The organism is Algoriphagus lacus, assembly GCF_003583985.1.
GTDB lineage: Bacteria > Bacteroidota > Bacteroidia > Cytophagales > Cyclobacteriaceae > Algoriphagus > Algoriphagus lacus.
Window position 1 is genome coordinate 1 of record NZ_QXML01000012.1, and the last position, 57,671, is coordinate 57,671.

The window sequence follows — 57,671 nt, forward strand, 5'->3', positions numbered from 1 at the left end:
GCCTATATTTGTTTTGCTAACCTTTGTGATACTAAGTATAATTGTTAGAGTTATTCATAAAAGGTATAAAGGATTTTCGATGACTAACATTAAGTTTTCTAATCTTGAAACTTTAGTCAATATTTTTATATTTTTATTTCCTTATATTATAATTATTATTTTATTTTATAATAAATAGTGCCTTCCTTTTGGTTTAGATGTTTTGTGAAGTCCTTGATGTGAATAAAAAGAATGTTGTAAAAAGATGGTAGTAGTACTATCGTGATCGCCGAGTAAGCGAGGTTGTAAACCATCACTCTGTGCTTCTCCTCTGGGAGTAGGTGTGTCGTGAAGTCCTTGATGTGAATCAAAGACATGTTGTATAAAAGATAGTAGTAGGTTTACCGAAATTGCTGAATAAGCGAGGTTGTAAACCATCACTCGGTGATTCCTTGGTTAAGAAAGTGAGTTAAAATTAATAAGGGAAATTATAAAATGATCTCCGCACATTTGAGTGAAGAATAAATATGGTTACGACAAGGTGTAGATTGCATCTACATCTTTTTATACAAACAAATTTGTAATTTGCTTATGATACTAGGCTTAAAGAAGAATGGCCAATTACAAATTGGTAAGGATATTAGGGTGAAGTTTCAAACTTCACCCAGCAACCAACCGAACTTCAGAGTTGCTGAGTAGAGACTACGCCTATGGGGGGGTAATTCCAGTATGGTTTTCTTGAAGGATTGATCTATCTGGGAAAACAACAAGGCTAAAAATGAAAAAAGGATCCATTTCGGATCCTTTTTTTTGTGCTGTTGATTCTGATCAGGTGGATAGGATATTTGCAACCCGCAAATCTTCTTCATCCACATATTTATCATCCACGATTGCCTTGACGATCGGTGTGTAAACCACTTTGTTGTTGATCATTCCGGCCATCACATCATATTTTCCGGCCATAAGGCCTTCTATTGCCGCTACTCCCAGTTTGGAGGAGAGCAATCGGTCAAAGGAAGTGGGTGCTCCGCCACGCTGCAAGTGACCTAAGATGGTTACCTTGATGTCATAGTAGGGAAGGTGCTTTTTGACTTTGTCAGCGATTTCCTGGGCACTGCCACTTTTCCCACCTTCAGCTACAATCACGATGTTGGAGGTCTTCTTAGCCTTTGTTCTGGTTTTCAGTTTTTCTACCAGCGTTTCAATAGGTGTTTTGTTTTCAGGGATCAAAATCGCTGCGGCTGCACTTCCGATTCCGGCATTGATCGCAATAAATCCAGCATCACGCCCCATCACTTCCACGAAGAAAAGCCGATCATGGGAAGTGGCGGTGTCCCGGATTTTGTCAATGGCTTCGATCGCAGTATTGCATGCGGTATCAAACCCGATGGTCGAGTCCGTACCGGAGAGGTCATTGTCAATGGTGCCAGGCAGTCCGATCGCAGGAACGCCATACTCCTGATAAAACAAATGTGCTCCGGTCAATGAACCGTCACCGCCGATCACTACCAAAGCGTCAATCCCGTGGCTCATCAGGTTTTCATAGGCCTTTCTTCTTCCTTCCGGAGTTCGAAATTCCTCACTTCGGGCGGATTTCAGGAAAGTACCGCCGCGCTCCAGCACGTGGGTAATGTTTTTGGAATCGAGCTTTTTGATATCGTTTTGGATCATTCCTTCGTAGCCTCGGTAGATCCCGTACATTTCAAGATTGTAATAAAAACCGGCTCTGACCGCTGCGCGAATTGCCGCGTTCATTCCAGGCGCATCCCCACCTGAGGTGAGAACTCCGACTTTTTTGATGCTTTTAGGTTCCATTAGGTTTGTGTTAAGGCTTTAAACATGAGGGCTGCAGAGGCCGGATTGGTTGCCAAGGGGATATTGTGAACGTCACAAATCCGCATCAGCATTTGCACATCCGGTTCATGTGGATGCTTGTCCAAAGGGTCTCTGAAGAAGATAACTGCGGCGAGCTCTTTTTGTGCTGCCATTGCGGCAATTTGTGCATCACCGCCAAGTGGTCCTGATAGTAATCTTTCCACCTGGAATCCTGCCCGTTCGATATGAGATCCTGTAGTGCCGGTAGCAACCAAATCGATATCCACTCTGTGCAGGGCTTCACGGAATCCGCTTAAAAAATGAACCATGTCAGCTTTTTTGCCATCATGGGCGATTAAGGCGATTTTCATGAATAGATTCTATAATAGGTTCGGGTCAAAGTTAGGAAAATTTCGCATTTCACTTCTTTAGCAGGTTTTTATTCACTGATTAATGTAAATGAGCGGAGAGGATTTTTTTAATCTGTCAGAGTCCGCAGAAATTGGATTTTGTATTTGTAAACCCAAATCCTTCTAAACTCCTGAATCAATTCTCCCTTCCAACATCAGCAGAAATGCATACTCAAGTGCGAGTTCTTTGAGCGCATTAAACCTTCCTGAAGCCCCGCCATGACCGGCTTCCATATTGGTGTCCAAAAGCAGCAGATTTTGATTGGTTTTCAGTTCACGAAGCTTGGCTACCCACTTGGTAGGTTCCCAATATTGAACCTGTGAGTCATGCAGGCCGGAAGTCACCAAAAGATTTGGGTATTCTTTCGCTTCCACATTGTCATAGGGTGAATAGGAGAGCATGTAATCATAGTACTCCTTTTCTTTGGGATTTCCCCATTCCTGGAATTCACCGGTAGTCAAGGGTATACTTTCGTCCAGCATAGTGGTTACGACGTCCACGAAGGGCACATTTGCGATTGCACCATGGAACAGATCCGGTCGCATGTTGATCACAGCACCCACTAGCAAGCCGCCTGCACTTCCTCCCATGGCGTAAAGGTGGGCTGGTGAAGTATAATTTTCAGAAATCAGATGCTCGGCGCAGGAAATGAAATCAGTAAATGTGTTTCGTTTGTTGAGCATTTTTCCCTGCTCATACCAGTGTCTCCCCAGGTCTTCTCCGCCACGGATATGTGCGATGGCAAAAACAAATCCCCGATCCAACAAACTCAGGCGGTTGCTGGAAAAATAGGCGTCCATGCTGTAGCCATAGGAACCATACGAATAAAGGAGCAGCGGGCTTTCTCCTGTTTTGGAAAAAAGTGACTTCTTGTAGACCAATGAAATCGGCACTAAGGATCCGTCGGATGCCTTGGCCCAAATCCGCTCTGAATGATAGGCCGAAGGATCGTGGCCGCCCACAACTTCCTGCTGTTTGAGCAAGGTTTTCTCTTTGGAAATCATCTGGTAATCAAAAACGCTGCTAGGAGTTACCAGGGAATTGTACCCGAAACGAAGGACATCAGTATCAAACTCCGGATTGGTACTGATCCAAGCAGTATACGTTTCATCGTCAAATTTCAGGGAATGGCCTTCACCCTCCCAAGGTTTGATCTGGATTTGGGTCAGTCCGTTTGACCGCTCTTGAGTGACTAAGTATCTGGAGAAAAGGTCAAAATCTTCCAACAACACTTCAGGGCGATGAGGAATCACATCGGTCCAGTTTTCCTTTTGAGGGGAAGAAACCGGCGTTTTTACCAGTTTGAAATTCTGTGCCTGATCGTTGGTTCGGATCCAGAAATGGTCTCCGTAATGATCCGCTGCATATTCCAGATGCGGAATTCGTTGTTGTAAAATCTGAAATTTCCCGTTTGGCTGATCCGATTTCAAATACCGCATTTCCGAAGAAATGGTGCTTTCGGAGTGAATGAATAGGAATTCCTCCGATTTGGATTTGTGGACTTGGCAGGAAAACTCCTCATCTTTTTCCTCAAAAATCAATTGGTCTACAGATGGATTTGTTCCCAGTTGATGCTTGTAAATCCGGTGGGAGCGAAGAGTTTCTGGATCTTGCTTGGAGTAAAAAACCGTCTGGTTATCTGCAGCCCATACCAGATTTCCCGTCACCTCAGGAATTGATTCGGAATAGATTTCTCCGGTTTCCAGATTTTTGAAATGAATCGTGTAAATCCTTCGCCCAACTTCATCTGCCGCAAAGGCGAGGATTTTTTGATCGGGTGAAGTAGCAGAGCCACCGACTTGGTAATAGCTCTTTCCCTCAGCCAACTCATTCACATTGAGTATGATTTCTTCAGGAGCTTCCAAGGATCCTTTCTTTCTGCAGTAAATGGGGTATTCGCCGCCTGTTTCATATCGGACATACCAGTGGTAGCCGGATTTGAAGTAGGGGACACTTTGGTCATCTTCTTTGATCCGGGCTTTCATTTCGTTAAAAAGTGCCTTCTGAAATTCCTCCGTGGGCTTCATCACTTCTTTGAGGTAGGCATTTTCCGCTTCCAAATAGGTGATTACTTCGGGGTTTTCCCGGTCATTCATCCAGTAATACTCATCGATGCGCTGATGTCCGTGGATTTCTAAAAGTTGGGGTTTCTTTGGGGCGATGGGGGCTTTCATTCAAATGATTTAGTCTGCAAGGTTAATCAAAAAATAGCCTTGGAAGTTCAATTGGAATAACTTTCCATGGCTTGATTGGGCTGGTAACATCCCGAATTTTGAAAGAGCCCTTGGATAAGATCGTATTTTTCAGAATATTGATCTATTCTTCAATCAACCTTATATTTTATGGGATTACTATCAGAATTTAAAGAGTTTGCCGTCAAGGGCAACGTCATCGATCTGGCAGTCGGTGTGATTATCGGTGGGGCTTTTGGTAAAATCGTTTCTTCTTTTGTGAATGACGTGGTGATGCCACCTATTGGCCTGTTGGTTGGTGGCGTTGATTTCAAGGAATTGAATATTATCCTCAAAGAGGCAACTACCAATGAGGCTGGAGAAGCAATTGCGGCAGTTACCCTTAACTACGGAATGTTTATCCAAAATGTCGTGGATTTCACCATTATCGCTTTTGTGATTTTCCTGGCGATCAAAGGCATCAATACGATGAATAAAAAGAAAGAGGAAGCACCGGCACCTCCGCCGCCTCCACCTGCACCAACTCCGTCAGAAAAGCTGCTGGAAGAAATCAGAGATTTACTCAAAAAGCAGTAACAAAAGAGGCCCTGAATCGAATTCAGGGCCTCTTTTGTTATTTTCCTCCTCTACCTCTTTGGTAAATCTGTCGCGTGAAATCCCTCGCGATGTTGTTCAATTTGAGCGTTTGGTTGTAGGTGATGACTTTGGAGATGTTATCGACAAACTTTCGTTCCTCATCGATCAGTTTTTGCTGAAGCTGAAATCTCTTGTTGATTCTTGATTTAGCTTCATCCTCCGAAAGGTCAGTTTCCGAATCGCTCAACCTTCCAATTTCCCGCATTGTAGATTCTTTGATTTCGGAGTACTCATTGAAAATAGGCCAAAACTTCTCGGCCTGTTCAGGCTTCAGATCCAGTCGGGTAGTGATAAAAGCGATTCTGGCAGCCTGCAACTGCTCCCGGTCGTAATGAGGAGGAGCGGGGCGCTGCGCCATAGCCGTTCCGGCAAGGAACAGCAACCCTAGTAATGCAATGTATTTTTTCATTTGTTTATTATTTATTTCTAATGAGTTTTTAGGAAATCCCGCATGGTAAATATTCATTTCTCCATGTGCTGTATGCAGTAAGCTGATTTCGTTTTTAAAACCAATTTTGTTCGTCTTCATTCCAAAGGTCTTCTTCGGCGGGCAATTCTTCTGACAAAATTTCGTCTAGGACCGCATCAGGATTTTCTGCCAAGCTTAATACATCCTCATCAGTCCAAGTGTGGCTATCGATGTAAAGGTTGACTTCTTCTTCCAAAGTAAGAGGTTCGGGCTCGGCTTGAAATACGTCCAGTTGCCAAGTTATTCCCAATCCCAACAGCACAGCCGCTGCAGCATATTTTATCCAGGAAAAGGATTTGGCCGGTTTTAGCTGATCTATAATTTGATCAGGTAGCTGTTCAAAGTAACCTTCGGGTGCTTCGAAATCTTTGAGTTTAGGTATCTGATTCATATTAGGTTAGACAAGTAGCATGTGATAAAGTTTATTCTGATAGAACAGATTGTTCTATTTTTTTGACTGCGTGATGATAGCTTGCTTTCAATGCACCTACACTTGTGCCTGTGATTTCAGCCATTTCTTCATAGGTCAGTTCCTCCTGATATTTCAAATGGAAGACCAATCGTTGTTTTTCTGGTAACTTGAGAAGGGCCTTTTGTAGGCGGATTTGGATTTGTTCACCGTTGAGTGCACCGGGCTGATCCAAGTAAGATTCCATTTTTTCCTGATGATCATCGATCGAGAAGAAGAACCGTTTCTTTTTCTTTTCCAGAAAACTCAGCGCCTCATTGGTTGCGATCCGGTACAGCCAGGTAAACAAGGCGGAATTCCCCTCAAATTTATCCAGGTTTTTGTAGGCTTTGATGAATGTGTTTTGGGTGAGATCATCGGCGTCCTCGTGAATGATGACCATCCGGCGGATAATATGATAGACTTTTCGCTGATAGGTTTCGATCAATTGCCTGAAGCCAATTTCCCGGGTAAAGGGAGATTGGATTTTTACCAGTATTTCTTGATCGGTAGGTGTCATTCTCGGGTCTTTAGACTCAAGTGGCAATAGAGGGTTTAATCCAAATAAAAAAGAGTCAGATGTTCTGACTCCCGGATGATTTGGAAAGGGGTTAGATTTCCAGAATATAATCCAAAATTCCGGCGTTTTTCCCTTTTGGTCGAGTGACCAGCAAAGGCAGACTGTCGTTGTACTGGATCAATCGCTCTGCAATGCTTCCAATAAATAATGCCGTGGCAGCTGTCCTGCCTTTTGCCCCTATGATGATGCCGTCGGCTTGAATTTCCAAGGCTTTGGCTACGATTTCCTGAACAGGATCGTCATCGTCGTCCATGGTATAAACCGGGCTGATTTTGATTCCTTTGGTATCGATTTTTCGGATGAATTTCTTGAAGTTAATCTCCGCATGCATCTTCATGATTTCGGAAAATTCCTCGTAGGTTTTACCCGTAAAATGGTAGCCGGAAGGGACGTGAAAAACATTTTGGCAGACTATTTCCACTTTTCCATGCTTCTCGGCAATCATGATGGCCTCCTCCATGGCATCTTTGGAGTATTCGGAAAAGTCACTTGGAACCAGAAGTTTGGAAATTTTTGGTTTGGAACCTTCAGGTACAATCAAAAGAGAACAACTGGCTCTTCTGGCCAAACGCTGAGATGCGACTCCTGTACCGGGTAAATTGACTTTTCTGCCGATGATTATCATGTCAGCGGATTTTTCCTCAGCCAGTTTGATAATCTTTTTGGATAGGTTTCCTTCCTTGACGATGTAGCTGATTGACAGTCCCTTGATTTCGGGAAAGTGCGCTTCCACCAGTTTTTGCATCGCTTCTTTTCGCTCGGTAATCATGCTCTCGATCAGGTTTGGAAATTCATCCAATACTTCCTTTGGGATGGAGAGATTCTTGATTACGTTGGTGAAATAGATCTTTTTTGTCTGGTTGATTTTGGAAATGAAAGCTGCATGCTCGATCAGAGTTTGATCGAGGGGGGTCTGATCGAGGCAAACAATCAATTTTTTAATCAGGTACATGGTGGCTGCATTTTTTTGCAAAACAAAATTAACCTTAAGTAAAGTATTCTGTCCGGATAATCACAAAATAAAATTCTGAGAATAAAAATAAGAGTTTCTTAAAATTTAATTTATGTGGGGAGACTTGGTTTTTAAGACTGGAATTAATTTTTGAAGAATAGAATCTTTCTTGGCGTAAGTTTTTTCTTTCTGGATTAAGGAGGTATCGCCCAAACTCTAAACCTCGGATGTCGTATATTTGCAGAGTCCGGGCCGCCGACTTGTTCAAACTTCACAATTTAAAAACAATTACGAGTGAAGCCCTCTCCAAAAACAGGCCTCACCCCGTGCCGATATTTCGGATCGGGGCCTCGCACAAAACGCAGGATAACAGTGGAAGTTTGCGGTCTCCAGGCAGCTCAAATCTTGTCAGTACGGAGGTTTGTAACACTCTAAGGCCCGGACTTTTTGATTTTACTTTTTATCCAGTTCCATTCGTCTATCCCGACGTTTGCAATCATTGACCAGAAATAAAACACGCCAATGATGAGCACTGATTTGATCCCGATCATGATCAAGGGAGGAACGCCTTCCAGATAGAGATCTTTAAAGGCAAAGATCGATGTTCCCACAAAAAGGATTTTCAAAGTCTCATAGCTGAAGGGATCCAAACCAAGTTTGATTTTCAAATAGGAGTATTTGATCAGGTTAAAAGCCAGCATTACTCCGGCAGAACCCATTGCTGCCCCTTCAATTCCATAGATTGGAATCAGCCAATAATTGGCGGCAACGATCAATACGCTCATTCCAAGTGTAAGAACAAGGTTGAATCGGTAGTATTTCGAGAAGACTAAAATCTCGCTGTTGACGGAAAAGGCAACGTCAAAAATTTTCCCCAAGGCGATGTAAAACACAACCATCTTCCCAGCCTGATAGATTTCCCGGTTAGGCACAAAATGGTAAATGCTGTCAATATTGCACCAGATAAGCGCAAACAAAAGCAGGCAGATGTACAGCTGTCGGTTTGAAATCTGCCGGTAAAGCGCATTGATTTCGGTAATCTGGTTTTTGGCGAAATGATCTGCGATGACTGGCATGGCCACCTGAGAAATGGCCCTTCTTGGCAACTCCACCACCAACGCCATGTAAAATGCGATTGAGTAAATCGCATTGGCTTCCAGGCTGACCATGGAACTGACCATGATGCTGTCGATTTTCATGATCAAAGTAGAGGCCGCCGTCGCCAGGAAAGTAATCAGACTGAACCGAAGAAATGAACTCCTGAATCCTGGAGGAAAATTTTTCCAGTTGAAGTCCAATTTTACTTTTCCCAACCAGACTAAATAGATCAATACTCCCAGCAAAGCAAATCCATAAACTGCCACTAATCCTTGCATGACCTGCTCAAAACTGATCCAGTCCAAAAGATAGATTCCCACCAATAGGGAAGTCAGAATTCTTAGAAAAACCTCCCTGAAGAATGTTGGAATGGCTACTTTGAGGTAAGACCTTCCGTATGCATCGAGAACGCTACTTAACAATGCAAAAAGTGTGATAAGCAAAACCACTCCGAGGAAGTTGATGATTTCCGGAGAGTTGACAGCAAAGAGTCCGATTAGTTGGTCCTTAAATCCAAAGAAGAGCAAGCTAACCACCGCAAACCCCAACATCGAAAAGGCCAGGCTGTAGGATAAAAATGCAGATTGATTCTGCTCCAGTTTTGGAAAGTAACGGGTAATCCCGTGACCTACTCCTAGCTGAGCAAATGGAACGAAAAGCAACCCCAAATCCTGAATCGTTCGGAAGGTGCCCAACTCGGTCGCATCCAAAGCATAGGGATATAGCCAAAGTACATTGATATAGCCCAATACCACACCGACGTAAGAAAAAATAGTGGTTTGGATACTTTGCTGGGCGATTTTACTCATATCCGAAAAGTATTAAAAAATTCGGGAATTCATGGAATCCCAGACTTGGCTTAAGGTTTTGCACATTTGTCGCAGCCGGGATGGGTCTTGGGTTTGAGGAAGAACTTTCTTCCCAAATATACCAAGGCTCCTAAAATCAAAAGACCAACTGCGATTTCCTGTCCCATATCAGATGAAGATTTGATAAGTAATGAACGCCATGACATAAGCCAATGCACTCATGTAAACGGTCTGTATAATTGGCCATTTCCAGCCTTTAGTTTCTCTTTTTACCACGGCCAACGTACTCATACACTGCATGGCAAAAACATAAAACACCATCAGTGAGAAGGAAGTTGCTTTGTTGAACGTCTTTTCTCCGGTGTTGGAGTTGATTTGCTGATCGAGTTTTTCCCGAATCGTAAGATCATCCTCCAAGTCTCCGCCGATGCTATAAATGGTGGCCATGGTTGATACAAAAACTTCACGTGCCGCAAAGGAAGTGATAAGGGCAATTCCGATTTTCCAGTCATAGCCCAGAGGTTTGATTACAGGCTCGATCGCCCTCCCCATGATTCCTATAAAAGAGTTTTCCAGTAATAGAGCATTTGTTTCTGCTTCAATCACTGCGATTTGGGTTTCATCAAAGACGTTCTCCAAACGGGCTTCTCCCTCTTGCTGGATTAGTTCCATTTTTGATGGTGGTCCATAGGAGGCCAATACCCAGAGTATAATGGAAATTGCCAAAATGACCTTTCCTGCTTCCAGAACAAAGGTTTTGGCCTTCTCAAACATGGTGATTCCCACATCGCTCCATCTCGGCACACGGTAGGGTGGCAATTCAGAAAGAAGAAAACTCTTTTCGGAGGTTTTAAGCACCAGCTTCAGAATAAAAGCTGTGATCAAAACTCCAAAAATCCCCAGCAAGTATAATCCCAGCAAGGCCAGCGCTTGAAGATTGACAAACCCTAATACCACTTCATCCGGAACGGTTAGCCCGATCAAAATTATGTATACCGGCAGTCTGGCTGAGCAACTCATCAGAGGGGTGACCAGAATCGTGATCATTTTCTCCTTCCAGTTGGAAATGTTTCGGGCAGCCATGACGCCGGGAATCGCGCAGGCGATGCCGGAAACCAATGGTACGATACTTTTGCCGTGAAGACCAAATGGCCTCATCCAGCGATCCATCAAAAAAACCACCCGTGACATGTATCCGGTGTCTTCCAAAATGGCCAAAAATCCAAACAGCAAGGCTATTTGAGGGATGAAAATCACCACTCCGCCTATTCCCGGAATCACCCCCTCAGCAAGCAATCGCGTCAATGGTCCATCCGGCAAAGCTCCGGAAATCCAAGCACTGATCTCGGCAAACAATCCATCAATCAGGTCCATGGGATAGGATGCCCAAGTGAAAATTGTCTGAAAAATCAGTAAAAGAATCCCCACAAAAATCACATAGCCCAGAATTGGATGAAGAAAAATGGCATCCAGGTTAGACTTTGGCTTTGGTTCGGCCTTTTTGACCAAGGCTTTGGTAAGCAGCTCAGTGATTTTTTTATAGCGGATTTTGGTTTCTTCCAGCTGGGCATCTTCGAGATTGAATCCCGATTCTTTGATCAGGTTTTCAATCCAGGCACGATCTGAGGATGGAATAGCTTTATCCTTTATTCCGAACCGGATCAATTGATAGGCTTGATAAGCGTTTTCCAGGTCAAATTTCTCCCGTACTTGATCCAGCATTTGAACAGGAATCACCTGCCGGATATCCACAAATCCCGGAGCTTTGGCAAAATTTCGTTGGCTGATGAGAGTTTTGACCTGATCCAGTCCTTTAAGATTTCGGGCATCTGTGGAAAGAATAGGTACCCCAAGGGTCTTAAAAAGCTCAAAAGTTTTGATCTCAATATTTCTCTTTTCAGCCAGATCGGCCATGTTGAGAATAATGGCAAGGTTGATTCCCAAGTCTATCAGCTGGGTGGCTAGAAAAAGACCCCTCGAAAGTTGGGAAGAGTCAATGACCATAAGGACATAGTCCGGTCTTTGCTCCAGTTTGGTTTGATTGAGGACCCGATGTGCTATGATTTCATCCTCGGAATTTGGAAATAGGCTGTAAGTACCTGGGAGGTCAAGGATTTCAAAATTTTCCCCGTTGATCTGGAGGGAGCCTATTTTTTTGTCGACAGTGACTCCGGGGTAATTTCCGATTTTTTGGTTGAGTCCGGTCAAAAAATTAAAAATGGTCGATTTACCTACGTTTGGATTACCAATGATGGCAATTTTGGTAGTCTGAGTGATCGGGGAAAGGGTAGCTTCAGCCATGGAATCAGATCAGTTCAACTCGAATCAGCGATGCTTCGGACTTACGTAAAGCAAGGAGAGTCTCATCCATTTTAAACGCCATTGGACCACCGGAAGGTGCCATGTGCTGAAGGGTTATTTTTTTGCCCGGAAGAAAGCCCAATTCCATCAGATTGATTTTCAAGGGAGAAGGTAAAATCTCTAAGATTTTTCCTGATTTGTTCAGGGGAAGCGTATCTGCAGTCATGGGTTTATAATCACCTAGCGGCAAAAATAGGATTATTTGGAATGAATCTAATGAAAAATAGAGAAGATTTTTATCAGGTTTTTGCCTTATCGAATGCTGTGGATTTGGTTGTTGAGTATAAACTCTTTTCCATTTTCCATGACTATTCTGATCGTGATTTCAAGATTTATAGGCTTCCCTGGATTTTTTGTAAAACCCAATTTAAAAAAGTCTTCCAGCACCAAATCTTTATTGTTTTTTAGAAAATCATTTACTGGAATCAGCCCTTGCGCAAAGAAATCATTCATACCAAAGTAAGGCGTGATGGTTTCTCCCAATTTTAATACAGTCCCATCTGCAAGAGTTTGTTCGCTCAGGTTGATTATTTCGATGCTTCTAAGCTTTTCTATGGATTCCACTGGTGGAGGACTGCAAGCGAATGCCGCTCCCAACGTCCAAGGTTCAAAAAAGTCAGGCTCAGCCAGTGAAACCAAATCGAAATCCTTGATCCGAATCGCTTTGAAAACCTGATCATAAGGCTGAGTCAAAGTAGGCTGGATTCGTTGGCCATCACCTGCAACGGTCAGGACTTCAAATGATTTGATCAGCAGTTTTTGCTCCGGAAAGTTGGGACTGCATCCACAGGAGTCTGTACAAACCAATCCGCAACTCATCGGCATCAGAGCCAAAAAAGTGAGCAGGCCAACAGTTAAGAACAGTTTTTTATTCCGGTACACCATGCTGTTTTTTTTAATAAAACTGAAAACAATGTTAAAAGTTAGGTGAATTCTAGACAGGGTTAAGGACGATTTGGGATTTTCAAAAAGAGCCTTTGATACCAAAAGTAAAATTCCTTCCCGGTGCCACAATTCCGGAACTGTAAGGTCGGTAGCGAATATCTCCGATGTTTTCAATTCCGGCCATTACCTGAATCGTTTTGTGGAGTTGAAAAGTTGAGGTGAAATTGAAAATTGTCCAACCTGGAGAGTATGGGTTTCCGTTTCCATCCACAGCATAAATCGCCGGTTTCCCTTTTTCTTCCTCTGGCATATCCTCGAAATTCCGTGTGGCGCTGTATTGTGCAGTAACCTCCATTTTGAATTTTTTATGCTGGTAGGCAAGTCGGGTTAATCCAAAAGCCGGAGCCGCATGCCGGGAAGGACTGGTGGACTCATCGTCCAGTTCCTCGGTTCCTTTTTGCCAGTTGTATCTGGAGATCAGAAAAAAACGCTTGGAAAGGGCGACTTCCAATCCTGCCTGAATTCCATAAATCTCTGCGAAGGCGGCATTTTGAAGGGCTAAAACTTCGCTGAGCTCTCCATCATACAGGATTTCTGACTGTCCATTCAGCGTGAAAGGTCTTCTCACCATTGCTTGGTCCAACAGCGTGTAAAATCCAGAAAAATCAAGTTTGACCTTGTTCTGAAAATGTTTGTTCAAGTTAAGCTCAAAGTTGTAGGCGTATTCCGGTTTAAGATCAGGGTTGGGCACAAGGACAGCTCCTGGTTCGGAGTCAAATATTTTACCGAGGTCATCCACATTCGGTGCACGAAATCCAGTTGAAATCAAAGGTGAAATAGAAAGTGAAGGTTCTGGATTATAGATCAGTCCCAAGCTGCCAGTGATTGAATTGTACTGGTTTTGTGTCTCATTGAAGGGCAAAGGAAAGAAGTCCTGGTTGTTACTGAAATCGGCTTTTAGGTTAGTATAATTTAATCTGGCCCCTGTTTGGAGTTTGATTTTCTCCGAGAAATGAGCGTGGTATGTTCCGTAGACGGCCAGCGAAAGCCAGTTCGAATTCGGATATCGGGAAGAGGCAGGGTCTAATTCTCCGGTATCGATTTTTTCAACTTTGCCTATGGATTCTACTTTATTGTTTACTGCCTCAAGCCCATAGCTCAAAAAACTTTCTTTTCGGATATTTTTCAAAAAATCTGCATTAAGAGACAAAGCGTTGATCCTCTCGGATCGGTTGAAAAGTTCCACTGCCCCAAACCTTCGATCCATACGGCTTTCTTCAAAGATCTGATGAGCTACTTTGAGTTTTACCTGGTCGTAGGCAGCGGTTTTTTTGCTGCTGTTCAGCCCCAGATTGTTCATAACCCATAGCTGCGGTCCATAATCCCAAGAGGCAAATCTGAGATTTCCGTTTCGCATCTCGATCAGCCGGTCATAGCGAGGGATATTTCCCGTATTGCTGTAATGGAAGCCGTATTCGATGTCAGTTTTTTCCCCGGATTGAAAGCGGATTTTCTGCATCAGGTTCAGTTGTTCGTATCCGCTTTGCACCTGAAGCCTTGGATCCAGATTTTCAATTTGGCGGTCGGTGTTGTTTTCCCTTACCGCATAGTGGGTTCTCAGATATTCGGATGGCCCATTTGCTCCCATTCGGAGGTCATTGTAATCAAACCTTGAAATGCTGCTCAAAAACGCCCATTTTTTCAACCCAAATTCCACGTCCGCATGAAGGGTAAACTCATCATTGGCCGTAGCAAACCTGCTGAGCGCATTCGTTTTGACATTTAATCCGTTTTTGGAGAAGTCCGGACTCAAAGTCTCAAAAGCCATGACTCCCCCGATGGCGTCGCTGCCATACATGACTGATCCTGGACCAAAAAGAATCTCGGTGGATTTCAGGATAAATGGATCCAATGAAATGACATTTTGAAGATTGCCACTGCGGAAAATGGCTGTGTTCATCCTGACTCCATCGACTGCGTAGAGGAGTCGGTTTGCCGAAAAGCCTCTGATCATTGGACTTCCTCCTCCTTGTTGACTTTTTTGGATAAACACTTCACCGGAACTTCCCAGCCAGTCAGCAGAGTTGGCTGGGTTTCGGAGGAAAAGTTTTTCTTCATCCAATTGGCGGACTTTGCCGGGGACATCCTGGGTGCTCTGTCTCCATCTGCTAGCCGCAACAATGGCAATATCCAAGGTAATCTGACTTGGCTTGAGCTCTATTTTAAAGTTGGCGGAGGCCAAATTTTCCCAGGAGATTTTTTTGGATTCGAAGCCAAGAAGTTGAATGATCACTTCTGTCTGATCTTTAAAAATGCTGATGTCTGCTGCTCCGTTTGAATCAGTGATACTACTTTTTCCAGGGTCGGTGGAGTAAATTAAAACACCTGCCAACGGCTGATTACTCCCAAATTCTGTGACTAGGATTTGCTGGCCTATCACGAGCTGTACACCCAATCCAAAGACTGACAGGAAGAGTAGCAGGATTTTTTTCATGGATAAATTCTCTCTCCAAAGATAAACCAATGCACAGAATCTCATGAGCAAGAAGTTGATGGGCGGTTTGTTGCTTTTCAGAGAGCTTTTTGGATTTATCCAATCCAAACCTAAGTCTTTTTGTCTAAAGGTGAATTAAGAATAAGATTTTCAAGTAATTAGCTGGGTGTTTTCTTGGTCTATTGGGGAAAATTTGTTTAGATTGTTATACTATTTTTCAGTTTTCAATCGATTACGAGGAAGATTTTTCAGTGAAGCGTGCGATCAATTTTTAATTGCAAAATAGCTTTTGTCTCAACCTTTAATTTTTTTTCTTATGGAAAAAGACCGATTAGATTCCCTACTCGCTGAAGTATTTGGACACCTTCAGCCGGATGAAGCCCAAGATCCCCAACTCTGGAAAGAAGGGCTGCCTTTGTTCGCTAAAAGTCTTCTCGTTTCAAAGGACCTGACGGTTCGTTCGGATTCGTTCAGCTTTGAAAGGTCCCAGCTCTTTTCAAAAGAGCGGATCAAGCCGGAGCAAATGGAGAGAATCCGTGAAGTAGTTGAAAAAGTCAAATTGAATGAAAAAGAGCCTGAGTTACGGCCGTTTGTCCGGGAAGTTCCAGTTCGGTCGACTCAAATCCGAAAGAGTGTTCCGGCTTGGGCAGCAGGTGCCAAGGTTGAAAAAACCATCGGTCCATTGATTCGTGAGGATGGACGTCCAGTCTTAATTGATTTTTACAAGGTCGTCAAGCTTTTGGGGCTTTACCAGCAAAACAGTCCATTGCCTGTGATCCTTTTTCAGGCTGAATTTCAGGAAAAACGAATAAAGGCAATCAACACACCTCCGGTGGAGGTTGCAAAGGATTATAAAATAGTCGCGGGTAGTGTATGGATCAGGGCAGATATGTTGGCACAAAATGCGCCTGCCAACCGATATGCGGGATTAAAGGTGTCTTCAGGCCAAATCCAACTCAGTCAAAATCCAGTATTACAAAATGAAAAACTTGTCTTAGGTGCGCAGACTGGAGTTCAGGTTTCTTTGGTTTTGCAGCAGGCAGAACCGGTAGTCTATCCACCAAAGAAGCATGGTAAGGATGCGGTAGATACCAAAGTCAATACTCCCCAGAGCTTCACTTTTTCTTTTACCGGTGCATCAAAGGCCCAAATTTCAACGGTAGGAGAAGGGTCTGCCGAGGTATATGGACAGAAGTATGCCTTCCAACAGAAAAATGCCGCACCAAGCTATCATGCTCAAATTAGCCGGCTGCTGATTCCGATGTCATGTGATCAATCGGGAATTAAACCGGCAGTTCAAAAAGGCCTTCTTCTTGGATTTTTGGAAAGTGCTCCACTCAAGTCTGCCGCATGGGCAATACCTGCTGCGGAGCTTGATGTCAATAATCCGCTGGAAGCAGCTGGAACAGGAGGTTTTGCTCTTGAAGGAAAGGAAGGATTAAAATGTTACTGGCAGGGTTTGCAGGCTAAAAATTTGAAACTTCAGCAACCCTTGTTTTTGGTAGATCCCGGACGGATCGGTATGACTGACTTGGCTGGAGAGGGAGAAGGAGCCTTTCAGGAATTTGAGCATTGGAAAGATGAACAAAACCCACATGGAACCAGCCTGAGTGTTTTTTTGGGAAAGAAAACCTCACTTATTTATAACTCACTTGCAGAGGGAGTCGAATTGATCGTTTCAACGGTTAACTCGGTTCACCAGGTGGACCGCCCGGTTTTAGTGAGCGGATTACCGGTTGGAGTAAAAACAAAAGACAGTCTGTTGATTTTGGCAGGATCGGAAACCAAAAACCTGCTCTATCTGATCGATGATAATATCCTTTGGGACAATAAATTACCATTTGAGAAGGTTCCCAAATTTAAGAGCATAGCGCTCGCCTTGGAGAATGCATTGTTTACTGTGACTCCGGTAAACGGAGCCATGATTTTTGGCGAATGTACCCTTGATTGGAAACGCATCTCCAAAAGCGAGACGTTTTTGGTTTTTGGACTATTGGGTTATTTACCTACACTTCCGGATCCTTATTTGGCCAATTTGGGCTACCTCAAGCGGTTAACAAGCAGAGGTAAAAAAGATGGCATTGAAGGAATCATAAGTTGGCTGGTTTGTCAGATTTCCCAGGCCCCTCGAAATGAACAACCTGATAAAGTAAAGGTTAGCTTTCATTTTGGTCCAGAATCCAATGACCAACAGAATGCCGGTTCTGGGTTTGGAATGCTGGCGAATGATCAGCCTACAGTTTCCCCTTCTTCTACTGTGGTAGCATCCCAGCCTGCAGGAGATGTGGCAATGATGAGAAGCAGGATTAATGTTCCTAAGCCTTTGCCTCCTTATGAACAGCAACTGATACCTCATATCCAAAAGTACCAAAATGAATTTTTTACCCTGTTGGATGTCAGTTCCAATGCCAATCAATTGGGGGTGAGCTTAGGCACTCCACTTCCTGTTAGAATCAAAACCGGAGTGGCTGTTGGAAGAGGTGAACATGTGGCTCATATCGAACAGACCTCCAACCAGATGTTTGGCGTGGAAGGGATGGAAGTAGTAGTTCGCAGCTCTGCAGCTCGCCTGTTCATGCTTCCTCAGGTTGCTTGGGAGCCTGTTTTCAATTTGACTCCTCCAGGGGAAAATGTATTAGGAGATCCGCCCGTTGGGTTTAACTATTATCCAAATGACGGAGGGCCGACAAGAATCGCTAACTATCATTCGGGTCAAGTTCCACTGGCTCCAAGACCCTTGGTCAAGTATACGCTTGAGGAATACATAAATCAAAAAACAGCGGTAGACGCTTTGTTTACCCTTCCTTTTGGTCTTAAAGCCTTGGCAAAACTTTCTCACGATGAACCAAGAGAATCCAAGAAGCCAGAATTAAACTTGGTTCAGCCAAGTTTTCCAAATGATTTGGTAGGGGGAATTCAGATTCGGGCGATTGCCAAGGATTATGGAAAAGATGCGATGGTGGGTGCAGGTCCGGATAGTCCAATGTTTAAAGGTTTCACGGTTCAGCTTGCCAATATTCTTGGAATGAACGGACAGCCGACTAATGATAGCACATTGGGCCGAAGTGTGACAAGGATATTCAACGGAGAATTTTTTGCGGACGAGGGAACGCCACACCTTCTTAAAAAAAGAGGAGTGCCGCTGTCCAAAATTGACTTTACGGGGTATGGAGCCAGTACTTTCAGCAATTGGCTGAGTCCAAGGGCAGCAGTTGCCAATACCAGTCAGGCTCGATTTGACATCATGCTGGGCAGAACTGGGCATGAGGTGATCCAAGTCAAAAGCATCCTCTATCCGTGGGGTATTCGGGTTGTGAGGACGATTACACTTTTCCGAACAGGCTCAGGTTATGTCTACCGAACAGACAGTGGCTGGCAAGCTGAATCTGATGGGCTTTTTGATTTCAGGTACAGTTACATTGATAAAAGTAAGCCAAAAGTAGAAGATCCTGAAACGGGTGAAATGGTCTTCCATACAGAAACTATTGAGCCTTATGAGCTACATACGGGAGCTGTTCGCGGACTCTACAACGTTACCAACATTCAAGAGGACGGCAATATCGCTGAATACAAAAGGGATAATGCAAGGGTGATTGGAGCCAATGAATTTCATGTGGATGAATTCGGAGAATGGTCACAAAATGGTGCAACCCCAATTGAGCAAAGTGCTATACTTACACCGGTCTGGTTTGATGCAGATGTGAAACTGGATAATTTGGTACAGGGCCACAAAAACGGCTTGACTCCTTCCAAAAAGATTCTTGGCTACGTCCAGATTTCTCCTCCTAATGTCACTATTCCGACCTTGGATTTTAAGGAGCTTTTGGAAATGCAGGGTGGATTGATCGGCGGAGATGTGGATTGCATCATGGATCTGAATAAGTCAGGACAAATGATGCGGATCACGCGATTCGATGTGTCTCCTTCTGTTAAGCAAAACAACAATCCAAGTGATTCAATTTTCGTAGCAGCGGCGCGGGGAAATGTGCTGTTGCCGAAAGATGGAAGTTGGTCCATCGTTCAGCACGAGACAGGCACAGGGGAGGTTGCACCACTTCCCAGTTATGTGCCGGTGCCGGTGATTAGAGAAGGTAAATGGAAAGCAGGCAATGAGCTTGAGAATTCAGTTCTTACCGGAAAATTGCTTCGTGTCGCACATCCGCTTGAGATTTTGAGAAACCCCGAGGCGGACACGTTTAATTTCGGATTGTTGCAATCCACTGCAACCCAAAAAGCGCTGTTTTTGACTCCAAGCTTTGAATTCGGTACCCAAAAACTACTGAGTAAAACGCCTCTTGCATTTGCTGATGCCTATAGATTGATGAACAGCAACAGCATTTTCCCAAATATCGGAGATGGTTACACCAATTTGGGAAAAGCAGTAGCGTTGGTTTCGGGTATTGATATCAACGGAAACCCCGTTGAAGCTTTCAAGACTAAACCAATTATGGATGGTAGCAGACAGGTCTTTGAGTTGTTGGATTTGACAGTCAAAAAAGAGGGTGCTGAAATAATTGACCGAGGCTTTAAGCTGTTGTCAGGTGAAGCCAATGACTTGCTCAACAAAGCCATTGCATTTGATGTACCGAGCTTTGATCCGCTGTATTTGGTGGATATGGACGCGCTAAAAATCTATATTGAATATAAGGCGAAAGAGACAAAGAAAACACCTACCAACTATGTGGATTCCAAGTTGAATTTTGACGTGGATTCCTTTGCCAATGATCTCAAGGACACCTGGAAAAGCCGGGTGAACAATCTGGCGATGGTCGTGGACCTAGGCTCATTTAAGCGGTTGATGACTATCAAGGGGAATTTTGACGCACAAAAAGGCAAAGAATCCGGCTATGAAGGAGGACCCAACAATCCAAACAAACTCCAGGGCCTACCGACTCCAGAGGTTGAGTTTAGCGAAGACTTACAACCCGTAATTGATCTCCTTCAATTGCTTGCTTCCATGTCAACAGGCAATTATGCCGAAGTCATGAAAAAAGGACTTCAGATAGCCATGAGCAATGCCGGAGAAATTTGGGAATATAAGTTTGAGGCTACCAAGGAAATTCCGTTGGTCCGATTCCCGCCGGAAGAGAACCTGTATAATTCTCCGCAGTGTCCTTTGCGGTTGGAGGCTGGACTTTCTCTTGGGGTATACTTCAATGCTGCTTTAAAAGTCACTACCGATCCCACCCAACTTTTGCCGACAGCAGGAGGATTTATCCAATTCAAGGGTGGACTTGAGGTCATGTGCATGACGGTGGGTGGAGCTACGATCTATGCCATTGGTGCAGTGGACCTCAAGCTAGCCTGTGACACCAAAACAGGCCCGAGCTTACTGATGAAATTCGGATTTGGGGCCTCCATTTCAGTTGGTTTACCTGTAATTGGAAATGTCAGTGTTACCTACATGGTGGGTTGCGAAATCTACGCTTCTTCCAATGAGATAGCAGTCACTGCTTTCATGCTGTTCAAAGGCCACGCAAGTTTGGCAGGAGGGCTGGTCAGCGTGACCATCTACATAGAGGCAAGTGGTACAGTCAAACGAATCGGAGGACCTGACGGAAAGACCGACTGTACTGCCTCGGTCACTTTTGGGCTCGATATCAGTATTTGCTTTGTGATCAATATCAGTTTTGAAGAAACCTGGCAGGAAAGCCGTCAAATAGCCTGATTTTTTTACCCTAAACTTTTCACCATGGAACCAAGAAGAATTCTTACTCTAATGACATTTCCTCAGCGATTTGAAGGAAATGAATTGACTGTCAATATAGTCGTTATCCCCAGGAATAATGATCCATTTATTCCCTGGCCTACCGGTTTGTCAAGTCCTCTTCCAACAGCAGTGCCGGGGTTTGCAAATCTTCAACCCAAATTCAAGCTGGCTGTTGTTAAGGGTACTGATGACTTTCCTTTGAGCAATGCAACCCCAGTAAGCAGGAAACCAATCCTTATTGAAGTGAGCGAAACTCCAGCAGGGAATAAGGCAACTATTCTGCAGCAAATTGCTGCCCCATTTACAATCACTGACAACACGGACAAAATGCCCGACCCGGTTCCTTTGGATCAAGCCGGAAAGCGGGGAATCAAAAAATACCTCCCGATATCTTACCGTAATCAGTTCAATTTCACCCAACCCCGCCATCCTAACGCAGTAACGGATGATTCCTATCATTGCGCGGTCAGAGATAAGGTTCAGTTAGAGGAAAACTTTGTGCCCAAAAATAATGTCAGTTGGGGGAAGGTGTTTGCGAATATTCTTCGACAACCACTGCTGGCCAAAGCTTGTGGAATGATCTATGAAGTTAAGTTGGAAGTAGAACCAACTTGGTTCGAAAACGGGGGCTATCTCTATGCAGAAATCGTCGGAGGAGAATACGAGGCTGCTCAAAATGCCTTGTTGGAAGACGCAGATGGTCCGCTTATAAAACAGTATGCGGCAAAGATTCCCGAGTTGAAAGTTGGTGAGAATCGCCCAATTTTCGCTCCTGTGTTATTTCCTGTTTTGTATCAAAAGCCAGGAGACCCCTCTGAACCTATTCCGATTGGTCCTTGGGACGAGTTGTTTTTGGAAGCTCATCTTTACAATGATGGTTTTGCCAAGATTGTCCATGCCAACCAAGCCGAGAGCGGCAATTTGCTTCAGGAAGCACCCGATGGACTACCTCCTCAGTCGGATTCCGGCATTCGGTTAGGCTGGGATGATGAGCAGATTTTGGTTTGGTACCTTAGACAAATTCTCGAAAATCCAGCAGCTCCGGGCTCCAATAAGCGATTGGACGCTCCACTTGGAGTGATGGGATATCATATCGATGTCAAAAATGCCTCGGAAGGAGCGAAGTGGGAAAGTCTAAACGTCATTCAGGTCAACGGTGCACAGGGTGGTCTAGCAGGCGCCTTTGCCAATCAAAAGACTGAACTTCCCTATCAGGTATACCCAACCAAGATTGCCGGTCCAAATAGTGATGGCTATTGGCTACCCATGTATTATGCCTATTGGATTGGGAAAAGTTTGGCCACCGAAGATAAGGATGCCATAGAGATTTATAGGAATGACCAAGAAGAGGTAGGAAAACGGCAAGGCAATGGAGAGCCAACAGAAGGAACTGTGACTAAAAACACCACCTTGATTCCCGGTGAAATTCAGACACAACTGAGATATGGGAATTCCTACAGGTTCCGGATCAGGTTGACGGATATATCGGGTGGCGGCCCAAGTCTGGAAGATGAACCATTGAATCCTGCCCCCAGTCCGAGTACCTCTGTTTCTTTCAAGAGATTTGTAAATCCGGGAATGCTTCGCATCGAAAAACCAGAGGAATTCAGAACTCACAAAACAAACTTTTTCAACTCAGCTGATCCTGAAGACACCGAATTCAAGGATAATGTAGTCCTCCGGATTGAGAGGCCGCTTCTGGAGTATCCGGCGGTCGTTTTTACAGATAAGTATCAGAAAATCGGTCTTGATCCGGTAGCTATGCTCAAAGCTCTGCCATTCGGTGATTTGGGGTTAAAGCCAGCTTTGCCAGATCCGGATGTCCAAAAGATAAAAATCCTCGTGGAGGTAAAGTCCCTGCGAATGGATACCCAACGCAGTCGTTCAGGAAGGGATTCCTACATTCCTCTGTATTCAAGAGAATGGAATTTCCCTACGGAATTTGACGGGAAAATTGAGCTGCCTATTAGATTCATCGATGTTCCAGTACTCAATTTGACCGAACCTGCAGATCCTTTTCTTTCCCAAAAGCTGCTCTTTGACCAACTTTCGGAAAGTTCTTTGGTACTTCCAACAGGGCGTCAGGTCAGAGTTTCACTGCGGGCTGTGGCCTCCTCTGAGGGGCCTAAGGAGATTTATTTTGGAATAATTGATGCCGACGAAGACAAAGACAGCAGGTACGGGAAAGTCCAACAGTTGATGTTTTACAAGGAAACCGAAAGTGAGGAGGAACTCCTTTTGCCTTACAAAAATATTCCAGAGCTTCAAGCCCTTTACCTTAAGCCTGACCCAATTCCAACAGCCAAGCAGATTACCCTTGGCGCCAAGCTCCGACGAAAATCTGAAAATGATCAACCTGATGTAGTCAAGCGTTTGGCAGATTCCTTGGGGCTAGAGTCAAAGGGATTGACTTTGATGGCTAAAAAAGGGGAGCGTGTAGCCTTTGGTTGCAGTTCAAGAATTAGACATTCATTGGCTCCCGACGGAAGCAGTATCACATTTGCCACTAAGTCAGATCTCTATTACCACTGGGTGACTTGCCTTAGCTACCAACTCAACCGCGACTGGACTTGGGATGCTCATGAGGATGTGGCATTTGTCGTTCAAAGGAGACACCGGTTTAGAAGAGAACCCAAAAGGGAGATTCGGGAAAACCAATACCTCGATGACATTGAGCTCAAGCACACAGTTTCCTTTGAAGCTTTACAGGCAGACAGATTTGACTCGGTAAACAGACATTATACCCGGGTCATTTACATCGATGCGCTTGAACCCAAGAATGAGCGGTTTAGACCGGGAACCACCGAGTTGAGATATCCGGATGAGCTCTGGGCAGAATACAAATTGGTTCCAGTCATGAAAAAGGGTCACACCAAACCCAGTCCTGTTACCACCGATTTGCTGAAGTTGCCTACTGTATTGATCCCTTCTCAAATTCCAAAAATCGTCAGTGTGGGATTGGCATTTTCACCCTACGACAGAGCAGAGGATTACAGTAGTACAGAGGCAAGGCGAAGATTCCTTTGGGTGGAATTTGAAGAAGCAATCCAGAATCCCGATGATGCTTATTTCTGTCGTGTGCTGGCAAATGCACCCGATCAGCTGATTTCAAATAACGACCAGGATTTGTTTCAGGTGCCGGAAGAAGCTTCACTAAGTCTGGATCCAGAAGTGGTACGAAGAATCATTCCGGATCAGAGTGACGACAAATCCGGACTGGACGCCTTGCAAATGATGACAAAATCCACCGACAGCGATCGGCATTATTTGCTTCCCATTCCTCCCGGACTTCATCCTGAAAGTCCGGAAATGTTTGGCTTTTTCACATATGAATTCAGAGTGGGTCATGCTCATTTCAACGACCGTGAAAAAGAAGACGACGAACTTGATGCGTTGGAATTTACCTCAATTCAGGATTTTGAGCCTGTGGACGGAGTTCCTAAAGGAAACCTCTGGTCAACCGCTCAGGCAAGGTTTGGAAGAGAATTGCGGGTGACAGGAATGCAGCATCCTGTACCGACTCTGCTTTGCTCTTTAAACAGAAATGAAAACCACATGTATGTCTCTGCGCCTTATGCCAAGGCTGTCTTCCAAGGGAAAAATGTAACCTCAAAGCCTCCACGCACCAGTCTTTGGACTTTGCTATATGCTCAAGTTCATCAGGCTGATGGATTGGACTTTAGGAATATTTTGCTCGCGGAGCGAAAAATGAGGATTGATGTCAGAGTTAATACCGATCCAAAATCCTTGGATAGAATAAATGACCTTACCAAGCAGACTTATTTCATGCCAAGCTTGGCAAAGTATGAATCAGGAAAGTTTAAAGTTAGTCAGCAGCTTTCTACAACAGCTCTTTTGGCAAACATCAGAGAATCCCATCCGGTAGGAACTGCAGTATTCACTTCTCAGGAAATTGCAGGTTATTTGACTGATTTGGGCTTGCCGGAAGATAGTCCGTTGAGTGTTTTGGTGGTTGAAGTATTCGGGAATATCACCAATCTGGCGCAGCATCTTAATAGGATAAGGCCCAGAAATACAAATGGCCAAAACAACGAAGCTATGCTCGCAGTTCATAGAATGATGAGTTCGACAGGAATGGTTGCCACCGAAGACCGGGTGGATCTTGGGAATAACTTGGGGAATTTCAGGATTCTAAGGACCTCTCCCTTGACCAAGTCGCCATTTGTTTGCTGTCCAACCTGCGAATGATATTGTAATAACTTGCTTTAAACAAAAAAATCCGGCTCATAAGCCGGATTTTTTTGTTTAAGCCTTGCCTCTCAGCATAAGATTCCAATACATAAATGGAAGTCCGTATTTTTTGAGTAACCACATGCTGTATTGCTCCTTGGTCGTATCGACAAAGGTTGAAATCAAGGGATCACTGTCCTGCACATTGTCATATTTAAACTCACAAAGAAGCATTTTGCCGTAGCCTGTGACAATCGGACAGGAGGAATAACCTTCATATGATTTTTCTCCGACCTTACCGGATTGGATCAGTCTGATTAGGTTTTCCACTAAAACTGGAGCCTGTTTTCGAATTGCCGCACCTGTTTTTGCTGTTGGCAAGTGAGCTACATCCCCAATTGAGAAGATATTTGGATAGCGCTTGTGCTGCATCGTGTGAATGTCCACATCAACCCAACCTTTACCAGGTCCTTCCTGAATGGAGATTTTGGAATCCCGGATGAACTTAGGGGTTGCCTGAGGGGGAGCAAGGTGCAGCATGTCAAAGTGAATTTTAATTTCCAAAGGCCCGGTCATTTCTTCGCCCAATGGATTGCCTTCCATGATGGTGTAGTTGGTCTCACCCGGTTTGGTATAGCGGAATGTGATTTCCTGCTTTTCAGCATCGATCCGGACTGGTGCAAAAAAAGGTTTGAATAGGATATTTCGGTCCTGGATTATTTTGTTGAGTGTTTTGGCAAAAGCCGGCACCCCAAAAATGACCGTTCCGGGAGTTGCGAAGAGGACATTGGTTTTGTCTCTAATTCCCTGCTTTCTAAAATAATCCTCGGCCAAGTACATGATTTTCTGAGGAGCACCGCCACATTTAATCGGAGTGGTCGGTTGAGTAAAAACCGCATTTCCTCCTTTGAAATTTTTCAGCACTTCCCAAGTATGCTCAGGATCGGTATAGTTGGAGCAGACTACTCCTTTGTCCATTGCTTCAGTCAATCCAGGCAAAAGCTCAGGAGCCATGATCATACCCGGAACCGGGACAAGGAAGTCATAGGTAAAGTCTCCGGACTTTTCTGTCGAAACCATATTGGTTTCGGGGTCAATCCCAATGGCTTTGTCCTTAATCCAATCGACACCTTTTGGGATGTAGTCACCTTCATTTCTGATTGTTTCCTTGAAATCGAAAGTTCCTGCACCAACGAGCGTCCAGGCTGGTTGGTAATAGTGCTTGTCGGAAGGCTCAATAATGGCCATTTTCAAGGAAGAGTCCTTCAGTTTTAATTGTGCGGCTATAGTGATTCCAGCTGTTCCGCCTCCGATGATTAAAATCTGATAATGTTTCATAATGAGGGTCATTTAATTGTTGAAAAGTAGGTGGGTTTAAAAAGTTAAACAGTGATGAAAGTCACTTTTGACCCTGATTAACATTGAATTTGTGCCGGGCTAAGGTTAAAAGGGTAAAATCCTAGTGAGAATTATCACTAACTTCATGAATCGAAAGAGAAGATTTTTGTCTTTTAGTTGAAAGCAATGACTATCGAAAAACTCAAACAAGCACTGCCCAGTCTAACAGACCCCAAACTTTTGCAGGCCATTTTAGATAAGGGGCAAGTGATGAATCTGGAATCGGGGAAAGTTTTACTCGAGCCAGGCCAGTTTATCAAAGCGGTTCCATTAGTCATCGAAGGCTCGATCAAGATCATGAGAATGGACGACGAGGGAAAGGAACTGTTCCTATATTATTTGGATCCTGGAGAAACCTGTGCCTTATCCCTTACCTGTTGTTCTGCTTCTCGTCCAAGTGAAATCAAAGCAGTGGTGGAGGAAAAAGCAACAATTGTATTTATCCCAGTTCAAATTCATGAGCAGTGGTCTGATGAATTCAAACAATGGAAGGACTTTGTTTCCAGTACTTATCAAATGCGGTTTCAGGAGATGCTGGTGGCTCTGGATGCGGTGGCATTTAAGCGGATGGATGAACGGCTCATGCGCTACATCGTGACCAAAATGAAGCAGCACAAATCAAACGAACTTCATACTACCCACCAGGAAATAGCCAATGAGCTGGGCACTTCCCGAGAGGTGGTTTCAAGACTTCTCAAAACCTTGGAAAAGAAAAAATGGATTGAGCTCGGTCGTAATGTGATTTACATCCGGGATGATTTTGAAGAGTTGATCAGTAAGTGATCACAGGATGATCAAAAGCGGAACCTCTGTGTGATAAGCCATTTCGAAAGAATGGCTTTTTTTGAAAATGCTCTCCATCAGGCCGCGGTGGTGGTGGCACATTCCCAAAATCATGTGCTGGTGCTCCTCAAGGAAACCATCCAATCCCTCCGATGCGGTTTCACCATAGTAGGTGTAGAATCTCACCGGGAGGTGAGGAAACTTGTTTTGGATGTATTTTTCCAACCCCAAGACTGCAAGGTCCTCCTTAAACCCATCAGTAGTTTGAACATGCAGAAATTCCAGGTATAGATTCAAAAGCTGGGATAATGCGACCACTTTGTCAATTGATTCGGGTTCATGATTCGCAAATTCCAGAGCCAAGGTAATCCGTTGCAATTGGTTGATTTGGGTAGATTCAGGAACCACCAGTACGGGGCAGTTTGCTTCTTTTAACAGGTTAACCGCCGTACTGCCGAAAAGTGTCTTTTTGATCCCTGTAGCTCCTCGTGTTCCCATAATGATCAAGGTAGCTTCCCGCTCTTTGGCAATCCGCGCAATGCTTATTGATGCTGTCCCTTCGTGGATTTCATGGTCAAACTTCACCCCTGAGTTGCTGTATTTAGCCTCAAGTTCTTTAATCAACTTAGCGCTTTCCTTGTGCAAAGAGTCGAGCGCTACTGCGGCTTGGGAAGCAAAATCATAAACCAATTCAATTATATGGACAATGGTAATTTCAGTTTTTCCCTTTTCAGATAATAGAATTGCCAACTCAAGTGCTTTGATGGAATTGTCTGAGAAATCTATTGGAACGATGATTTTCATGATTCAGAGGCTTTTAGGAAAAATAGATTATCTCACCGAGAAAAAACAGGATAAAAGTCACCTTGACTATAATTTAATGTCAATGTAGAAAAGATCAGAATTAGCTTCATTCGAGCTTGCTGCCGTAATTGTAACAATTGTCACCGCATTAGGGCATGGCTTGATCCTACTTTTGCAGCAGAATTAATTATAGAAAAATATGGACATCACTATCCTTATAGGTTTTGCTGCTGCGATTTTGATCGGTGTGAGTTTGGGACTCATCGGAGGAGGAGGATCTATTTTGACTGTACCGGTGTTGGTTTACATTCTTGGTGTTGATCCCGTTTTGGCTACTGCTTATTCTTTGTTTGTGGTAGGATCCACTTCCTTGGTTGGTGCTGGAACCTACATGAAAAAAGGGCTGGTCAACTACAAGACCGCCTTAGTCTTTTCCATTCCATCATTTATAGCTGTTTTCCTGACTCGTAAATATATGGTGCCTGCATTTCCTGATCCGCTATTTAGCGTTGGCGAAATCGCAGTTTCCAAAAGTGTGGGAATCATGGTCTTCTTTGCCCTAATTATGTTGGCGGCCTCGATTTCGATGATTACAGGAAAGAAGTGTAAAGACTGCGACGAAAACGAAGAAATCAAATTTAACTTCCCGATGATTGCTTTGGAAGGATCTGTGGTAGGTGTAATCACAGGTATAGTCGGTGCCGGAGGAGGATTTTTGATTATTCCTGCCTTGGTATTGCTCGCCAGACTTCCGATGAAAATGGCTGTTGGTACCTCACTTTTGATTATTGCCGCTAAATCCCTGATTGGATTCCTGGGAGATGTTTCTACTCAAACTATTGACTGGCAGATGCTGTTAATCTTTACCGGATTATCCATCGTGGGTATCTTCATTGGTAGTGCTCTTTCCAAAAAAATAAATGAAAAGGCCCTAAAAACCGGATTTGGATGGTTTGTCCTCTTGATGGGTATCTATATTATCGGGAAAGAATTAACAGCCTTGTAAACTATGGTACAGGAATATTTCAAAATTTTCATCGACGGCTATTACGGGTACTGGAATTACCTCACTTCGGAAATTCTATACCCATCCTGGCACAATTACTTTTGGTGGTTAGTCGGGTTGTCGGTAGTCGTCTGGATGCTTGAAATTATTTTTCCCTGGAGAAAAAACCAGCCAGCTATCCGTGAGGATTTCTGGTTGGATGGCTTTTACATGTTCTTTAATTTCTTTCTCTTTTCCCTGATAGTATACAATTCGGTTTCCAATGTTGCCGTGGAAGCGTTCAATGATTTCCTAGGATGGTTTGGGATCGAAAATTTAGTTGCAATTCAAGTGGGCAGCTGGCCAGTATGGTCGCAGTTTCTGCTAATGTTCCTGATTGCGGATTTTATCCAATGGAATGTTCACCGCTGGTTGCACCACAGTCCTTGGCTCTGGGAGTTTCACAAAGTCCATCATTCGGTGGAGCAAATGGGTTTCGCAGCACACCTTCGCTATCACTGGATGGAGACGATTGTGTACAAATCGGTTCAGTATATTCCATTGGCCATGATTGGATTTGGATTGGATGATTTCTTTATCCTGCATATTGTGACGATTGCGATTGGTCACCTCAACCACGCCAATGTCAAGATCACTTATGGCCCTCTTAAATACCTTCTGAACAATCCGGTCATGCACCTTTGGCACCATGCCAAGTATCTTCCTGAGGGAAGTCATGGAGTCAATTATGGAATTTCACTGAGCCTTTGGGATTATCTTTTTGGCACGGCCTATATCCCTAACGAAAACGAAAATGAACCACTCGGCTTTGACCATATCGAGGAGTTTCCAAAAACCTTTTGGTCGCAAATCACCTATCCATGGAACAAAAAGAAGTAAAGCGTACAGGCCTGTTCAATAACTGGGGGACTGTCATTATCCTGTGTGCTTCACTTGGGCTGGCTCCGTTTGTTCCCGAACCACATATTTGGGGGAAACTCAAATGGGTAGCCGGAGGTGCAGTAGGTATGAAGCTAATGGATTGGGGGGATTTGGTTTTTCATGGCCTTCCTTGGGTTTTGGTCATCCGTCTTGGGTTTATTGAACTCAAAAACCGCATGAAACCCCAAACTTCCAAAGTCCTCAAGTGACTTTTATTACTGATCGGAAGAGGTTTAGGACGGTAAATTTGTCAAAAAAATAAAACAACCATGTTCAACTTCTTTAGCACCAAACCAAAAAACTACGAAGACATTCCTGCAGGTCCTTTTCATGACCTTATGCTTCAACCGGACACCGTGATCATTGATGTTAGAACGGCCGGAGAATTTTCCGGAGGAAAAATCAGAGGAGCCAGAAACATCGATATCATGTCTTCCAATTTTGTGAACCAGGTAAAAAACCTACCTAAAGACAAGACCTACCTCGTGTATTGCAGAAGTGGCAACCGGAGTGGCCAAGCTTGTGAAATCATGGCTGACTTGGGTTTTGAAAAGTTAAAAAATTTGTCGGGAGGCATCATGAGATGGCCTTTTGAAACAGTATAATCATAGGTAATTTTTGGGTTTAGGTTAATCATGAAAGGCCGGACAATAAATTGTCCGGTTTTTTTTGTGCCTTCTAAATCCAAAAAGCAGAACCGTATCGTATGTCTGTCAAAATCAATTTTTAACATCAGAAAATCGAGCAGATGGATGATTATCAACCTGGCGAGATTTCTACAAGTAGCTTCTGGACTGACCGTAAAAACAATTTTAACCACATGAAAAAGGGAAAAATAAACTCGTTAGGCATTGCCTTGATTTTGTCGGCAATGGCATTGGTTTCTTGTCAGGATGACAATGCGCCAAAGGTAATCAACCCAGGAAATCCTCCTATGGTAAATCTTACCGCATTGGGAGAGGATAATCAGCTGTTTTTCTTTGAGGATGGGGATATTAATTTCCCTGCCGAAACGAAAACACTCACGGGTTTAGGTTCGGGTGAAAGCATTATTTCCATCGATTACCGACCTGCCACGGGCCAACTATATGGACTGAGTTCTGCCAGTAGATTGTATCTGATCAATGAAAACTCCGGAGTGGCTACGCCACTCGGTGGTGGGCCTTTCACTCCTTCTATTGATGGGATGGGAGCTTCCATCGATTTTAATCCAACTGTCGATCGAATTCGGCTGGTCTCCCAAACTGGTCAAAATCTCAGACTTCATCCCGAAACAGGTGCTGTAGTAGCTGTGGACGGAACTATCAAGGGGGGGACAAATCCAAAAATCTCAGGAGTTGCTTACACAAACAGTGTCTCCGGTGCTACTTCCACAGTTTTGTATGACATTGATATTGAGGAAGACATCCTTTACATGCAAGTTCCGCCAAATGAAGGTGGATTACAGGAGGTAGGAAGTTTAGGTGAGGATTTTGACGGTGCCACTGATTTTGACATCAATCCGGATAACAGCATCGCATTGGCAGTGAGTCGGACTGTCAACCAATCCAGATTATTTCTCATAGACCTATCTTCCGGGAATGCAACTTGGGTTGGAAGATTCAAACAAGATATTGTCAGCATTGCATTTAAGACTAATCCGATTGCCTATGCTGCTGATGCGACGGGAAAGTTGTATCGATTTAATCCCGAGAATCCGCAGCCTTCTATGGTCGACTTTCAGGGGCTTAAAATGGGAGAGCAAATCTTGGGACTTGACTTTAGGCCAGCAAAAGGTCAATTACTAGCCATATCAAACAAAAGTCAACTTTACGTTGTGAATCCTTCCAATGGGATGCTTACTGCCATCGGAAATCAATTGATGTCTATGGTTGAAGGTGAAATGGTTGGGTTTGACTTCAATCCTACAGTAGATCGTATCAGATTGGTTACCAATACTGGTCAGAACCTTAGACTTCACCCTGATCTTGGGACCGTGGCAGCTACAGATGGCAGGTTAAATCCGGGATCTCCAATGGTTTCAGGTGCAGCGTATACTAATAATTTTGCTGGTAGTACAACTACCACACTGTTTGTCATCGACCATGCTACAGGAATGCTTTATACACAAGCCCCGCCAAATGACGGAGTATTGGTTCCGGTTGGACCGATTGGTGTATCGGTGACTGGTCAGAATGGATTTGATATCGGAGGGAATTCTGACAATGCCTTTGCAGTCTTTACAATAGGAAGTTCATCTGGAGTTTATAAGATCAACCTGGTGTCTGGGGCTGCCACAAAAGTTTCTGACTTGAATTTTACACCAGTAGCGATGGCACTTGGACTTGGGTTTTAAATAGGATTTTGGGTTTGTGGAAGTTTAAAAGCCTGGTCTATGATCAGGCTTTTTATCTTTTGGATATTTTGTTGAGTGCAATTCCGCGCTGCATCCGTGAGTGAAAAACAGTCATCTCTTCCGGGCTTTTTTGTGCGTGTTTGGTAGCCCGACCTTGGACTCTTGCACGCCACATTTTGAACGAACTGCGCTTCATGTGTCGACGCATTATTTCAATGGTTTCTCCTTCGCTGATCCCAAATTGTGCCTTGATCGCATCAAAAGGAGTTCGGTCTTCCCAAGCCATTTCGATGATCCGATCGATTTCCAACTCAGTCAATTCCTTGATTTTTTCCATGATTGAAAAACTTTAAAGCGTGGCTAAAGTTTGAATCAGGTGCAGAAAATTTCCATTGTTTGGTTGAAACGGGACTTGAGGCTGAGTGATCATCAGCCATTGGCTGAAGCTATCCGAGCCGGCTTTCCGGTTTTAATGCTGTATTGTTTTGAGCCATCTCTGACTTCCGCACCACAAAGTGATGACCGGCATTGGAGGTTTGTATGGGAAAGCTTGGAGGATATGCAGAACCGGTTGAAAGTACGAGAAACCTCAGTGGCAATTTTCCATGCTGAGGTGAAGGATGTCTTTCAGCAGCTTACTGCCAACTTCCAAATCAATGCAGTCTATTCCCACATTGAAACTGGGATTCAGCTTACCTATAATAGGGACAAGGAACTTTCCCTTTTTTTCAGGGAAAATGAAATTTCTTGGTTTGAATATGCCCAACAGGGAGTTGCTCGGGGACTCAAAAACAGAAGTCGATGGAGAAATTCCTGGTTTGGTTTTGCCAAATCACCCCTTCAAAACCCAGATTGGAAAAAGGCAAGATTTATTCAGCTTTCAGAATCCTTCTGGAAAGGATTTCCTCAAAAAGAAATTCCTGAAGGATGGAAAATTCCAAATCCATCCATGCAGCCGGGAGGTGAATCAAAAGGAAGGTTGTACCTCAGGAGCTTTTTGGAAGAGCGGGTGAAAAACTATAGCCGTCATATCAGCAAGCCCGAACTCAGTAGAAAAGGCTGCAGCCGTATTTCTCCTTATCTAGCTTGGGGCTGTATTTCACTTAGGGAAGTCTATCAAAGCTCAGAACAAAAGTCAAAATCCGGATTCCAGGCTCGAAACTTCGCCAATTTTCAATCCCGGCTTCGCTGGCATTGCCATTTCATCCAGAAGTTTGAAATGGAAAGCAGAATGGAATTTGAACCCATCAATCGGGGATTTTTGAAAATGGAATATCCGGAGCGAAAAGACTGGATTCATGCCTGGGAGAACGGACAAACCGGTTACCCTTTAGTGGATGCCTGTATGCGCTGTCTTAGGGAGACCGGATACCTCAATTTCAGAATGCGAGCCATGGTGGTTTCCTTTTTGACTCATCATTTGAACCAAGATTGGAAAAGTGGGGCGGATTTTTTGGCAAGGATGTTTCTGGACTTTGAGCCGGGCATTCATTATCCTCAGCTCCAGATGCAGGCGGGTGTCACGGGGATTAACACCATTCGCATTTACAATCCGCTAAAGCAATCACAGGATCATGATCCTCAAGGGGTTTTTATCCGAAAATGGGTTCCTGAATTAGCTAAACTACCTGATGCTTTGATCCATACTCCTTGGGAATTAACTATGATGGAGCAGATGAGTATGGAGTTTTATTTGGGTAAAGACTACCCGTTCCCCATTGTTCCCTTGGAAAAAGCCGCTGCAGAAGCCAGGGACAGGATTTGGGCTGCACAAAAAGATCCTGAAATAGTCATAGAGGCAGATCGAATACTGGCGAAACACAAGCTGTCCAATCGCATGGTTTAAGCAAAATTGAACTTTACCCAATGATTGCCTATCAAAAGGATTTTCAGCCAGGCGAGAATGGCAAACTAGCCTTTGAAAACTATCTTATGAACACATGAAAAAAGAACATTTACCCGAAAAGATGTGCCCAGTATGCAACCGCCCCTTTTCCTGGAGAAAAAAATGGGAGAAGAACTGGGATGAAGTTAAGTACTGCTCTGACCGATGCAGGGGAGAAGCCAAAAAACTTCAAAAATCTCAACGATAAGCTCCAATGTAGAAGCCCAGCCAAATCAATAGGGGAAGGAAATAGGCTATAAGAACCACCAAGGTACTTTCTTCAATGCTTCTTCTGCTGATCGAATGAAAACCCAAAACCCAAAGGGCTCCGTATATCAACTCGAAAATATTCAGTACCGATAGCGGATAAAGGTACTTTTCTTCCACATTTTCATGACCGACCAGCCACAATGCAGAAAGCGGTTCAAAATTTTGAATATCCAGGTAGGTGACACTCCCCGAAGGATTCATATAAATCAACAATCGAAGGAGTTCAGGGAAAATAAAAACGACTTCAGCCACCAAAGCAAACTTCCAAAGTTCTTTGAAATTGGCCTTGTACCCGATCATCAGCCCGATAGACCAAAATAGGAAGGCGGTAACTGTGAATTTCCAAAGCAGTGCAAAAGGAGTCCATAAGTAATTCAGGGTATTGAATATGTGAAAAAACATCAGCCCTCCTTGCTTTTCCAAATTCTCATAATCCGGGATGGATTCAAGGATCAACGTGTTCGTTAAAAACCTGATGACCAGGAAAATGATGACCAGAGTAAAAAAATAAAGCCTCTTGTCGAAATCAATCAACTCCTGTAGACGTTGTGCAAGTGGTGAAGCGGGTTTAGCCATTTCCGGTTGTTAATGTGACCAAATCTAAACGATTGTTTGGATTTCGCCGTAGTTTTGCAGACGAAACGAAAAGAAAGTAATGATTAAGCGAATTTGGGTTTTAGTGTGGGGCATTTGGTTGATGTTAAGTTCAGTTCAAGTATTTGGACAGGCTGGGGACCCTGTTTATCCACCCAAAAATTCCGATTACCTGTTGCTTGACAAAGGATTGCAATACCGGATTACCAAGTCAATCAACAGCATGTACAACTTTGATTTCCCAACGGCTGAGCGTGATTTTGCGGTAATCATGTATCAATACCCCGATCATCCTCTTCCGGATTTTCTCATGGCTTTGGGATATTGGTGGAGAATCGAACTGGACGTGACCAATACCCGATACGATGATATTTTTATTCAATATCTGGATCGGGCCAATGAAAAAGCCGAGGAAATGTTTGATGAAAATCCCAAAAACAAGGAAGCTGCATTCTTTTTAGCAGCCGGTTATGGGTTTATGGGAAGATTGTACAGCGAACGGAAAAGTTGGACAAAGGCTGCGTGGGCAGGGCGAAATGCACTCAAATACATGGATTTGAGTAGAGGAGAGGCTGAGTTTAACCCGGAGCTTTTGCTTGGGGACGCGTTGTTCAATTACTTTTCGGTTTGGATTCCGGAAAATTACCCCTTGTTGAAACCAGTCATGGCACTTTTTCCCAAGGGAAACAAGCAACTTGGATTGCAGCAACTCGAGACAGTTGCATCCAATGCATTTTATACTCGGGTAGAAGCCCAATACTTTCTTTTCCGATTGTATGCTTCAGAAGAAAAGAGACCCTATGATGCGTTAAGGATTTCAGAATATCTGCATTCCAAATTTCCAAACAATCCTTATTTCCACAGATCCTATGCGAGACATTTATATACTGTTGGCAGGTGGACAGAGGCAGTGGAACAATCCTATGAAATCCTTAATCGAATTGATAACAAGCAGTATGGCTACGAATCCAACAGTGGTAGGTATGCTGCATTTTATGTCGCTGAATATCACTACCGAGTGGGAGACCGAGCTGAAGCAAAAAAATATTACCTCAAGACTGTAGCATACGGTGAGGAATCAGAGTCACAGGAAAGTGGATACTATTTGCATGCATTGATTCAGCTTGGAAAAATTGAAACTGCTGCAAAAAACAAGGCTCAAGCAAAGAAATATTTTGACCGGGTGAAGAAATATGCAAAGCGAAATCACCCTGCCCATAAGGAGGCTAGAGATTTTATCAAAAAGAATAAACTTTAATCAAATTTCATTCGTTTGAGATTTTCATAACAGGAGATAATTTGAATTTTTTTCTGGGCTTGGATGATTTTAGTAGGAATCTTTGCCCAAATCCTGTAAATGATTAACAATATTTTGATTTCCACTCATCAAAAAGAGTCAAATCGATTTAAAACATTCATCATTTATATTAAATTTGCACAACAGAAAATTTTGTAAAGACCAGATAATATGGACAATAGCGTTAGAATTAAATTCGATAAAATAGATCGTAGGATACTCGAAATCCTACAAGCAAACGCAAAAATCACCAATGCCCAGTTGTCCAAAGACATTGGACTTTCTCCTGCACCTACTTTGGAGCGAGTTAAGAAATTGGAGCAATCCGGAATCATTAAAAGCTACCACGCCAAGCTTGATCCTGAGAAAATTGGATTGGGCGTGAGCACCTTTGTGTTGGTCAGCCTGATCGGACATAACAAGGGTAATATTGATGCCTTCATGAAGGAAATCAACGAGATTCAGGAAGTGATTGAATGTCACCACATCACTGGAACAGGTGACTTTATCCTTAAGATCATTGCAAAGGATATCACCGCTTATCAAAAATTGATGCTTGAAAAGGTGTCGGAAATCAAGGAAGTTGATTCCATGCAGTCCATGGTGATTCTTTCTACCTTTAAGGACTCAAAAGTGCTACCTATTCCTGCTTAAGCAGGCTTTTGATATAAAATTCAGGGTGGCTCTGCCGCCCTTTTTTTTTGAAAAAATATGACTGACAATCCCTGGAAAACTTTAAAAATTACTCCGGTTTACGATAATCCCTGGATTAGACTGGAGCAACACGATATTATCAATCCCGCCGGAAAGCCGGGAATTTATGGGAAAGTCCACTTCAAAAACAGGGCGATGGCCATCATCCCGATTGACAGTGAAGGTAACACTTGGTTGATCGGTCAATATCGGTATCCTTTGGATGTGTATTCCTGGGAGATTCCCATGGGTGGAGGTCCAATTGGAATGGATCTGCTGGAATCAGCTAAAAGAGAACTCAAGGAGGAGACCGGACTTTTCGCTGAGAAATGGACAGAAATTATGAAGATCCATACTTCAAATTCTGTCACTGACGAACTGGCGATCCTATATCTTGCAGAGGAATTAACTCAAGGAGAAACGGAGTTCGAAGAGACTGAAGTTCTTCAAATCAAAAAACTTCCTTTTCCAGAAGCTTTGGATATGGTCATGTCCGGAGAAATCACAGACAGTATCAGTGTGGCGGGAATTCTCAAAGCCGCTCGAATTTTAGGATATTAATTCCATGACGCTTAAAAATCATCTAAATACCACTTTTCATTTGGCCTACCCGGTCATGCTTAGTCAACTTGGACAGGTTTCCGTTGGCGTTGCTGACAGTATGATGGTAGGAAGGCTTGGAGCCTTGCCTTTGGCTGCCGCTTCTTTAGGCAACAGTATATTTTTTGTAATCATGATGTTTGGAATAGGAATTTCGATGGGAATAACGCCACTGGTTTCAGTTGCGGATGGTAAGGAAAGGTCCAAGCGGATTTCCAGGCTTTTTAGTCATGGGCTTTGGATTAATATTGGGACCAGCGTGATTTTAACCATGATAGTTTTGGGTTTGTCACAAGGCCTGCATTACCTCAATCAGCCCGAAGAAGTTGTCATTCTGGCTATTCCGTATCTGTTGATTATCACAGCATCCTTGCTGCCCCTGATGGTCTTTCAGACTTTCAAACAGATGGCGGAAGGTTTATCCCAAACCAAGCAGGCGATGTACATCACCATTTTTGCCAATCTGGTCAATGTATTTCTCAACTGGGTGCTGATTTGGGGAGTTTGGGGTTTTCCTGAGTTGGGTTTGAATGGGGCAGGATGGGCTACGCTCATTTCCAGGGTTTTGATGGCAGTGATGATGGGTGGATACATTCTGAGCTCTCCACGCTACAAGAAATATCATTTCAGACTTACACTTCCGAATGCGAGTTTTCCTATGATTTCGAAAATTCTCAAAATCGGAATTCCAACCGGTTTTCAGTTCATTTTTGAAGTTTCTGCCTTCAGTACTGCTGCGATTATGATGGGTTGGATTGGGGTAAATGCACTCGCCGGACATCAGATTGCCCTGAATTTGGCTTCCATTTCCTATATGATGGCGACCGGTTTGGCTACAGCCGGAATGATCCGGGTCAGTAATCAAATCGGAAAAGGCAACATGAAGGCCATGCGGGAAGCCGGCATGGTCGTTTTTGGGATGGTGATTGCCTTCATGTTTGCCTGTGCGCTGCTGTTTTTCACCTTCAGATATTTCCTTCCTACGCTTTATATAGATGATCCTGAAGTGATCGCTTTATCAGCTTCCTTATTGATCATTGCCGGACTTTTCCAGTTGTCAGATGGTGTTCAAGTTGTTGGACTTGGGGTTTTGAGAGGGATGGAAGATGTAAAAGTGCCCACCATTGTCACGTTGATGGCCTATTGGGTGCTAGGTCTGCCTTTGGGTTATGTGTTGGCATTTGAGTTTGGCATGGCTGAAAAAGGAATTTGGTATGGTTTGCTGATTGGCTTGAGCATTACTGCGGTGATGTTGTTTTATCGTTTTCATCAATTGAGCAAACGAAAGCTTGCCGAAAAGCCTGCCGCTCCAATTCAGCCATCGATTTCCTAAAAAAGCTTCTCTGACTTTTCCGACGAAAAGCTATCTTGGGATCTAATCCAATCAGATTCCAATGAAGCAGCTTTTACTTCTCGTGTTGGTGGCAATGACCACGTTTTCTTCCTTTTCCCAGCAACCTGCCGTGCTTTCCCAGCGTGAGCAAGCTGAAGTAATTGATTCCTGGCTCGAGGACCGAATCCAGAACCTTTTGCCATCGCTGATGACCGAGACGGGAATTGATATGTGGATTGTCATGTCCCGAGAATACAATGAAGATCCTGTCATACGAACGCTTCTTCCTGCAACCTGGCATGCGGCACGGAGGAGAACAATTTTGGTGATGTATCAGCCACAACCCAATGCCAAAGTTGAAACTTATGCGATTGCCCGGTACGATGTGGGGAAATCCTTCAAAAAGGCCTGGGACCCGGAAGCACAGCCAGATCAGTGGAAGGCTTTGATGGATATTGTTTCAGCTAAAAATCCCAAGAAAATAGGACTCAACTTTGCCAAGGATTATGGACATGCGGATGGATTGACCCATTTTGACTTTGAAGAGTTTATGAAAAATCTTCCCGAAGCTCATAAGGGCAAAGTGGCCTCTGCCCAAACTTTGGCGGTGAGATGGTTGGAAACCCGGACAGCTGCCGAAATGGCTTCGTATAAGCATATTCAGGAACTGGCTCATTACATCATCGCAGAGGGACTTTCCGACCGAGTGATCACTCCTGGAGTGACGACCACGGAGGATGTTGTTTGGTTTTATAGGGAAAAAATCAAGGAAATGAAACTCGATACTTGGTTTCATCCCACGGTGGACATCCAACGTCCAGACCCTAATTCTAATGAAGCAAGCCGATCTTTTGCAGTTCGCCCAAATGAACAAGTTATCATGCCGGGTGATTTGCTTCACATTGATTTTGGAATCACTTATTTGAGATTGAATACGGATACCCAAGAATTAGCCTATGTGCTGAAGGCTGGGGAAACAGAGGTTCCAAAGTATCTCCAAGATGCTTTGGCAATAGGAAACCGACTCCAAGATATCTTGACCTCCAACTATGTGGCAGGCCGAACAGGAAATGAAATTCTGCGTGAATCCCGAAAGCAAATGGAAGCTGAGGGAATCCGAGGCAGCATTTACACGCATCCGCTTGGCTATTACGGGCATTCAGCAGGGCCTACCATTGGTATGTGGGATAACCAAGGCATCACTTCTGGAGCTGGAGATTTTCCGCTTCATGCAAATACGGGCTATGCAATCGAGCTCAATGCCGTGGTTTTTGTTAAGGAGTGGAATAAGGATGTTCGGGTGATGTTAGAGGAGGGCGCCTTTTTCGACGGAAAAAAAGTCACCTATTACAATGGTCGTCAAAAGTCTATTTTGGCTATTCCCCGAGTGAGTAATTACTTGGGTTATTGATTGGGTAGGAAGGTTTTTCGATCCCTTTTGATGAAAATCAGAATAAGAAAAGCTATAAAGGCTACCAAGCCAGAGGATAGAAAGACCAGTCGGAAATTTTCAGGATTGTTTGCATAAAGCCATCCTGAAATTACCGCGCCGACACCGATTCCACTTTCTAGGAAAATGTACATAGTTGCCAAAGCTCTTCCACGGAACTTATCCAAGGAGCGGTCCACTACCCATGCGGTGGTGGTTGGGCTATACATGCCTACAGCTGCTCCGAAAAGGATGCCTGAGCTGAGCAGGACGACTTTGCTTTCTGCAAAAGCCACCGAAACCATTGCCAACATCATGCATACCACTGCGGCTCTTAGCACGACCACTCGCCCGTATCGATCAGATGTCCTTCCGGCAATAAGGCGAATACCTAAGGAAGAAAGCGTGAAAACCGCGAAAAACAGTCCTTTATTTTTGATTCCCAGATAGGTGGAAAAATCCGGGATGATCGTCAAGACTACTCCAAAAGAAAACACCGAAAGAAAAAGGATAATGGATGGTAATAGAACCCGTTTTTCGATGATCTCATGACGATCAAGTTTGAAAAGGCCAAGGCGCAGCGGTTCTTTTTCCTGCAGGGTTTCCTTCAGTCTAAGCAAAATCAGAATGGAGAAAATAGCCGTGAAGGCTGCACAATAGAACACCGTATTGATTGACCAAATACTGGCAATCCAGCCACCAACTGCAGGACCTGCTGCCATACCCAAAGAGCCAAAAAGCGATTGGATTCCCATAGCTTCTCCCCGTTTTTGGAAAGGGACAATATCCGCAACATAAGCCGATGCACCAGTCGGAGTGAAGCCAGCCGAAAACCCATGCGCAAACCTCAGAAAAAGAAACCCTGATACAAACGTCAGAAGCGGATAAAGTAACCCCACCACAAAACAGACACTCGCTCCAACCATCATCACTGGAATCCGGCCGATTTTGTCTGCAAGTTTTCCGCTGAAAGGCCTGGAAAGTCCTGCAGAAAGAGTGAAGAGTGCAATAATCAATCCTTTGTAGTCCTCACCTCCCAATGAACTGAGGTAAGCCGGAAGCTCAGGAATGATCATGTTGAAGGAGGAGAAAAACAGAAACGAGCTCATGCAGAGCAGAAAAAAATCCAGCGTAAAAAAAGAGGGGAGTAGGCGCATTGGAAAATACTAATTGGAATACAAAAGGCCGGAGAATACTTCCGGCCTGTTTGATTAATCTTTGTTGGCTTCTTCTTCGCTTTGGGCAAGTAAGAATGCTTTCATGAAACCGTTTAGATCTCCATCGAGCACCCCCTGGGCGTCAGAGGTCTCAAATCCTGTTCGGTTGTCTTTCACCAGTTTATATGGGTGAAGAACGTAGTTTCGGATTTGTGAGCCAAAGTCTACTCGGAGCTTTGAGGATTCGATTTTTGCGATTTCGGCATTCCGTTTTTCCAGTTCCATCTGGTAGAGACGGGATTTCAACATCTGCATCGCCTTTTCCCGGTTGGCAAGCTGGGAGCGCTCCACTTGGCAAACTACCACGATTCCGGTTGGCTTGTGAGTCAACTGAACCTTGGTCTCTACCTTGTTAACGTTTTGACCACCCGCACCACCTGATCGGGATGTGTGTAGTTCTACGTCTGCGGGATTGATCTCAATTTCGATTGAGTCATCGACTTCAGGATAGGCATAGACGGAGGCAAATGAAGTGTGTCTTCTTCCTCCTGAATCAAAAGGAGAGATTCTAACCAGACGGTGTACCCCGGTTTCTGATTTCAGGAATCCATAAGCAAGCGGTCCTTCAAATTCCAGCGTGGCAGATTTGATTCCCGCTACTTCGCCAGGCTGAACGTCTACCTCTTTTACCTTGTAGCCGTTTTTCTCCCCCCACATAATGTACATACGCATCAGAATGGATGCCCAGTCGTTGCTCTCTGTCCCTCCGGCACCCGGATTGATTTCCAACACGGCGTTTAGCTGGTCTTCCTCAGCGGATAGCATCTTCTTAAGCTCAAGCTCCTCCACAGCCTCTTTGGCTTTGAGGTAGTCGGCTTTTAGTTCTTCCTCGGTTACCTCACCGGCACTGTAGAATTCATACAGCACTTCAAGGTCCTGGATTTTTTGATCCAGATTTTCAAAGGAAGTCGTCCAGCCTTTTCGGGCTTGGATTTGTTTCATGGTTTTTTCGGCTTCTTCCGGGTTATTCCAGAAGTCTGCCTGGGCCGAAACAGCCTCAAAGTCTTGGATTTCTACTTTCTTACGATCGTAGTCAAAGATACCTCCTCAAAGCCGAAGTGCGGGCTTTCAAGTCTTTCAGTTGTTCTGAAGTCATCTGTCTAGGTGAAAATTTAGGCTGCAAAAGTCAGGAAAAATATCCGTTTTTGCCAGTAAACTTCGATTAATCCATTCGCATCAGGATGATTTGTATCCCGTTTCTCCCTTCGTTTTTAAAGGTTTTGTAGCGTAAAGGTAAAAGTGCAAGACCTGTTCCGATCAATATTCCTGAAGTGATGGCCACACCATCATCGATTCGGAGTTCATCCTGTTGATACAGGCTGTTGACTGCTTCTACGGTCAAAAGAATTCCCCCTGCTCCCAAGAATAGTGCTGTAAGATTGCTCAATGTTCTGTTTCTGGGATCTTTATGCCTGACATCAATTTCCAAAATGTCGGCTGGACTTAGGATGTTTTCCTCCAGATAAATGAATTCAGTATCCAAATTGATGATCTTGTCTGTAATGAAATATCCCAGTTTTTTGCTTTTGTAGGTGATTTCCTCACCCGGATAAAATCTTATTTGAGTTTTTTGATTGCTACCTCTTTTGAGAAGAATGAAATCTTTGGATTGGGCATTTGTTTCCCAAAATGCCATAAGAAAAAGCAGAACAGTAAGGATAAACTTCATAATTGGAAAGTAACAAAAAACGGGAAGTAGCCTTCCCGTTGTCTCTTAGATTTTTACGATCCAGCCTCTTGTGTCAGCAATTTCACCGTATTTGATACCGTCCAGTTCGTTAAGGACTTTGGTGGAAAAAGCATCAGAAGGATTTTCCGGAAGAATATAATCCATGCCGTTCACATTGATTTTTGCGATATGAGCGATGGTAGCGGCTGTCCCTGTTCCAAAAGCCTCTCTCAAAGTTCCTTTTTCCAGTGCCTCCTGAAGTTCAGCCACGGTCAGGAATCGCTCTTCCAAAGGCATGCCCCAGTCCTTTGCAAGACGGATTACCGAATCACGGGTGATGCCTTTCAGGATAGTACCGGTATGGGTGGGTGCAGTGATCAATGTGCCGTTGATGTCAAACATCACGTTCATCGTGCCGCTTTCCTCGATTTTACTGTGGGATTTTCCGTCAGTCCAAAGCAACTGATCATATCCGGCTTTCTGAGCCTGAAGTGCAGGGTAAAGCGAAGCAGCATAGTTGCCGGCAGTCTTTGCAGCACCGGTTCCACCTTCTGTCGCTCGGGTGAAATTGGTTTCTACTTTAACATTGACCGGCTTGCTGTAGTAGGCTCCTACAGGGCAGGTGAAAATGATGAATTTATAGGTTTCGGAAGGTTTTACTCCGATGTAATTGTCTGTGGCAAACATGAAGGGACGGATATACAAACTTGAACCTTTTCCAGACGGCACCCAGTTTCTGTCCAAATCCAACAATTGAAGGAGTCCTTCCATGAAGATTTCTTCAGGAATTTCCGGCATACACATTCTGGCAGCAGATTCATTCATTCGTTGGGCATTGGCATCGCCACGGAAAACCAAAATTTCCCCCTTCTCATTTTTGTAGGCTTTCATACCCTCAAAAATCGACTGTCCATAATGCAGGGCCGCATTGGCAGGGTGAAGATCCAAAACACCGTAAGGTTCAATTCGGAGGTCAGTCCATTCTCCATTTTTATAATCTGCCACAAACATGTGGTCAGAAATTGTTTTCCCAAACACCAAGTTTGAAAAGTCTATTTCAGGAAGTCGGGACTTGGAGGTTTTTTGAACCGGGATAGCAAGTGAGGTCTTCATACTCGTTGATTTTGCAGGCAGATAGCCTTGGTTTTTTACTTATTTATTGAGCCAATTCTTCAGGCTTTGGCTTTGGGTGATCCTTCGTTCAATTTACCAAAAATCCCCGCCTATTTTAATCTCGGTTTCCAGGTTACTTCTTCGACTTCAAGTTCCCGGGCCATTTTTCGGCCTAATACAAACAGGTAGTCTGAAAGACGATTCAGATATTGAATCACTAGATCGGATACTGGTTCAAAGGATGCAAGTTCTACCACAATTCGCTCTGCACGTCGGCAGACTGTTCTTGCCAAATGGCAAAAAGAAACCGATTGGTGACCACCGGGAAGAATAAATGCAGTTAGCATAGGGAGTTGGGCATCCATCAGATCCATTTCCTGCTCCAAAGCTTCCACATCTTCGGCGTGAAGATCAGGCTTTTTGACTTTGTCTTTTCCGGGTACAGTTGCCAAATCTGCTCCAACCGTAAACAGACGGTCTTGGATTTCTTTCAGAAAATCAGCTCGCTTTGCGTTAACCTCCTGATCTCTGAGCAGACCTAGGTAGGAATTTAATTCGTCAATGGTGCCATAGGCATCAATCCGAAGATCGGATTTGGGAACCCGCATTCCCCCAAGAAGTGATGTAATTCCCTGATCTCCTGTTTTGGTATAGATTTTCATTCTGCCTCGGTCTTTCAGTGGCAAAAATAAGAATCTATTTCAATTTCTTGGGAGGAAATCAAGCGTGCACGGCAACGCCTCGGGTAGGATTTGGATTGACTTTGTCGGATTCCACCAATCCATCTCTCAGTCTGATGATTCGATGAGCATAATGTGCGATATCATCTTCGTGTGTTACCATGATGATGGTATTTCCTTTGGCATGGAGTTCATGAAACAATTCCATGATATCGTGGGAAGTTTTGGAGTCCAAGTTACCGGTAGGTTCATCGGCCAAAATGATACTTGGATTGTTGACCAAGGCTCTGGCAATCGCGACACGCTGACGTTGACCACCCGAAAGTTCATTTGGGCGGTGTTTGGTCCGATCTCCTAAGCCCACGTTTGACAGCGCCTGAAAGGCCATCTCCTCGCGATCAGATCTGCTAAATCCAGCATAGACTAATGGCAAAGCCACGTTATCCAAGCAGCTGGCTCTTGGAAGAAGGTTGAAAGTCTGGAAGACAAAGCCGATTTCTTTGTTTCGGATTTCTGCCAGTTCATTTTCACTCATGTCACTGACATCCTTTCCAGCCAAAATATAAGTACCGGAAGTAGGAGAGTCCAAGCAACCGATAATATTCATCAGGGTGGACTTACCTGATCCTGAAGGACCCATGAAGGCTACATATTCGCCACGATCTACGGTAATACTGACGGACTTGAGGGCTTGGATGATTTCGGAGCCCATTTTGTAGGTTTTATTGATTTCGTGGGTTTCAATGACTCTGCTCATGGTAGAAAATTTCGTTTAAGATAGTGGTTTAGCTTTTAAATTTTGGAAGTCTAATGTGTCAAAATACGTGAAAAATGCTCAATAGTTAACTCCCTGCAATAATTCTATTTCATCCCAGGTAAGCCAAGTACTCATCTCCTGAAGTGCGGCAGTGGCATAGTTGTCCAGTCCTATTCGTCGGGCAGCCTGAACTTTTCTGATCCAAAGCATTGGGTCTTTGTTGAACTCACTGGCAGAATTCAGAAGTTCATACTGTGCCAAAGGATCCTGCAGCCGTTCGGCAGCACTGAGAATCAGCGGCGTGCGATAAGGATTTGCTGAAAGTTCATCCCCAATCTGAAAGAATTCCATGAATGAAGTTAGGGAGGCTTGGTCAGCCCAATTAGGATTTTGGAGGAAAGCCATCAGTTTTTCCTCATTTTCCACTTTTCCTTTGAGGTAATTCCCGATTTCATTCAATTGAAACTTGGTGAGGCCATGGGCTTTTCTTTCCAAAAGCAGCAGCGAAAGATTGGTTTTCCATTCGGCAGAGGAAAGAGCTTTCCATTGATCAAACAGTTTTTCGGGAGTGGTTTGATTGAATTTTGAAATCAAAATCAAAAACTCATCCGAAGCAGCAGTTCCGGGAACCTGGTATTTCTCCCGTAATTCGGCTGCTTTTTCGCTAAATCCTCCCAACTCCAAAATCGTAAGGTGGTAAGGTCTGAAGGCCTTAAATCCTTTTTCTTCAGCGGCGATAATGTCCTTGGAGGCTTTTTCAAAATCGATGTTTTGAGCTAAAATTCCCGCAGTCAGGTTCAGGTAGTAGCCCGCATCCCCTGGATTTCTGAAAGCCAAGCCGTTCAGATTTTTAACCGATTCACTTACCCTTCCTGCCGCCAAACTTCGGATGGAAGCAGTTTCCTGAACCTGCATCAAATAGTCCAGAAAATCCTCTCTTTTGCTGATTGAATCAATCCAAGCTATATCCTCAGAGGTATTAGTGAAGCTTTTTATGGAAAAGAGATTTCGGATTCCGGCATGGATCAGCATTGGTGAAGCCTCCTTTTCAAGCGCATTTCGGAGATTTTTCAAATCTTCCGGATTGCTGGGTTCTGCTAGGAAATTTTCACGGGCCAGATTATTAATTCTGGTGATCAATTCATTTCCCGATTCAGTTTTCTCCTGTTCCTTTTGGAGTTTGCTTTGAAGCGCGATCAAATTTGAAGCAAGGACCGGATGAGCAGTTTGATTTTCAGTCAAAAGCCTAAACGCATCTTCAGGTTTCTGGATTTTCACATAAATCAGCGCAAGATTATTGACCAAATAGGGATTTCCAGGAAACCTTTTCAGTCCATTTTCCAAATAGAAAACTGCCTCAAAAGGTTTGTTTTCCCGGATCATTCGAGAGCTGAGTAAAAGAATATTGTCAACCTGAGGCACTTCGGCTAAGCTTTCATCCAAGTGATCCTTTGCAAGTGTAGGCTGATTGAGCTCAAAAAGAAGCTGTGCAGTGGCATTTTTAGCCTTTGGATTTCTACGAAAAGCAGTCCATGAATTTTCATATAGGATGCTGGCCTCCAGTTTTTTTCCGGTTTGGTAGTAATAATCAGCCAGGATATTGGTCGTCAAGGAATTAGACTGTGCGGCCAAGATGGCATCCATGTAAATGGTGACCACCAAAATCGTAATCATTCCTCCGATCCGAAGATGGTAATACGGAAGGGAGAATGGTTTGTAAAGGATTTTGTCAACCGATTTACCCGAGTCCATTACGGAAAGGAAATTGCTCATCAGGTAAACAATGAAAAAGAGCGAAAATCCAAACTGGGAATAAAGAATCAGGTGTTTTAAAAATTCCTCAGCTGCCTGATTTTGGGAGATGTCCAACTTCCAGATGACCCAAAATGTAGCTGAAAATCCAAGTAAATAAAGGGCTTTCAGATAGGGTGGTTCAGCGGCGATATCCGTAACCTGACCCAATTTTTCAGAAGTGGAAAACCAACCCAAAATCCCAATTGGAAGTATCAAATAAAGCGGGGAAAAGATTGGGAAAGGAAGATTCACCTCACCCTTGATATCCAAAAGCAGGAAAATCAAGGTCAAAATATACAGCGCGGAAACCCCGATGATTTGCCAGGATATTTTTACACTAAGGTTTTGATTGGCCCTAGCCAACAGGACATAAATCCCTGAAATCAATCCGTGGCCTTGCCAGAATATCCAAGATACGGCCATTCCTAAGCCTATAATCAGACTTTGCTCAGCGAGATAAAGGGCGGGATTGTCGATCGAACTGAGCTTAATCAAGGTAACTAGGGCAGTTCCCGAAGTCAGAAAAACACTAAACCATCTTAGCAAAAATGAAGCATCCGGTTTCCAGACATGGAAATAGATCACGGGTAAAATGGTGCCTGATATCAGAATGATTAATGGCGTACTAGAACTTGGGGTGCCGATGTTCAAACCATTGGAGTTGGCAAGAGTCAGGAGAATAATCCAGCCAGCTCCCGCTCCAAGAAATGGGATTTTCTTGAATGTACTGAAAAGCGCCAAAGCGGAAACCGATATCAAAAACACAATTCCTCCGAAGAGGTAACTTTCTGTCAATGTAAATGCCGGAGGAAGGGAATGAAACTCCTGAAAAACCAGAAAATTATCCACCTGGATTGGAAAAGACAGGGTTCCAAGATTTACCCAGTCTAGAGGAATGGCAACAGTATCCAGAAATGCTGCAGGAGCAATGTTTGGGTAATATGGAGATCCAAAAATGATGGAATAGAACGCAAAAAAAACTCCCGTCACTAAGAGCAGGAGGGCCAGAATTTTTGCAAATGAATTCGGAAGGGAAGTATTGTTCAGCATTCTTATTCCAAAACCTTCGGTACGCGGAAGTAGTCAGAATCTCTTTTTGGGGCATTTTTCAAAGCCGACTCATGGTCAAGGTGCTGACCTACTTTGTCTTCCCGCATGACATTGACTTCGGATGACATCGTGGTCAGAGGCTCAACGTTGCTGGTGTCAATTTCATTCAATTGCTCCACCCAGTCCAGAATCTGAGACATGTCTTTGGACATCTTCTCAGCGGAATTTTCATCAAATTCCAATCTCGCCAGGTGAGCGATTTTTTTGATTGCTGCTTTATCTATTTTCATTTGTGGTGAATTCTAAGTTGGATTTATTCCGTTGTCCAGATAGAGCTGTTTTTGAATGACTTCAAAGCATTTTTCTTTAAGACTTTCGTCCGAATCAAAGTCCCTTGGGTCCAAAGCTTCATGAAGGACCATCTTTGCCTGTCTTTTATGGAGTAGCAACTGACTGTCGTCGGGCAAAATTAGATGATTAAAGGACAATGTGACTGGTATGATCGGGATTTGTTTCTCCATCGAAAGCCGGAAAGCCCCGTTTTTGAAATGGACCATCTTGGGAGGGTTTTGGGTGTAGATTCCTCCTTCCGGAAAAAGCACAATTCCGCTGCCCCGGTCCAGGGCCTCTCCAGCCCTTTTCATCGTTTCGGCTCGGCTTTTTACCCGTTCACGATCCACAGCGATATGGAGTTTTTTGAAGTAGTATCCGAAAAGCGGAGCCTTTCGGATAGAAGCTTTTCCCACGAAAAGCACATCCCCGGGAATAAATCCCATCATGGCCACATCCAAATAACTGAAGTGATTGGCCAGATAGATGTAGGGTTTTCCTTTTTTGATATTCCCTTTCTGGTCAATTTTGACAGGTAAAAAAATTAAAGAAAAGTATACCCTGGCCCAGTATCGATTGATTTTACGGCCATATTTTTTCCAACCCGGCATCCAGATGCAGACTAAAATAAAGGGGAAAATCAGTAGGAAGGTCAGGATAAAAACCACCGCTGCATAGATTGAGTGTAGTCTAGGCAGCAGCTTATTCATGGTTGATCATGTGGTTTGCAACTTTGATAAAATAGCCCATCATCAATTCCTTGGCATTGGGATCAAGGTTGAGTTTGTTGAGTGCAGTCAACATGGCATTCAGCCAATGATCACGCATGCCTGCATCAATCTGCCAATCAAAATGTCGCATTCTCAGCCTGGGATGACCTCGCTCTTCCGAATAAGTTTGTGGACCGCCGAAAACTTGGAGCAAAAACAGGAAAAGTCTTCGCTCTGCGGGAGCCAGATCCTCAGGATAAAGTTTTCTCAAAGGTTGATTTTGAGAAACTTCCTCATAAAAATGCCGGGTGAGTAATCGGATTTGATCTTCACCGATCAGTTCATAAATGGACTGAAATGGGTTCATGACGCAAACTTATAAAAATCCCTAACTTTCACTCCTCCCATTTTTTTACTTTGAGGGAGGTTCCTTCGGTGGAAATGACAATGATTTTTTCACCTTGATCTATGAAATCCCCTCGGGAATAGGCATCATAGATTTCTCCGTCGATTTCTATCTTTCCGCTTGGTCTGAGCCTCGAATGCACTGTTCCTTTTTTACCTAAAAGATCTTGGGAATAAAAACTGGATGTGTACCCTTCACTGCGATCTTGGGTAGTCGCTAAAGTGATGTGGCTAAAGGCCCCCCATTTATTAATCTTTGGGGTCAACCAAAACACAAGACCCACCGAGCCTAAAGCCGCCAAAATCACGGTCAATAAGGCGCCGAATAGCTGGGAAGCGGGAACAAAGTCAAAGTTAAAATCCTGGTTGGGGATCATTCCCAAAACCAAGCCGCCGAGTATAAAGACGATTCCTAAAATTCCGAAAATCCCAAAACCAGGGATTACAAACAGTTCGACCGCCAAGAGGATAATCCCGACAAAGAAGACCAAGACTTCCCAATTTTCAGCTAGTCCGTTAAGGTAATAAGGGATGAAATAAAGCAAGGTGGCAATTATCGCGGCCAAAAGCGGAAAGCCTACACCCGGTGTCTGAAGCTCGAAATATATTCCCCCGATGATGATTAAGATTAACACCCCGCTGATGGCAGGATTCAGGAAAAAGCCGATGATTTTGTCTATTGTATCCTCTTCATAGGTGATAACTTCAACGTTTTCCAGGTTTTGGGCTTTTAGGATTGCATCGATGGATTCATACTCTCCCTCGCAAAAGCCGTTTTTGATGGCTTCTGAAACCGAAAAAGTAATCACAGAACTCTCATCCGAAATTCCTTCAATCACGATTTTTTCATCCACCATTGCTTCGGCGATTTTTGGATCGCGACCGTTCGCTTCTGCGGTACTTCGCATCATGGACCTCATATAAGATTGATATTTGTCAGGTGCTACTGCCCCGTCTGTTCCATTCACTACAGTGGCTGCTCCGATACTCGAACCTGGTGCCATATAAATGCTGTCACAAGCGATGGAAATCAGTGCTCCTGCTGAAGCTGCATCCTTGTTGATAAATACATAGACAGGAATGTCAGATTCCAGGATCATGGTTCGTATTTCATCGGCATCGGTCACGGCCCCACCGTAGGTGTCCATTTCGATCATTATCAGACTCGATTCATTTTTCTTAGCTTCCTCCAAGGCAAGCTGAACCCGGCGGTTCATGGCAGGATCGATGTCAGCGTCTATTTTGAAGGTATAGATTTTGTTAATTTTTTCCTGTGCCAAAAGCGAAACAGGCAAAATTCCCAAAAGCAGGAGAAATGAAAACCAAAGTCGAACCATAGAAAATGAATTGTTGGAAAAGATAGTGATCCCCATGGCAAAACGCCAATATAGCTGAAAGAGATTCGTTTTCGGGGATTCAATTGTCACGATTAAGCTATCATTAACATGGTAGAGGAAAGAACCGAAATTTGATTCAGGGTAATGAACTCCAATCAATTTTTAGGTTGAAATCTTCACCTAAGAAACCTTAATTTTTTAGCATAATTCTTGCAAAAGGAAAGTTGGGTTTTGCCCATTTTCACTTCAATACCACTGATTTCTATGATTTTCAAACCCAAATTCCTGAGCCTTTTAGTATTTCTATTTGTATTAACCATTTCGTACTCAAATGCTTCCGTTTTGGTAGTTGGAGACTCAATCGGGGTTGAGCGGATAGGGGACAAAACCTTCATTCTACACAAGGTGACTCCACAGGAGACGCTTTTTGCCATTTCCAGAAAATACCAGGTTTCGGTAGGGGAAATTCAAAGCGATAATGAAGTTTTAAAACAAGGCTTAAAAATCGGACAGACTATCCGGATTCCATACATCGAAAAAAACGCTATTCCCACTGGTTCGACTCTTCACAAAGTAAATCCTGGTGAAACGCTTTTTTCCATTTCAAAAAAGTATGGAGTGACTGTCGATTCGCTTAAGCAGTGGAATAAACTCCAAGGGAATGACCTGAGTGTGGGGCAGGCTCTGATTGTCAAAGAGACATCCTTGGCCAACAATGCTCCAGGTTCCAATCCAACTCCAGTTGCCACTGCTTCTACCACAGTGGCTGCAACCAAATCAACGCCGACCGTAGCAGAAAACAAACCCGTAACCCAACCTAAGGCAGTTGAAAAGAAAGCAGAAGAACCAAAATCCAAACCCCAACCGACCAAGACTTCTACCCCTTCCTCAACTGAGACAGTAAATTCGACTCCAATCGCACCCGGAGAGTGGATTTCCCATACCGTTAAGCAAGGCGAAACCCTTTTTTCACTCTCTTCCCAATATGGTTCAAGTGTTGAGAATTTGATCCAATGGAATGCCTTGACTTCGAACAACCTTCGATCTGGCCAAGTAATTAAAGTGGGAAGGGCTCCAGAAGGACCTTCCACCGTACCCGTGGTTGGAACCCCTAAAGTGGCGGTTAGTACGGCTGAAATGAAAGTGGAACCAACCCCTGAAAACACCTCCGGGGGATTTAAAAATGTAAAAGAAACCGGCCAGGCTGAACTGATCGAGGGGACAGGAGGACATAAAAAATACCTTGTTTTGCATCGTACTGCACCGATTGGCAGCATCATGCGGGTGAAAAATGAAGAAAATGACATGACGATTTTTGCCCGGGTGGTGGGAACGCTTCCTGAAACTGGAGACAACTCCAAACTGGTGATCAAACTTTCTCAAGCAGCATTTGACCAACTGAAAGCCGTTAATCAGCGTTTTCCCGTGGAAGTTTTATATTAAATTCAATTGCTAAAAACATATTCCCAAAGGCCGGTTTTACCGGCCTTTTTGTTTTCCAGAATATCCTGGAATGAGTAATCCTTTGGCTTTGTTAATGGGCAGAAGTACCTTTGTGACACGAGTTCCCAATCATGAATAAAGTCCAGCTCTTTTTCCATCACACCTTTCGGTTTATCTGGAATGCCATTTTCATTATCAGTTACCCGATATTGGCCAGTTTTGGATTGCTTTTTATTGGACTGACATTTCTTTTTTCAAAGCTTTCCCAATTATTGACACGTCTTCGGCCCGAGGGCTCAAAAGTTGTATTTAAGGATGCTGAGTGGGAAACTATGCCCTATTCCAATGATTTATTGGAGGCAAAACTTTACAAACAGATCATGTTCGGTCCTTCCGGTTTTAAACTGAGAAGAAAAGATGGAGTGCCTTCCGTGTTGACCGATTTTGTGTTTGGAAACAAAGTCAGGGTACTCGACGAAGGCTTTATTTTGGAAAAGTGGAATACCGTGGACCCTAAGGACATGCCTGATTTCGACATTTGCCTTTATGATCCTGATTTGGATTCACTTCGGTCCTTGACCACCATCAAATGTTTTGATTGGCACGTTTCTGAGAAAGTGGAAAATGAACTTTCCTTCAAATGGTTTGACGGAATTCAGGGTGGAGAGGTGAAAGTTGCCTTGTGATGCAGGGATTGAAGGACTTTTTGGATGAAAAAGTAGCGCTGTATAATCAACCGGGCTTTATCCCAAATGACCCCATTTCGATTCCCCACCGCTTTTCCAAAAAACAGGACATAGAAATCTCCGGCTTTTTTGCGGCTATTTTAGCTTGGGGACAACGAAAAACCATCATAAACAAATGTCTGGAACTGTTCCAATTGATGGACAATTCTCCCCATGACTTTTTAATTCATCATCAGGAAAATGATTTGAAACCATTTTTGGAATTCAAGCATCGAACTTTCAATGATGTCGACACTTTGTATTTTATCTATTTTTTGAGTTGGTTTTATAAACATCACAAAAGCCTGGAAGAAGCTTTCCTGATAGGCCAAACTGGAGCAATAGATGCCATGGAGTCGATTTTAACCCAATTTCATGAGTTTTTTTTCAGTCTTCCAGAGGTTCCTAACAGGTCCAGAAAACATATCGCTACACCAGCCCGAAAAGCGGCTTGCAAGCGAATTGTTATGTACCTGCGGTGGATGGTGAGATCCGATGATCGGGGGGTGGATTTTGGAATTTGGAAAAATATCAGCCCGGCACAATTGATCTGTCCCTGTGACCTTCACGTCGATCGGGTGGGGAGAAAGCTTGGCCTGATTACTCGAAAACAAACCGATTGGCTAACTGCCTTGGAGTTGACAGAAAAGCTTCGCGAATTTGATCCCAAAGATCCGGTGAAGTACGACTTCGCACTTTTTGGATTGGGGATTGAGGAGAAGTTTTAGTCAGTGAATGGATAATAGTCCATAGACGGTAGTACTATTTGGAAAAGAAATGAATGTCTTTTTTCTCCATAAACCACCGCAAGTGTTACAGTTATTTTTGATACAAACGCTATGGACTATTGTCCATTGTCTATCCACTCTTAGTGAAACTTCTTTAGTTCGGGGGCCTCAGCGGTCGTTGAAAGTTCCTTGGCAAATCGATCCGCATACTTGTCCAGCAATTCCATCACCCGTTCTTGCTTGGGTGATTTGACGATCAGTCCGGCATGGTATTCCAAAGGAACTCTGAAGCAAACTTCCTCATCGTCAAAACTGCTTAGGTCCGGATGCTCATATTTTGATAGCGTCAATACAATCCCGGCGTAGTTTTTCTCGACTTTAGGTAGTTCGTATTTCTTTTCTTTGACTACAGCATCTTCGATTTTGGCCCACTCAGCCCAAAGGTTGACATTGGTAGCGGATTCAACCATTTCAGCCAAGTGCGCTCCACCTACGCGCGAGGCAGTTTCCAAAAAGTAGATATGTCCATCTTCCTTGCTCTTGATGAACTCGGTATGGGAAGCGCCATTTTTCAGACCAAATGCTTTCATAATCGCCTCATTGACCTTCCTGATGGCTTTGTCGTCATCCGAACCGTATTTCAAGTTGGCAGAACGGAAGATTCCGCCGCCTTGCGAGATCTCCATGGGAGTAGCTAAATACTTGGAAACGGTTAAGAAAAGTGTTTTCCCGTCCAGCTGAAGTCCATCTGCATGGTAAACGTCTCCAGGTTTGAACTGCTCCACGAGGTAATAAAGTCGGTTGTCTCCCAATTCATTGATTCTATTCCAAAGTTCCTCTTTGTTGTGAACTTTGATTATTCCATGGGCTGAAGCTTCCGAACGGGGTTTGAGCACCCAAGGTCCCGGCACATGATCCGCAAACTGATTGATGTCTGCGTCATTGAAGAGCGGAGAAAAAGGCGGGACCCGGATCCCTGCATCCTGCGCTTTGATTCTCATAGCCAACTTGTCGCGGAAATACCGACCAGTTGTTTGACCCATTCCCGGGATTCTAAGACTTTCTCTCAGGAATGCTGCTTTTTCCACATCGTAGTCGTCCAGAGCAATAATTGCCTCGATCTTGTGGTCTTTCATCAGCCCTCCAACTCCCTTTAAAAGCAAGTTCATATCCCAATCCAAATCCTGACCGGGCATGTAAAACACCTCATCGATGTATTCAAAAGCCCAAGGCTTATCCTTGAGTTTTTCTGTGGTAACCAGGAATACCCGGTTTCCCTGTTTTTTAAGCGCAATTAGGAAGGCATTTCCCTTGAAAAAGTTGGAAATGCACAGGAAGGTCTTGCTGGAGTCCATACTTACTGCAATTGGTTTTCAATAAACTTAAGCAATAAACTTACACCGTAGGCTGTGCCGGTTTTGGTTTTTGAAAATTCCGTATCAGAAAAAGCAACACCGGCAATGTCCAAATGCGCCCAGGCTTTATGTTCATGGATGAAAGCCTCCAAAAACTTGGCTGCCGTGATTGCTCCGGCAAAGGGTTTACCATGGTAGTTTTTGATGTCGGCGATTTCCGAATCCATCTCCTTGCCATAGTTTTCCCAAAGCGGTAAGGGCCAGGATTTTTCTCCCACATCTTCTCCTGCTTGCTGCAAACCATGTGAAAGTGCGCCGTCATTTGAAAAAAGTGCTGCGCATTCGTATCCGAAAGTCCCGATGGCGCTTCCGGTAAGTGTGGCGAGATCTATTACTTGATCCGCTTTGTAATTTTTGATCAGATAAGACAATCCGTCGGCTAAAATCAAACGGCCCTCGGCATCGGTGTCGATCACTTCAATGCTCAATCCGGCATGACTGCCAATCACTTCGGAAGGTAAATAGGCGTCTTTGTCGATTGCATTTTCCACTGCCGGAACGATAGAAGTCAGGTTAATTGGCAAATCCAAGTCTGCGATTAGTTGGGTGGTTGCCAAAACAGCTGCCGCACCGCCCATGTCAGACTTCATGTGGTGCATGCCTTGAGTTTTGACATTCAATCCACCGGTATCAAAGGTCACGCCTTTACCCACCAGTCCAAGATGGAATTTGGCCTTGGGATGACGGTATTCGAGAATGATGAATTTTGGGTCCTTGGCAGAACCTCTTCCCACTGCCAAAAATGCTTCCAGCCCTTCGGATTTAGCTTTTTTTGAGTCAAATACTTTAACTGAAACGTTTACTTTTTTGCTTAGATTTTTTGCCCAGTCTCCCAGATTTTCCGGAGTGATTTTGTTTGGAGGGAGATCAACAAGTTTGAATGCCTCGATTTTTGCTGCGGCAATTTTCTCCGCTCGTTCGGCCAGTGATTTGATTTTTTTTGCTTCAGATCTTACCTCGACTTTTAACTTATTGAAGTCTTTTGGTTTTTCCTTTTTGTAAAAACCAATGGAGTAACCTCCAAGCTGAAACCCAATGAGTGCAGCCTCCACTTGTTCATGAGAGAAAGAATCCGGAAAGTCCAAAATAACTTCTGATTCCAGAAGGGAAGAATTTTTGGATAAAACCCGCCGGAAGGAATTTTCTATGGTTTTGTATTCCGGGTTTTCTCCCAGTCCAAGAAGTAGGACCAGTTGATTTTCTGCCTCAAGGATATAGGAAGAATCTTTCTTACCTGAGAAAAGAGTCTTGGGAAGTCCTGAGTTTTTCAATTTTTCCTTCAGTATTTTCTCTGAATGGTCTTCGAAAACAGGGATAACCCTCAAAGCTGTGCCTGAGGGATTTTTTGGATTAATCTTGAATTGCATAAAAGAGGGTTTGGGATTTTACTCCGGTTTGTCACTGAAAAACAGCCATTCGATTGCTTTGGGAAACTCGTCGGACCAATAAGATTCATTGTGCTTGCCTTTTTCGTTGATCGAAAGGCGTACTTTCATTTTCCCTTGGAGACTTTCACGCTTGACAAGTCTTTTGCGAAGTTTAGTCACATGGTCCACCATGGTTTCACTTTCATCACCACCGGCATAGAGGTAAATTCGGGTTTCCTGAGGTTCGAAAAAGTCCAAAAATCCCAGTTTAATCTTTGGAATAACCCAAAGGGAAGGGGAAAACACCATCAATTTTCCAAATACTTCAGGATAGATCAGTCCGGAAAAGATACTGACCAACCCGCCCATGGAGCTTCCGCCGATTCCGGTGAAATCCCGCTCGGGCTTGGTCCGGTAAGTTTTGTCCACAAAGGGCTTTAGGGTGTCAGTAATGAACCGGATATACTGTTTACCGTGACCTTGGCCAAGGAGGGTTTTACCGACATTGTATTCTTGGACGCGTTCTTTCTCTCCATGCTCCACAGCAATGATG

Annotated in this window: 49 protein-coding genes (1 of these 49 running past the window's edge); 19 read left to right on the forward strand and 30 right to left on the reverse strand. The window is 43.9% G+C overall.

Going from position 1 to position 57,671, the window contains the following annotated elements; all coding sequences use genetic code 11:
• Positions 1–807: 807 nt before the first annotated feature.
• The 3 genes from pfkA to D0X99_RS17990 form a co-directional block, all read right to left on the reverse strand.
• On the reverse strand, positions 808–1,794 hold the full coding sequence (pfkA, locus tag D0X99_RS17980) for a 6-phosphofructokinase (protein ID WP_119479256.1): 987 nt from the start codon (positions 1,792–1,794) through the stop codon (positions 808–810).
• Positions 1,794–2,165 carry a methylglyoxal synthase gene (locus D0X99_RS17985; RefSeq protein WP_119479257.1) on the reverse strand — a complete coding sequence of 124 codons (372 nt, stop codon included), beginning with the start codon at positions 2,163–2,165 and terminating at the stop codon, positions 1,794–1,796. Before D0X99_RS17985 ends, pfkA begins: the two co-directional genes overlap by 1 nt.
• 162 nt (positions 2,166–2,327) lie before the next feature.
• Positions 2,328–4,379 (reverse strand): S9 family peptidase, encoded by a 2,052-nt coding sequence (locus D0X99_RS17990; RefSeq protein WP_119479258.1) that lies wholly within the window; start codon positions 4,377–4,379, stop codon positions 2,328–2,330.
• A 168-nt stretch (positions 4,380–4,547) separates the two neighbouring features.
• Here D0X99_RS17990 and mscL point away from each other — a divergent pair, with 168 nt between their 5' ends.
• Entirely contained in the window at positions 4,548–4,973 is a 426-nt protein-coding gene (mscL, locus tag D0X99_RS17995) for a large-conductance mechanosensitive channel protein MscL (protein WP_119479259.1), read from the forward strand.
• Between the two features lie 37 nt (positions 4,974–5,010).
• On the opposite strand, the gene D0X99_RS18000 is transcribed toward mscL, so the two are convergent.
• The 9 genes from D0X99_RS18000 to D0X99_RS18040 all read right to left on the reverse strand — a co-directional run bounded on the left by D0X99_RS18000 (position 5,011) and on the right by D0X99_RS18040 (position 15,129).
• Positions 5,011–5,442: a hypothetical protein gene (locus D0X99_RS18000; RefSeq protein WP_119479350.1), complete on the reverse strand. Its 432-nt coding sequence runs from the start codon at positions 5,440–5,442 to the stop codon at positions 5,011–5,013.
• 94 nt (positions 5,443–5,536) lie between these two features.
• Positions 5,537–5,893 (reverse strand): hypothetical protein, encoded by a 357-nt coding sequence (locus D0X99_RS18005; protein WP_119479260.1) that lies wholly within the window; start codon positions 5,891–5,893, stop codon positions 5,537–5,539.
• Positions 5,894–5,924: 31 nt separating this feature from the next.
• Positions 5,925–6,470 carry an RNA polymerase sigma factor gene (locus D0X99_RS18010; protein WP_119479261.1) on the reverse strand — a complete coding sequence of 182 codons (546 nt, stop codon included), beginning with the start codon at positions 6,468–6,470 and terminating at the stop codon, positions 5,925–5,927.
• Positions 6,471–6,561: 91 nt separating this feature from the next.
• On the reverse strand, positions 6,562–7,482 hold the full coding sequence (locus tag D0X99_RS18015; protein ID WP_119479351.1) for a universal stress protein: 921 nt from the start codon (positions 7,480–7,482) through the stop codon (positions 6,562–6,564).
• A gap of 431 nt (positions 7,483–7,913) precedes the next feature.
• On the reverse strand, positions 7,914–9,389 hold the full coding sequence (locus D0X99_RS18020; protein ID WP_119479262.1) for a lipopolysaccharide biosynthesis protein: 1,476 nt from the start codon (positions 9,387–9,389) through the stop codon (positions 7,914–7,916).
• Between the two features lie 168 nt (positions 9,390–9,557).
• Entirely contained in the window at positions 9,558–11,690 is a 2,133-nt protein-coding gene (gene feoB / locus D0X99_RS18025; RefSeq protein WP_119479263.1) for a ferrous iron transport protein B, read from the reverse strand.
• A gap of 4 nt (positions 11,691–11,694) precedes the next feature.
• A complete protein-coding gene (locus D0X99_RS18030; RefSeq protein ID WP_119479264.1) occupies positions 11,695–11,916 on the reverse strand; it encodes a FeoA family protein in 222 nt (73 codons plus the stop codon).
• An 86-nt stretch (positions 11,917–12,002) separates the two neighbouring features.
• Complete coding sequence (locus D0X99_RS18035) at positions 12,003–12,635, reverse strand: hypothetical protein (RefSeq protein ID WP_119479265.1); 633 nt, start codon at positions 12,633–12,635, stop codon at positions 12,003–12,005.
• 79 nt (positions 12,636–12,714) lie between these two features.
• Positions 12,715–15,129, reverse strand: a complete 2,415-nt coding sequence (locus D0X99_RS18040) for a TonB-dependent receptor (protein WP_119479352.1) — start codon at positions 15,127–15,129, stop codon at positions 12,715–12,717.
• Positions 15,130–15,445: 316 nt separating this feature from the next.
• Here D0X99_RS18040 and D0X99_RS18045 point away from each other — a divergent pair, with 316 nt between their 5' ends.
• Together D0X99_RS18045 and D0X99_RS18050 are read left to right on the forward strand one after the other, a co-directional pair.
• On the forward strand, positions 15,446–20,797 hold the full coding sequence (locus D0X99_RS18045) for a hypothetical protein (protein ID WP_119479266.1): 5,352 nt from the start codon (positions 15,446–15,448) through the stop codon (positions 20,795–20,797).
• A gap of 24 nt (positions 20,798–20,821) precedes the next feature.
• Entirely contained in the window at positions 20,822–25,048 is a 4,227-nt protein-coding gene (locus tag D0X99_RS18050; RefSeq protein WP_147392262.1) for a hypothetical protein, read from the forward strand.
• A 57-nt stretch (positions 25,049–25,105) separates the two neighbouring features.
• Here the strand turns inward: D0X99_RS18050 and D0X99_RS18055 are convergent, their stop codons facing one another.
• Positions 25,106–26,368, reverse strand: a complete 1,263-nt coding sequence (locus D0X99_RS18055; protein ID WP_119479353.1) for an NAD(P)/FAD-dependent oxidoreductase — start codon at positions 26,366–26,368, stop codon at positions 25,106–25,108.
• Positions 26,369–26,554: 186 nt separating this feature from the next.
• Between D0X99_RS18055 and D0X99_RS18060 the strand changes: the two genes are divergently transcribed.
• Positions 26,555–27,211, forward strand: coding sequence for a Crp/Fnr family transcriptional regulator (locus D0X99_RS18060; RefSeq protein ID WP_119479268.1), 657 nt, complete (start codon positions 26,555–26,557; stop codon positions 27,209–27,211).
• Here D0X99_RS18060 and D0X99_RS18065 read toward each other — a convergent pair whose 3' ends face one another.
• Positions 27,212–28,015, reverse strand: a complete 804-nt coding sequence (locus D0X99_RS18065; protein WP_119479269.1) for a universal stress protein — start codon at positions 28,013–28,015, stop codon at positions 27,212–27,214.
• 199 nt (positions 28,016–28,214) lie between these two features.
• Here D0X99_RS18065 and D0X99_RS18070 point away from each other — a divergent pair, with 199 nt between their 5' ends.
• The 5 genes from D0X99_RS18070 (at position 28,215) to D0X99_RS18090 (ending at position 32,277) form a co-directional block, all read left to right on the forward strand.
• Entirely contained in the window at positions 28,215–29,021 is an 807-nt protein-coding gene (locus D0X99_RS18070; RefSeq protein ID WP_119479270.1) for a sulfite exporter TauE/SafE family protein, read from the forward strand.
• 3 nt (positions 29,022–29,024) lie between these two features.
• On the forward strand, positions 29,025–29,900 hold the full coding sequence (locus D0X99_RS18075; RefSeq protein WP_119479271.1) for a sterol desaturase family protein: 876 nt from the start codon (positions 29,025–29,027) through the stop codon (positions 29,898–29,900).
• Entirely contained in the window at positions 29,882–30,151 is a 270-nt protein-coding gene (locus tag D0X99_RS18080; RefSeq protein ID WP_119479272.1) for a hypothetical protein, read from the forward strand. Before D0X99_RS18075 ends, D0X99_RS18080 begins: the two co-directional genes overlap by 19 nt.
• 60 nt (positions 30,152–30,211) lie before the next feature.
• A complete protein-coding gene (locus D0X99_RS18085; RefSeq protein ID WP_119479273.1) occupies positions 30,212–30,547 on the forward strand; it encodes a rhodanese-like domain-containing protein in 336 nt (111 codons plus the stop codon).
• Positions 30,548–30,762: 215 nt separating this feature from the next.
• Positions 30,763–32,277, forward strand: coding sequence for a DUF4394 domain-containing protein (locus tag D0X99_RS18090; protein ID WP_119479354.1), 1,515 nt, complete (start codon positions 30,763–30,765; stop codon positions 32,275–32,277).
• A 52-nt stretch (positions 32,278–32,329) separates the two neighbouring features.
• On the opposite strand, the gene D0X99_RS18095 is transcribed toward D0X99_RS18090, so the two are convergent.
• On the reverse strand, positions 32,330–32,614 hold the full coding sequence (locus D0X99_RS18095; protein ID WP_119479274.1) for a TIGR03643 family protein: 285 nt from the start codon (positions 32,612–32,614) through the stop codon (positions 32,330–32,332).
• Positions 32,615–32,653: 39 nt separating this feature from the next.
• Between D0X99_RS18095 and D0X99_RS18100 the strand changes: the two genes are divergently transcribed.
• A complete protein-coding gene (locus D0X99_RS18100) occupies positions 32,654–34,123 on the forward strand; it encodes a cryptochrome/deoxyribodipyrimidine photo-lyase family protein (RefSeq protein ID WP_119479355.1) in 1,470 nt (489 codons plus the stop codon).
• A 94-nt stretch (positions 34,124–34,217) separates the two neighbouring features.
• A complete protein-coding gene (locus D0X99_RS18105) occupies positions 34,218–34,370 on the forward strand; it encodes a DUF2256 domain-containing protein (protein WP_119479275.1) in 153 nt (50 codons plus the stop codon).
• Here D0X99_RS18105 and D0X99_RS18110 read toward each other — a convergent pair.
• Positions 34,361–35,008, reverse strand: coding sequence for a sulfate ABC transporter permease (locus D0X99_RS18110; protein WP_119479276.1), 648 nt, complete (start codon positions 35,006–35,008; stop codon positions 34,361–34,363). The genes D0X99_RS18105 and D0X99_RS18110 overlap by 10 nt on opposite strands.
• A gap of 121 nt (positions 35,009–35,129) precedes the next feature.
• On the opposite strand from D0X99_RS18110, the gene D0X99_RS18115 reads away from it, so the two are divergent.
• The 5 genes from D0X99_RS18115 (at position 35,130) to D0X99_RS18135 (ending at position 40,360) form a co-directional block, all read left to right on the forward strand.
• Positions 35,130–36,284, forward strand: coding sequence for a tol-pal system protein YbgF (locus D0X99_RS18115; RefSeq protein ID WP_233553758.1), 1,155 nt, complete (start codon positions 35,130–35,132; stop codon positions 36,282–36,284).
• Positions 36,285–36,494: 210 nt separating this feature from the next.
• Positions 36,495–36,977 (forward strand): Lrp/AsnC family transcriptional regulator, encoded by a 483-nt coding sequence (locus tag D0X99_RS18120; protein ID WP_119479278.1) that lies wholly within the window; start codon positions 36,495–36,497, stop codon positions 36,975–36,977.
• 57 nt (positions 36,978–37,034) lie between these two features.
• Complete coding sequence (locus D0X99_RS18125) at positions 37,035–37,577, forward strand: NUDIX domain-containing protein (RefSeq protein ID WP_119479279.1); 543 nt, start codon at positions 37,035–37,037, stop codon at positions 37,575–37,577.
• Positions 37,578–37,581: 4 nt separating this feature from the next.
• Entirely contained in the window at positions 37,582–38,949 is a 1,368-nt protein-coding gene (locus D0X99_RS18130) for an MATE family efflux transporter (protein ID WP_119479280.1), read from the forward strand.
• Positions 38,950–39,010: 61 nt separating this feature from the next.
• Complete coding sequence (locus tag D0X99_RS18135) at positions 39,011–40,360, forward strand: M24 family metallopeptidase (RefSeq protein ID WP_119479281.1); 1,350 nt, start codon at positions 39,011–39,013, stop codon at positions 40,358–40,360.
• Here the strand turns inward: D0X99_RS18135 and D0X99_RS18140 are convergent.
• From D0X99_RS18140 to D0X99_RS18190, 11 genes are all read right to left on the reverse strand, one after another.
• Entirely contained in the window at positions 40,354–41,535 is a 1,182-nt protein-coding gene (locus tag D0X99_RS18140) for an MFS transporter (protein WP_119479282.1), read from the reverse strand. The two genes, D0X99_RS18135 and D0X99_RS18140, sit on opposite strands and share 7 nt — an antisense overlap.
• 54 nt (positions 41,536–41,589) lie before the next feature.
• Positions 41,590–42,691 (reverse strand): peptide chain release factor 2 gene (gene prfB, locus D0X99_RS18145; RefSeq protein WP_119479283.1). Its coding sequence is split into 2 segments (ribosomal slippage): positions 41,590–42,630 and positions 42,632–42,691, totalling 1,101 coding nucleotides; the frame shifts between segments, so codons are not numbered across the junction.
• A gap of 66 nt (positions 42,692–42,757) precedes the next feature.
• Positions 42,758–43,264, reverse strand: a complete 507-nt coding sequence (locus D0X99_RS18150; RefSeq protein WP_119479284.1) for a hypothetical protein — start codon at positions 43,262–43,264, stop codon at positions 42,758–42,760.
• Positions 43,265–43,309: 45 nt separating this feature from the next.
• Positions 43,310–44,377, reverse strand: coding sequence for a branched-chain amino acid aminotransferase (locus tag D0X99_RS18155; RefSeq protein ID WP_119479285.1), 1,068 nt, complete (start codon positions 44,375–44,377; stop codon positions 43,310–43,312).
• A 110-nt stretch (positions 44,378–44,487) separates the two neighbouring features.
• Positions 44,488–45,039 carry a cob(I)yrinic acid a,c-diamide adenosyltransferase gene (locus tag D0X99_RS18160; protein WP_119479286.1) on the reverse strand — a complete coding sequence of 184 codons (552 nt, stop codon included), beginning with the start codon at positions 45,037–45,039 and terminating at the stop codon, positions 44,488–44,490.
• A 58-nt stretch (positions 45,040–45,097) separates the two neighbouring features.
• Positions 45,098–45,814, reverse strand: coding sequence for an ABC transporter ATP-binding protein (locus tag D0X99_RS18165; RefSeq protein ID WP_119479287.1), 717 nt, complete (start codon positions 45,812–45,814; stop codon positions 45,098–45,100).
• Between the two features lie 78 nt (positions 45,815–45,892).
• Complete coding sequence (locus tag D0X99_RS18170; protein ID WP_119479288.1) at positions 45,893–48,658, reverse strand: tetratricopeptide repeat protein; 2,766 nt, start codon at positions 48,656–48,658, stop codon at positions 45,893–45,895.
• Positions 48,659–48,660: 2 nt separating this feature from the next.
• Positions 48,661–48,948 (reverse strand): Asp-tRNA(Asn)/Glu-tRNA(Gln) amidotransferase subunit GatC, encoded by a 288-nt coding sequence (gene gatC / locus D0X99_RS18175; RefSeq protein ID WP_119479289.1) that lies wholly within the window; start codon positions 48,946–48,948, stop codon positions 48,661–48,663.
• Between the two features lie 12 nt (positions 48,949–48,960).
• Entirely contained in the window at positions 48,961–49,698 is a 738-nt protein-coding gene (locus D0X99_RS18180; RefSeq protein WP_119479290.1) for a lysophospholipid acyltransferase family protein, read from the reverse strand.
• Positions 49,691–50,065, reverse strand: coding sequence for a globin domain-containing protein (locus D0X99_RS18185; protein WP_119479291.1), 375 nt, complete (start codon positions 50,063–50,065; stop codon positions 49,691–49,693). Before D0X99_RS18185 ends, D0X99_RS18180 begins: the two co-directional genes overlap by 8 nt.
• Positions 50,066–50,093: 28 nt before the next feature.
• Positions 50,094–51,440 carry an NfeD family protein gene (locus tag D0X99_RS18190; protein WP_119479356.1) on the reverse strand — a complete coding sequence of 449 codons (1,347 nt, stop codon included), beginning with the start codon at positions 51,438–51,440 and terminating at the stop codon, positions 50,094–50,096.
• Positions 51,441–51,704: 264 nt separating this feature from the next.
• Between D0X99_RS18190 and D0X99_RS18195 the strand changes: the two genes are divergently transcribed.
• The 3 genes from D0X99_RS18195 to D0X99_RS18205 all read left to right on the forward strand — a co-directional run bounded on the left by D0X99_RS18195 (position 51,705) and on the right by D0X99_RS18205 (position 54,336).
• Positions 51,705–52,883, forward strand: a complete 1,179-nt coding sequence (locus D0X99_RS18195; protein WP_119479292.1) for a LysM peptidoglycan-binding domain-containing protein — start codon at positions 51,705–51,707, stop codon at positions 52,881–52,883.
• A 131-nt stretch (positions 52,884–53,014) separates the two neighbouring features.
• Positions 53,015–53,569: a hypothetical protein gene (locus D0X99_RS18200; protein WP_119479293.1), complete on the forward strand. Its 555-nt coding sequence runs from the start codon at positions 53,015–53,017 to the stop codon at positions 53,567–53,569.
• Entirely contained in the window at positions 53,569–54,336 is a 768-nt protein-coding gene (locus tag D0X99_RS18205) for a TIGR02757 family protein (protein WP_119479294.1), read from the forward strand. The genes D0X99_RS18200 and D0X99_RS18205 overlap by 1 nt, the downstream gene beginning before the upstream one ends.
• 140 nt (positions 54,337–54,476) lie before the next feature.
• Here D0X99_RS18205 and D0X99_RS18210 read toward each other — a convergent pair whose 3' ends face one another.
• The 3 genes in view from D0X99_RS18210 to D0X99_RS18220 are tightly spaced (at most 18 nt apart) and all read right to left on the reverse strand, a layout consistent with a single transcriptional unit that may run on beyond the window.
• Complete coding sequence (locus D0X99_RS18210) at positions 54,477–55,691, reverse strand: ATP-grasp domain-containing protein (RefSeq protein WP_119479295.1); 1,215 nt, start codon at positions 55,689–55,691, stop codon at positions 54,477–54,479.
• Between the two features lie 2 nt (positions 55,692–55,693).
• Positions 55,694–57,118, reverse strand: coding sequence for a leucyl aminopeptidase family protein (locus D0X99_RS18215; RefSeq protein ID WP_119479296.1), 1,425 nt, complete (start codon positions 57,116–57,118; stop codon positions 55,694–55,696).
• Positions 57,119–57,136: 18 nt separating this feature from the next.
• Positions 57,137–57,671, reverse strand: partial view of an alpha/beta hydrolase gene (locus tag D0X99_RS18220; RefSeq protein WP_119479297.1) — the 3' end only. Its footprint extends 590 nt past the window's final position; 535 of the gene's 1,125 nt are visible here — the last part of the coding sequence; the start codon falls outside the window, past its right edge — the gene reads right to left on this strand; the stop codon is at positions 57,137–57,139.

Excerpts from the sequence above, each read along its gene's own strand:
- pfkA (WP_119479256.1), bottom strand. The coding sequence starts at position 1,794 with ATGGAACCTAAAAGCATCAAAAAAGTCGGAGTTCTCACCTCAGGTGGG.
- D0X99_RS17985 (WP_119479257.1), bottom strand. The coding sequence starts at position 2,165 with ATGAAAATCGCCTTAATCGCCCATGATGGCAAAAAAGCTGACATGGTT.
- D0X99_RS17990 (WP_119479258.1), bottom strand. The coding sequence starts at position 4,379 with ATGAAAGCCCCCATCGCCCCAAAGAAACCCCAACTTTTAGAAATCCAC.
- mscL (WP_119479259.1), top strand. The coding sequence starts at position 4,548 with ATGGGATTACTATCAGAATTTAAAGAGTTTGCCGTCAAGGGCAACGTC.
- D0X99_RS18000 (WP_119479350.1), bottom strand. The coding sequence starts at position 5,442 with ATGAAAAAATACATTGCATTACTAGGGTTGCTGTTCCTTGCCGGAACG.
- D0X99_RS18005 (WP_119479260.1), bottom strand. The coding sequence starts at position 5,893 with ATGAATCAGATACCTAAACTCAAAGATTTCGAAGCACCCGAAGGTTAC.
- D0X99_RS18010 (WP_119479261.1), bottom strand. The coding sequence starts at position 6,470 with ATGACACCTACCGATCAAGAAATACTGGTAAAAATCCAATCTCCCTTT.
- D0X99_RS18015 (WP_119479351.1), bottom strand. The coding sequence starts at position 7,482 with ATGTACCTGATTAAAAAATTGATTGTTTGCCTCGATCAGACCCCCCTC.
- D0X99_RS18020 (WP_119479262.1), bottom strand. The coding sequence starts at position 9,389 with ATGAGTAAAATCGCCCAGCAAAGTATCCAAACCACTATTTTTTCTTAC.
- feoB (WP_119479263.1), bottom strand. The coding sequence starts at position 11,690 with ATGGCTGAAGCTACCCTTTCCCCGATCACTCAGACTACCAAAATTGCC.
- D0X99_RS18030 (WP_119479264.1), bottom strand. The coding sequence starts at position 11,916 with ATGACTGCAGATACGCTTCCCCTGAACAAATCAGGAAAAATCTTAGAG.
- D0X99_RS18035 (WP_119479265.1), bottom strand. The coding sequence starts at position 12,635 with ATGGTGTACCGGAATAAAAAACTGTTCTTAACTGTTGGCCTGCTCACT.
- D0X99_RS18040 (WP_119479352.1), bottom strand. The coding sequence starts at position 15,129 with ATGAAAAAAATCCTGCTACTCTTCCTGTCAGTCTTTGGATTGGGTGTA.
- D0X99_RS18045 (WP_119479266.1), top strand. The coding sequence starts at position 15,446 with ATGGAAAAAGACCGATTAGATTCCCTACTCGCTGAAGTATTTGGACAC.
- D0X99_RS18050 (WP_147392262.1), top strand. The coding sequence starts at position 20,822 with ATGGAACCAAGAAGAATTCTTACTCTAATGACATTTCCTCAGCGATTT.
- D0X99_RS18055 (WP_119479353.1), bottom strand. The coding sequence starts at position 26,368 with ATGAAACATTATCAGATTTTAATCATCGGAGGCGGAACAGCTGGAATC.
- D0X99_RS18060 (WP_119479268.1), top strand. The coding sequence starts at position 26,555 with ATGACTATCGAAAAACTCAAACAAGCACTGCCCAGTCTAACAGACCCC.
- D0X99_RS18065 (WP_119479269.1), bottom strand. The coding sequence starts at position 28,015 with ATGAAAATCATCGTTCCAATAGATTTCTCAGACAATTCCATCAAAGCA.
- D0X99_RS18070 (WP_119479270.1), top strand. The coding sequence starts at position 28,215 with ATGGACATCACTATCCTTATAGGTTTTGCTGCTGCGATTTTGATCGGT.
- D0X99_RS18075 (WP_119479271.1), top strand. The coding sequence starts at position 29,025 with ATGGTACAGGAATATTTCAAAATTTTCATCGACGGCTATTACGGGTAC.
- D0X99_RS18080 (WP_119479272.1), top strand. The coding sequence starts at position 29,882 with ATGGAACAAAAAGAAGTAAAGCGTACAGGCCTGTTCAATAACTGGGGG.
- D0X99_RS18085 (WP_119479273.1), top strand. The coding sequence starts at position 30,212 with ATGTTCAACTTCTTTAGCACCAAACCAAAAAACTACGAAGACATTCCT.
- D0X99_RS18090 (WP_119479354.1), top strand. The coding sequence starts at position 30,763 with ATGAAAAAGGGAAAAATAAACTCGTTAGGCATTGCCTTGATTTTGTCG.
- D0X99_RS18095 (WP_119479274.1), bottom strand. The coding sequence starts at position 32,614 with ATGGAAAAAATCAAGGAATTGACTGAGTTGGAAATCGATCGGATCATC.
- D0X99_RS18105 (WP_119479275.1), top strand. The coding sequence starts at position 34,218 with ATGAAAAAAGAACATTTACCCGAAAAGATGTGCCCAGTATGCAACCGC.
- D0X99_RS18110 (WP_119479276.1), bottom strand. The coding sequence starts at position 35,008 with ATGGCTAAACCCGCTTCACCACTTGCACAACGTCTACAGGAGTTGATT.
- D0X99_RS18115 (WP_233553758.1), top strand. The coding sequence starts at position 35,130 with ATGTTAAGTTCAGTTCAAGTATTTGGACAGGCTGGGGACCCTGTTTAT.
- D0X99_RS18120 (WP_119479278.1), top strand. The coding sequence starts at position 36,495 with ATGGACAATAGCGTTAGAATTAAATTCGATAAAATAGATCGTAGGATA.
- D0X99_RS18125 (WP_119479279.1), top strand. The coding sequence starts at position 37,035 with ATGACTGACAATCCCTGGAAAACTTTAAAAATTACTCCGGTTTACGAT.
- D0X99_RS18130 (WP_119479280.1), top strand. The coding sequence starts at position 37,582 with ATGACGCTTAAAAATCATCTAAATACCACTTTTCATTTGGCCTACCCG.
- D0X99_RS18135 (WP_119479281.1), top strand. The coding sequence starts at position 39,011 with ATGAAGCAGCTTTTACTTCTCGTGTTGGTGGCAATGACCACGTTTTCT.
- D0X99_RS18140 (WP_119479282.1), bottom strand. The coding sequence starts at position 41,535 with ATGCGCCTACTCCCCTCTTTTTTTACGCTGGATTTTTTTCTGCTCTGC.
- D0X99_RS18150 (WP_119479284.1), bottom strand. The coding sequence starts at position 43,264 with ATGAAGTTTATCCTTACTGTTCTGCTTTTTCTTATGGCATTTTGGGAA.
- D0X99_RS18155 (WP_119479285.1), bottom strand. The coding sequence starts at position 44,377 with ATGAAGACCTCACTTGCTATCCCGGTTCAAAAAACCTCCAAGTCCCGA.
- D0X99_RS18160 (WP_119479286.1), bottom strand. The coding sequence starts at position 45,039 with ATGAAAATCTATACCAAAACAGGAGATCAGGGAATTACATCACTTCTT.
- D0X99_RS18165 (WP_119479287.1), bottom strand. The coding sequence starts at position 45,814 with ATGAGCAGAGTCATTGAAACCCACGAAATCAATAAAACCTACAAAATG.
- D0X99_RS18170 (WP_119479288.1), bottom strand. The coding sequence starts at position 48,658 with ATGCTGAACAATACTTCCCTTCCGAATTCATTTGCAAAAATTCTGGCC.
- gatC (WP_119479289.1), bottom strand. The coding sequence starts at position 48,948 with ATGAAAATAGATAAAGCAGCAATCAAAAAAATCGCTCACCTGGCGAGA.
- D0X99_RS18180 (WP_119479290.1), bottom strand. The coding sequence starts at position 49,698 with ATGAATAAGCTGCTGCCTAGACTACACTCAATCTATGCAGCGGTGGTT.
- D0X99_RS18185 (WP_119479291.1), bottom strand. The coding sequence starts at position 50,065 with ATGAACCCATTTCAGTCCATTTATGAACTGATCGGTGAAGATCAAATC.
- D0X99_RS18190 (WP_119479356.1), bottom strand. The coding sequence starts at position 51,440 with ATGGTTCGACTTTGGTTTTCATTTCTCCTGCTTTTGGGAATTTTGCCT.
- D0X99_RS18195 (WP_119479292.1), top strand. The coding sequence starts at position 51,705 with ATGATTTTCAAACCCAAATTCCTGAGCCTTTTAGTATTTCTATTTGTA.
- D0X99_RS18200 (WP_119479293.1), top strand. The coding sequence starts at position 53,015 with ATGAATAAAGTCCAGCTCTTTTTCCATCACACCTTTCGGTTTATCTGG.
- D0X99_RS18205 (WP_119479294.1), top strand. The coding sequence starts at position 53,569 with ATGCAGGGATTGAAGGACTTTTTGGATGAAAAAGTAGCGCTGTATAAT.
- D0X99_RS18210 (WP_119479295.1), bottom strand. The coding sequence starts at position 55,691 with ATGGACTCCAGCAAGACCTTCCTGTGCATTTCCAACTTTTTCAAGGGA.
- D0X99_RS18215 (WP_119479296.1), bottom strand. The coding sequence starts at position 57,118 with ATGCAATTCAAGATTAATCCAAAAAATCCCTCAGGCACAGCTTTGAGG.